This is a genomic window from Candidatus Tisiphia endosymbiont of Nemotelus uliginosus (genome assembly GCF_964264835.1).
Classification (GTDB): domain Bacteria; phylum Pseudomonadota; class Alphaproteobacteria; order Rickettsiales; family Rickettsiaceae; genus Tisiphia.
In genome coordinates this window covers 1,268,771-1,326,441 of record NZ_OZ183485.1, presented here as the reverse complement: position 1 = coordinate 1,326,441, position 57,671 = coordinate 1,268,771, and the positions used below count along the sequence as shown (strand labels likewise).

Annotated in this window: 51 protein-coding genes, 2 tRNA genes and 2 pseudogenes (2 of these 55 running past the window's edge); 16 read left to right on the top strand and 39 right to left on the bottom strand. The window is 33.7% G+C overall.

Annotation, left to right across the window (positions count from 1 at the left end; genetic code table 11):
* From ACFELV_RS05760 to ACFELV_RS05745, 4 genes are all read right to left on the bottom strand, one after another.
* Positions 1–999: the 5' portion of an AAA family ATPase gene (locus ACFELV_RS05760; protein WP_375327138.1), read on the bottom strand. 846 nt of this gene lie to the left of the window's left edge; 999 of the gene's 1,845 nt are visible here — the first part of the coding sequence; it begins with the start codon at positions 997–999; its stop codon lies off the left edge, out of view.
* A 138-nt stretch (positions 1,000–1,137) separates the two neighbouring features.
* The gene (locus ACFELV_RS05755) at positions 1,138–1,353 is read right to left on the bottom strand and encodes an ATP-binding protein (RefSeq protein ID WP_375327538.1); all 216 of its coding nucleotides are present in this window, start codon (positions 1,351–1,353) and stop codon (positions 1,138–1,140) included.
* 96 nt (positions 1,354–1,449) lie between these two features.
* Entirely contained in the window at positions 1,450–1,914 is a 465-nt protein-coding gene (locus ACFELV_RS05750; RefSeq protein ID WP_375327137.1) for a hypothetical protein, read from the bottom strand.
* 81 nt (positions 1,915–1,995) lie between these two features.
* The gene (locus tag ACFELV_RS05745; protein ID WP_375327136.1) at positions 1,996–2,220 is read right to left on the bottom strand and encodes a hypothetical protein; all 225 of its coding nucleotides are present in this window, start codon (positions 2,218–2,220) and stop codon (positions 1,996–1,998) included.
* 367 nt (positions 2,221–2,587) lie between these two features.
* Between ACFELV_RS05745 and ACFELV_RS05740 the strand changes: the two are divergent.
* Positions 2,588–3,381 (top strand): annotated as a pseudogene (locus ACFELV_RS05740) (DNA adenine methylase).
* A 46-nt stretch (positions 3,382–3,427) separates the two neighbouring features.
* Here the strand turns inward: ACFELV_RS05740 and ACFELV_RS05735 are convergent.
* Positions 3,428–5,068, bottom strand: a complete 1,641-nt coding sequence (locus ACFELV_RS05735) for a hypothetical protein (protein ID WP_375327135.1) — start codon at positions 5,066–5,068, stop codon at positions 3,428–3,430.
* Between the two features lie 140 nt (positions 5,069–5,208).
* Positions 5,209–5,287, bottom strand: a tRNA-OTHER gene (locus tag ACFELV_RS05730).
* A gap of 392 nt (positions 5,288–5,679) precedes the next feature.
* On the opposite strand from ACFELV_RS05730, the gene ACFELV_RS05725 reads away from it, so the two are divergent.
* Positions 5,680–6,882 (top strand): tyrosine-type recombinase/integrase, encoded by a 1,203-nt coding sequence (locus ACFELV_RS05725; RefSeq protein WP_375327134.1) that lies wholly within the window; start codon positions 5,680–5,682, stop codon positions 6,880–6,882.
* A 23-nt stretch (positions 6,883–6,905) separates the two neighbouring features.
* Here ACFELV_RS05725 and ACFELV_RS05720 read toward each other — a convergent pair whose 3' ends face one another.
* Positions 6,906–7,706: a DNA adenine methylase gene (locus ACFELV_RS05720; RefSeq protein ID WP_375327537.1), complete on the bottom strand. Its 801-nt coding sequence runs from the start codon at positions 7,704–7,706 to the stop codon at positions 6,906–6,908.
* A 426-nt stretch (positions 7,707–8,132) separates the two neighbouring features.
* Between ACFELV_RS05720 and ACFELV_RS05715 the strand changes: the two genes are divergently transcribed.
* Complete coding sequence (locus ACFELV_RS05715; RefSeq protein ID WP_375327133.1) at positions 8,133–9,125, top strand: sensor histidine kinase; 993 nt, start codon at positions 8,133–8,135, stop codon at positions 9,123–9,125.
* A gap of 898 nt (positions 9,126–10,023) precedes the next feature.
* Here the strand turns inward: ACFELV_RS05715 and ACFELV_RS05710 are convergent.
* From ACFELV_RS05710 to ACFELV_RS05695, 4 genes are all read right to left on the bottom strand, one after another.
* Positions 10,024–14,637, bottom strand: a complete 4,614-nt coding sequence (locus tag ACFELV_RS05710; RefSeq protein ID WP_375327132.1) for a hypothetical protein — start codon at positions 14,635–14,637, stop codon at positions 10,024–10,026.
* A gap of 636 nt (positions 14,638–15,273) precedes the next feature.
* The gene (locus ACFELV_RS05705; RefSeq protein WP_375327131.1) at positions 15,274–15,480 is read right to left on the bottom strand and encodes a transposase; all 207 of its coding nucleotides are present in this window, start codon (positions 15,478–15,480) and stop codon (positions 15,274–15,276) included.
* A 109-nt stretch (positions 15,481–15,589) separates the two neighbouring features.
* Positions 15,590–15,790 (bottom strand): transposase, encoded by a 201-nt coding sequence (locus ACFELV_RS05700; RefSeq protein ID WP_375327130.1) that lies wholly within the window; start codon positions 15,788–15,790, stop codon positions 15,590–15,592.
* Between the two features lie 145 nt (positions 15,791–15,935).
* Entirely contained in the window at positions 15,936–17,015 is a 1,080-nt protein-coding gene (locus tag ACFELV_RS05695) for an IS4 family transposase (RefSeq protein ID WP_375326208.1), read from the bottom strand.
* A 172-nt stretch (positions 17,016–17,187) separates the two neighbouring features.
* On the opposite strand from ACFELV_RS05695, the gene gyrB reads away from it, so the two are divergent.
* Positions 17,188–19,611 carry a DNA topoisomerase (ATP-hydrolyzing) subunit B gene (gyrB, locus tag ACFELV_RS05690; protein ID WP_375327129.1) on the top strand — a complete coding sequence of 808 codons (2,424 nt, stop codon included), beginning with the start codon at positions 17,188–17,190 and terminating at the stop codon, positions 19,609–19,611.
* A gap of 6 nt (positions 19,612–19,617) precedes the next feature.
* Here gyrB and ACFELV_RS05685 read toward each other — a convergent pair whose 3' ends face one another.
* The 7 genes from ACFELV_RS05685 to ACFELV_RS05655 all read right to left on the bottom strand — a co-directional run bounded on the left by ACFELV_RS05685 (position 19,618) and on the right by ACFELV_RS05655 (position 23,689).
* Positions 19,618–19,821 carry a hypothetical protein gene (locus tag ACFELV_RS05685; RefSeq protein ID WP_375327128.1) on the bottom strand — a complete coding sequence of 68 codons (204 nt, stop codon included), beginning with the start codon at positions 19,819–19,821 and terminating at the stop codon, positions 19,618–19,620.
* Positions 19,822–19,898: 77 nt separating this feature from the next.
* Positions 19,899–20,105, bottom strand: a complete 207-nt coding sequence (locus ACFELV_RS05680; protein ID WP_375327127.1) for a hypothetical protein — start codon at positions 20,103–20,105, stop codon at positions 19,899–19,901.
* Between the two features lie 148 nt (positions 20,106–20,253).
* A complete protein-coding gene (locus ACFELV_RS05675; RefSeq protein ID WP_375327126.1) occupies positions 20,254–20,649 on the bottom strand; it encodes a hypothetical protein in 396 nt (131 codons plus the stop codon).
* Positions 20,650–20,811: 162 nt separating this feature from the next.
* Positions 20,812–21,471 carry an outer-membrane lipoprotein carrier protein LolA gene (locus ACFELV_RS05670; protein WP_375327125.1) on the bottom strand — a complete coding sequence of 220 codons (660 nt, stop codon included), beginning with the start codon at positions 21,469–21,471 and terminating at the stop codon, positions 20,812–20,814.
* A gap of 51 nt (positions 21,472–21,522) precedes the next feature.
* Entirely contained in the window at positions 21,523–21,999 is a 477-nt protein-coding gene (locus ACFELV_RS05665) for a peroxiredoxin (protein WP_375327124.1), read from the bottom strand.
* 59 nt (positions 22,000–22,058) lie between these two features.
* Positions 22,059–22,790 carry an SURF1 family protein gene (locus ACFELV_RS05660; protein ID WP_375327123.1) on the bottom strand — a complete coding sequence of 244 codons (732 nt, stop codon included), beginning with the start codon at positions 22,788–22,790 and terminating at the stop codon, positions 22,059–22,061.
* The gene (locus ACFELV_RS05655) at positions 22,790–23,689 is read right to left on the bottom strand and encodes a glutamine synthetase (RefSeq protein ID WP_375327122.1); all 900 of its coding nucleotides are present in this window, start codon (positions 23,687–23,689) and stop codon (positions 22,790–22,792) included. The genes ACFELV_RS05660 and ACFELV_RS05655 overlap by 1 nt, the downstream gene beginning before the upstream one ends.
* A 1-nt stretch (position 23,690) precedes the next feature.
* Here ACFELV_RS05655 and pgeF point away from each other — a divergent pair, with 1 nt between their 5' ends.
* The 4 genes from pgeF (at position 23,691) to ACFELV_RS05635 (ending at position 26,818) form a co-directional block, all read left to right on the top strand.
* On the top strand, positions 23,691–24,500 hold the full coding sequence (gene pgeF, locus ACFELV_RS05650; protein ID WP_375327121.1) for a peptidoglycan editing factor PgeF: 810 nt from the start codon (positions 23,691–23,693) through the stop codon (positions 24,498–24,500).
* A gap of 64 nt (positions 24,501–24,564) precedes the next feature.
* Positions 24,565–24,846 (top strand): hypothetical protein, encoded by a 282-nt coding sequence (locus ACFELV_RS05645; protein WP_375327120.1) that lies wholly within the window; start codon positions 24,565–24,567, stop codon positions 24,844–24,846.
* 223 nt (positions 24,847–25,069) lie between these two features.
* Entirely contained in the window at positions 25,070–26,398 is a 1,329-nt protein-coding gene (gene tolB / locus ACFELV_RS05640; protein WP_375327536.1) for a Tol-Pal system beta propeller repeat protein TolB, read from the top strand.
* Positions 26,399–26,742: 344 nt separating this feature from the next.
* Positions 26,743–26,818: transfer RNA gene (locus ACFELV_RS05635), tRNA-Thr, on the top strand.
* Between the two features lie 3 nt (positions 26,819–26,821).
* Here ACFELV_RS05635 and mfd read toward each other — a convergent pair.
* Both mfd and ACFELV_RS05625 read right to left on the bottom strand, forming a co-directional pair.
* Positions 26,822–30,289, bottom strand: coding sequence for a transcription-repair coupling factor (mfd, locus tag ACFELV_RS05630; protein WP_375327119.1), 3,468 nt, complete (start codon positions 30,287–30,289; stop codon positions 26,822–26,824).
* Between the two features lie 12 nt (positions 30,290–30,301).
* Positions 30,302–30,598, bottom strand: coding sequence for a succinate dehydrogenase assembly factor 2 (locus ACFELV_RS05625; RefSeq protein ID WP_375327118.1), 297 nt, complete (start codon positions 30,596–30,598; stop codon positions 30,302–30,304).
* A 127-nt stretch (positions 30,599–30,725) separates the two neighbouring features.
* On the opposite strand from ACFELV_RS05625, the gene ACFELV_RS05620 reads away from it, so the two are divergent.
* Together ACFELV_RS05620 and dnaA are read left to right on the top strand one after the other, a co-directional pair.
* A complete protein-coding gene (locus ACFELV_RS05620; RefSeq protein WP_375327117.1) occupies positions 30,726–31,109 on the top strand; it encodes a rhodanese-like domain-containing protein in 384 nt (127 codons plus the stop codon).
* A 23-nt stretch (positions 31,110–31,132) separates the two neighbouring features.
* Positions 31,133–32,497, top strand: coding sequence for a chromosomal replication initiator protein DnaA (gene dnaA / locus ACFELV_RS05615; protein ID WP_375327116.1), 1,365 nt, complete (start codon positions 31,133–31,135; stop codon positions 32,495–32,497).
* Positions 32,498–32,561: 64 nt separating this feature from the next.
* On the opposite strand, the gene ACFELV_RS05610 is transcribed toward dnaA, so the two are convergent.
* The 16 genes from ACFELV_RS05610 to ACFELV_RS05535 form a co-directional block, all read right to left on the bottom strand.
* A complete protein-coding gene (locus tag ACFELV_RS05610; protein ID WP_375327115.1) occupies positions 32,562–33,530 on the bottom strand; it encodes a hypothetical protein in 969 nt (322 codons plus the stop codon).
* A 342-nt stretch (positions 33,531–33,872) separates the two neighbouring features.
* On the bottom strand, positions 33,873–34,661 hold the full coding sequence (locus tag ACFELV_RS05605; protein ID WP_375327114.1) for a hypothetical protein: 789 nt from the start codon (positions 34,659–34,661) through the stop codon (positions 33,873–33,875).
* Positions 34,645–37,536, bottom strand: a complete 2,892-nt coding sequence (locus ACFELV_RS05600; protein ID WP_375327113.1) for an ankyrin repeat domain-containing protein — start codon at positions 37,534–37,536, stop codon at positions 34,645–34,647. The genes ACFELV_RS05605 and ACFELV_RS05600 overlap by 17 nt, the downstream gene beginning before the upstream one ends.
* A 427-nt stretch (positions 37,537–37,963) precedes the next feature.
* Positions 37,964–38,407 carry a DUF2335 domain-containing protein gene (locus ACFELV_RS05595; protein WP_375327112.1) on the bottom strand — a complete coding sequence of 148 codons (444 nt, stop codon included), beginning with the start codon at positions 38,405–38,407 and terminating at the stop codon, positions 37,964–37,966.
* The gene (locus ACFELV_RS05590; RefSeq protein ID WP_375327111.1) at positions 38,394–38,528 is read right to left on the bottom strand and encodes a hypothetical protein; all 135 of its coding nucleotides are present in this window, start codon (positions 38,526–38,528) and stop codon (positions 38,394–38,396) included. Before ACFELV_RS05590 ends, ACFELV_RS05595 begins: the two co-directional genes overlap by 14 nt.
* A 101-nt stretch (positions 38,529–38,629) precedes the next feature.
* On the bottom strand, positions 38,630–39,415 hold the full coding sequence (locus ACFELV_RS05585; protein ID WP_375327110.1) for a DUF2163 domain-containing protein: 786 nt from the start codon (positions 39,413–39,415) through the stop codon (positions 38,630–38,632).
* Positions 39,412–40,011: a TIGR02217 family protein gene (locus ACFELV_RS05580; protein WP_375327109.1), complete on the bottom strand. Its 600-nt coding sequence runs from the start codon at positions 40,009–40,011 to the stop codon at positions 39,412–39,414. The genes ACFELV_RS05585 and ACFELV_RS05580 overlap by 4 nt, the downstream gene beginning before the upstream one ends.
* A gap of 28 nt (positions 40,012–40,039) precedes the next feature.
* Positions 40,040–40,468: a hypothetical protein gene (locus ACFELV_RS05575; protein WP_375327108.1), complete on the bottom strand. Its 429-nt coding sequence runs from the start codon at positions 40,466–40,468 to the stop codon at positions 40,040–40,042.
* Positions 40,458–40,796, bottom strand: a complete 339-nt coding sequence (locus tag ACFELV_RS05570) for a head-tail adaptor protein (RefSeq protein ID WP_375327107.1) — start codon at positions 40,794–40,796, stop codon at positions 40,458–40,460. The genes ACFELV_RS05575 and ACFELV_RS05570 overlap by 11 nt, the downstream gene beginning before the upstream one ends.
* Before the next feature lies 1 nt (position 40,797).
* Positions 40,798–41,355, bottom strand: coding sequence for a head-tail connector protein (locus ACFELV_RS05565; protein ID WP_375327106.1), 558 nt, complete (start codon positions 41,353–41,355; stop codon positions 40,798–40,800).
* On the bottom strand, positions 41,339–42,550 hold the full coding sequence (locus ACFELV_RS05560; RefSeq protein ID WP_375327535.1) for a phage major capsid protein: 1,212 nt from the start codon (positions 42,548–42,550) through the stop codon (positions 41,339–41,341). The genes ACFELV_RS05565 and ACFELV_RS05560 overlap by 17 nt, the downstream gene beginning before the upstream one ends.
* An 11-nt stretch (positions 42,551–42,561) precedes the next feature.
* Positions 42,562–42,942: an HK97 family phage prohead protease gene (locus tag ACFELV_RS05555; protein WP_375327105.1), complete on the bottom strand. Its 381-nt coding sequence runs from the start codon at positions 42,940–42,942 to the stop codon at positions 42,562–42,564.
* Between the two features lie 262 nt (positions 42,943–43,204).
* Positions 43,205–43,972 (bottom strand): hypothetical protein, encoded by a 768-nt coding sequence (locus tag ACFELV_RS05550; protein ID WP_375327104.1) that lies wholly within the window; start codon positions 43,970–43,972, stop codon positions 43,205–43,207.
* Between the two features lie 158 nt (positions 43,973–44,130).
* Positions 44,131–44,571 (bottom strand): hypothetical protein, encoded by a 441-nt coding sequence (locus ACFELV_RS05545; protein ID WP_375327103.1) that lies wholly within the window; start codon positions 44,569–44,571, stop codon positions 44,131–44,133.
* Positions 44,568–46,328 carry a Sca4 family protein gene (locus tag ACFELV_RS05540; protein ID WP_375327102.1) on the bottom strand — a complete coding sequence of 587 codons (1,761 nt, stop codon included), beginning with the start codon at positions 46,326–46,328 and terminating at the stop codon, positions 44,568–44,570. Before ACFELV_RS05540 ends, ACFELV_RS05545 begins: the two co-directional genes overlap by 4 nt.
* A 100-nt stretch (positions 46,329–46,428) precedes the next feature.
* Positions 46,429–47,892: an Npt1/Npt2 family nucleotide transporter gene (locus ACFELV_RS05535; RefSeq protein WP_375327534.1), complete on the bottom strand. Its 1,464-nt coding sequence runs from the start codon at positions 47,890–47,892 to the stop codon at positions 46,429–46,431.
* Between ACFELV_RS05535 and ACFELV_RS05530 the strand changes: the two genes are divergently transcribed.
* The gene (locus ACFELV_RS05530; protein ID WP_375327568.1) at positions 47,852–48,028 is read left to right on the top strand and encodes a hypothetical protein; all 177 of its coding nucleotides are present in this window, start codon (positions 47,852–47,854) and stop codon (positions 48,026–48,028) included. The genes ACFELV_RS05535 and ACFELV_RS05530 overlap by 41 nt on opposite strands.
* Positions 48,029–48,134: 106 nt before the next feature.
* Here the strand turns inward: ACFELV_RS05530 and hemC are convergent, their stop codons facing one another.
* From hemC to ACFELV_RS05515, 3 genes are all read right to left on the bottom strand, one after another.
* The gene (gene hemC / locus ACFELV_RS05525; protein WP_375327101.1) at positions 48,135–49,034 is read right to left on the bottom strand and encodes a hydroxymethylbilane synthase; all 900 of its coding nucleotides are present in this window, start codon (positions 49,032–49,034) and stop codon (positions 48,135–48,137) included.
* A gap of 25 nt (positions 49,035–49,059) precedes the next feature.
* Positions 49,060–51,762 (bottom strand): sodium:solute symporter family transporter, encoded by a 2,703-nt coding sequence (locus ACFELV_RS05520; protein ID WP_375327100.1) that lies wholly within the window; start codon positions 51,760–51,762, stop codon positions 49,060–49,062.
* A 214-nt stretch (positions 51,763–51,976) separates the two neighbouring features.
* Complete coding sequence (locus tag ACFELV_RS05515) at positions 51,977–52,801, bottom strand: YgfZ/GcvT domain-containing protein (RefSeq protein WP_375327099.1); 825 nt, start codon at positions 52,799–52,801, stop codon at positions 51,977–51,979.
* Positions 52,802–53,049: 248 nt separating this feature from the next.
* Between ACFELV_RS05515 and ACFELV_RS05510 the strand changes: the two are divergent.
* From ACFELV_RS05510 to ACFELV_RS05490, 5 genes and pseudogenes are all read left to right on the top strand, one after another.
* Positions 53,050–53,848, top strand: a pseudogene (locus tag ACFELV_RS05510) (RMD1 family protein).
* Between the two features lie 54 nt (positions 53,849–53,902).
* Positions 53,903–54,745, top strand: coding sequence for a cytochrome c oxidase subunit II (gene coxB / locus ACFELV_RS05505; RefSeq protein WP_375327098.1), 843 nt, complete (start codon positions 53,903–53,905; stop codon positions 54,743–54,745).
* Positions 54,746–54,867: 122 nt separating this feature from the next.
* The gene (locus ACFELV_RS05500; protein WP_375327097.1) at positions 54,868–55,491 is read left to right on the top strand and encodes a CatB-related O-acetyltransferase; all 624 of its coding nucleotides are present in this window, start codon (positions 54,868–54,870) and stop codon (positions 55,489–55,491) included.
* A gap of 11 nt (positions 55,492–55,502) precedes the next feature.
* Positions 55,503–57,086, top strand: a complete 1,584-nt coding sequence (gene ctaD / locus ACFELV_RS05495) for a cytochrome c oxidase subunit I (protein WP_375327533.1) — start codon at positions 55,503–55,505, stop codon at positions 57,084–57,086.
* A 101-nt stretch (positions 57,087–57,187) separates the two neighbouring features.
* Positions 57,188–57,671, top strand: the 5' portion of a protein-coding gene (locus tag ACFELV_RS05490; RefSeq protein ID WP_375327096.1) for an RDD family protein. 125 nt of this gene lie beyond the right edge of the window; the window shows 484 of its 609 coding nt (coding positions 1–484); it begins with the start codon at positions 57,188–57,190; its stop codon lies off the right edge, out of view.

Genomic DNA, 57,671 nt, shown 5'->3' with positions numbered 1-57,671 from the left:
ATCTTTAATCTCTTCAGGACTCGTTTTTGTTGGTACTTTTGTAAGTAAGTCATCAACTTCTGCTTGGGTAAAGCCATAAAACTTAGAAAAATCTTCATCTAGTAAACTATATTCACGAACATTATTTAAATCTGAGAACAAGTTAGCTTTAGCTATCCTTAATATGCCGGTAATTACTCCTTTCTCTAAATATGGGTTGGTTTTTAGGCCGCTACCAAACATACCACGGAATATTTTTAGCACATTGTCAAATTCTTTTGGTTTGTCAGCAAATTCAATATAGGCACTATTAATTGGTGTATCGTACTCGTCAATTAGTATGTAAACTTTTTGGCCAAAGTGTATAAAAAGTAATTCACTTAAAAATTTTAAACTATCTTTAAGGTCTTCCTGATCAAATGTGCCTGCAAAATACCGTTCTAATATTTCTTTTTGAGCATTATTTAGCAGCTCTATATCTTGCCTTAGATAACGTCTTAAGTAGTAATGATTCGCAAATAGCTTAATAACTTGCTTCCTAATACAATTCTCTATCTCCTGGTAACTATTTCCCTTCACATCCTTGAAATTTATGGCAATAACTGGAAATTGGCCTTGACGTTTCATTGCATTTGCAATGCTCGCAATTTTTAAAGGTTTAAGCTCTTTAGTTTCATCAAAACCTAAATCTACTATGCCGCCAGCAAACAGTTTGTCATTTATTTTCTGCTCTTCTGGTAAAGGCACACCATCTTCATCCACTTCTATTTCCAAGAATTTCTGGAGCATATTCATATTTAAGCTCTTACCCCAGCGCCTTGGACGAGTAATGAGAATTACATCTCCACTATCTTCTAATAATTCTTTAATCATCAAACTTTTATCAACAAATACTTCACTATTTAGCAACAATGTTTTAAAGTCATCAGTACCTACTCTCATTTTAGGTGGCTTATTACCAGCTGGAAAGGGAGTAATAGCTTGATGTATTGAATTAGTATCCGAAAGTGTAACTGTCATATTAGTTGATTATATTTGATAATTACTGCAAACCTTTAAAGTGTAAGAAATTATAGCATAAATAAATTAGACCCCTAAGTAATTTAAGCAAATAATCTATTGCTGTAAGTTTATGAGTCTTACAGCAACTGTTGTAGCCTAACTAGTATAATCCGTACTACTTGGTAATTTCACTGGTATTTTACACTCAACAGTAGTGGTTTTTTCTTCTTCACTTGATAATTCAATTGCACCGTTCATTTCATGGATCATCTGTCTCACAAACATTAACCCTAAACCTAGCTCTTTACACTGGGTAGAAGAACTAAGACTACCGAGCTCTTCACAAATATGTTGCTGTTTTTCTTGAGAGATATGGCATAAATCGTTAAGGTGCTGACACTATATGTATCTCCAAGTGTGCATATCTATTATGCCTTTGGTATGTTATCTTGTTTGTATCCTACTGATCTAAGCTATACCAATACCAGTATCATGGACAATAAACTGTAATATCCTATCGCTATCATCTTGTGCTTGCCTGTTATCAGCAAAATCATTTTCAGTTGTTCTTAATCTTTTAGCAGGAAATAAATTAGTGGTAATTACGATAACTCCTTCTTTAGTAAATTTAATACTATTGCCAACTAGCTGATCCAATATTGCTTGCAAGCGGTAGCTATCACCCACCACAATATCAGGCATTTCATAATGGACATTAGATACTAATCTGATCTCCTTATTTAATGCTGCAGCCCCAGCTTTAGCAATAATTGCTTCCACTAATTTTTTAGGGTTAAATGCTTGCAAAACTATAGAAGTTAATCCGTCATGGCTGTGCAGAAATTCATATAGCTCATTAGAATAATCTAGCAGTGCTTTAGCCGCCTCTATAATAGTGGCCAAATGATTGTTTACTTCAGGATTTTGCTCCATTTCACAGAGTTCAACTAATTGCGCAAAAATTTCTTGACCAGGAGTACTAATATTATTGCCAATATTTTTGAGTAAATTTATTTAAATTAGTTCCTTTACTTGTAATTTTTCTTTTGTTTTCTGCAATTCCAACTTTAGGTTGTTAAATTTAGTAATATCAACATAATGATCGTGACAGCTAATTATGCGAGTCTCTTGTGCAGATGCGGGGACCAGTGCAGCAAATATTGGAGCAAGTTTAACGATCCAACCTTGTTCTGCAATGTGTTCTTGATCTTTTTGTTGATTTTTAACATTATTTGTCATACTATTCCTCTACTGTTTGGGTTAAACAAATGGGTAGCACAGAGGTTAAAGTATTAAGCTTTCTAGGTTTCATTTAACCCCTGTGCTTGATACTACATTAGCGCAAGTATCTAATCAGCAGAGATATCAGCATTGTTTTGAGGAGTACAGAGGATTTCGGAAGCACTCTGTGCAGATTTTTACTAACCACTCTAAAGCGCTGTAAATTAGAGACATGTAGGGAATTACCTTTAAAAAACTACAATCAAAACCAAACTTGTGAAATATCGTGGTAATTCTGCACTGAAAAATACAAAAAACCTCTCTAGCCCGCATTACCACTAGTATTCCAGCTGCATTTATAGTATCATTTATATTGGTAAAAGTTATGCTACCTACTTCCAATAAACCACAGCCATTTTTACAATGGGTTGGTGGTAAAAGAAAAATCACTGATAAGCTAATTGAGCATATTCCTTTAGGTCTAAACAATTATTACGAACCATTCCTTGGTGGTGGCGCGCTATTTTTTCAAGTAAAGCACATGTTCAACAAATGCTTTTTATCCGATATTAACCTTGATTTAGTAACGTCCTACAATGCGGTTAAAAAAGATCCCGCTGAGGTGAGTAAATTATTGCAATCCCATCAAGAAAATCATTCAAAAGAATATTACTATCAGGTTAGGGATAATAATGTTAACAACCCAATCAAAATTACTGCAAGGTTCATATATCTTAACAGGTATGCTTTTAAAGGTATCTACCGCGTCAAAAAAGATGGTCAACTTGCACTATCCTTCTCGAGCAAAATCCATGCTAATTCTGATATTGATGCTAGACTACGCCAATGTAGCAGTTTTTTAAACAACACTTGTATTTACGCCATAGATTTTTCCTTCATTGAACCTACAAAGAACGATTTTGTATATTTGGATCCACCATACCCCAATCAGGTGAAAGTTTTTATACCACCTTACCTTTTGACGAAAATGAACAAATAAGGCTGCGCGATTTTGCTAAAGAACTAGATAGCAAAGGGGTTAAACTCATGATCTCTAACAGTAACACACCCTTTATCAGAGATCTTTATAAAGGCTTTAACATTCGTACTGTAGATATAAAATACTCCATCCCAGAGCAACGGAAAACCTCTTATGAAGTGATTATGACAAATTATTGAAGTTAAATTAACTAACAGGCACTCCCTAGTAATTTTTATAACCCTATTAATTCTCACCACTTTTATCCATCTCACCTAATTCAAAAGTAAAATTTTGAGCTTGAAAAGCCAATCTTAAATATCCCATATAGCGTTGCCTTACTAAATAGTCAATAAAGGGCACACTGCCTTTAAGAATTACTTTTTTGCCTATATTATCTTCTTCTACCACCGCTAATTTACTGAAAGTGCTATGATCCGCATATTGACCATGTTCTGCAAGTAAAGATCGCCTGATCTTATACCATACTGAATCTGGATCTAACTTATTGAATTCTGCAAGATAATTTTGATCTTTATCTTCCATTTTAGCTGCTGGTTTTGGTGGGGTAGTTTGTATAAATGGGATAATTTGCAATTGTTTAATTTTATTACCGTAAACCGCTTGTACTTGTTCTAATATCTTAGCTTTAATATGATCTGACAAGGCGATATCCTTTAGTAACTGCAGTTGATACTGACCTTGCTCATCTCCTTTAAATTCACAAGAAGTCAATAGCTCATAAGCCGTGTTAGACTCAAATATTCCTGCAATTTTCCGTTTTAGTTGTGCTTGTTTGCTAGTATCGAGGCTACGTTCTATCTTATCCAAATATTGCTCTTTTAGTCTTGCAGGATCATTAGATTTAAATTGAAAATTGCTATTATTCACCTTGCTACTCTCTCGCAATTCATACGCTAAAACTTTGACCATATAGTTAAACACCACCTTTTTGTTATAAAAATGATGATTAGGATACTGCTCTGCTAGCTTCAGTAACAGCTTATTGATAAAATTGAGGTTAAACTCCCGATTTGACCTCAGCTGCAGTAAATCAGCATCTTCTTCGGTTAAGGGATGAAAATCTGCTAATCTTTTTCTTGTGAACCAGCCATTATTGTTCAAAGACTCTAAAGTGTTAAGAGATGGGGTGCTGGTTAATTCATTGGAATTGGCAGTAGACATTTTCTGTATCCTCGAGGAAAGGCTAGTAGCTAACCTTGTTTCAGCTGTGTAAGCCTTTTCAGTCAGATCCTCAATGTTGCTAATCCGCTCTTCTGATTGCTCGTAGGAGAATTTTTGCTCTTGCTCATGAACTGGCTCATTTTCTTCATGAACATTTTGTAAAACCTCAGATTCGCTAGATCTAGATATATTAGATTTATTATTAATATCTATAATATTGTGTGCCTGAAATTTTTTTCGGGTTGAGCCGAAACTTTTTTCGCTTTCATGCGAAAATTTTTTCGGGTAAGGGCGAAAATTTTTTGCCAATTTTATGCATGGAGTATTTCTACACTTAATGTGCTGCTTTACAACGGTGGTATTATATAGATGAATAAAGCCTCCTTCTTGCAACTCAACCATACATTGTCTAATACGTCTTTGACAAACTCCGAGTGATTGTTCAAAGAAATGATAAGATTCTTGTAATTCATCATCTTGGAGATTGTTACGGCTATTATGACAAACCTGAAGGCGGAAAACTACTAGCGACAATAATTGCTTAGCAGTTTTGCTGAAAGCTTTGTTGCCACTACCTTGAAGATCACGCCATTCTGGAGGAACAAAATTACCAACGAAATTATAGAAGATAGTATCATTTTGGTTACTATTAGCAGAAATATAAGCGAGAGTAGAAGAGGAAGAGTTGACTATTTGCTGCATAATCCCTCCAGCTGAACATCAGATCCAGTAAGGGCTTTTGAGCAATTATTGCAGCTATTTTGGCTAGCCTGAACAGCATATACGCAGCATATGGAATTTAGATAAGAGCAAGTAAGAGCCCAAAAACCTAAGAAGTAATATGGCGGGAGTGACGGGACTCGAACCCGCGACCTTCTGCGTGACAGGCAGAATGCCTTGAATTTGCCTTCTCCTACCCCCATCGAATAGGCATAGTAAATTTTCTATGCCTTCATATTTATTTGTTGTCAAAAGCCCAATCCTCATAGTATTTCCTCCCATTAATTAAATCAACACTTGATATAGTATCTAACATTAAATTACTTGTCAATCTACAATTAATTTCTAGCATTTTTGTCGGAAAAAGTACATATGAAGCACATATCAAAATAGTATTTTTAACAAATTTTTATTTAAATTTCTTTGAATCTTCATTAATATAAATTAGTGCTTGCAAATTACTTTTGTCAGCGGTAATTAATCATCGATTAAGCCAATCTGAGGTTAAATATTCAACTATCCTTTAAAATATTTTAGAACAATTAGATTTAGCTTAACCATTTAATAACTAGAATTTATTTAAGTAGGTACGTATGGCAAGCAGTTCATTTAATTTTACTAAAGAAGCTATAGATAAAATTATCCCTCCTGAATTTACAAAAGATCATAAAGGCAAAATTATTCGTCCTGAAATTGTCCAACATGTTTATAGAGATACCAAAGAAAAGGGGTTAGTCTTAAACGTATCGTATTTAGGAACTAAAAGTTTTTTTCTAGCCAAGACAATTAAGGGTATTCGTTACAAAATTATGTTAGGTTCTTTCCCTGATATGTCCGTTATAGCAGCAAGATCAAAGATAATAGATTTAAAAAATCAAATTGCAAAAGGTATAGACCTTAATGCAAAATCGACTAATAAGCAATATAATGAATTAACCTTTAAAGAGCTGTTTGACATATACATTGAAGACTATGCTAAGCATAAGATAGAGCGTTGGAAAGATGTCATTGCTGATATTGATAGGCAAGCAAAACATCTCTATGATAGAAAGATATCCACTATACAGAAAGATGATATCCAAAAGATTTTTAATGATCTCACCAAGGCTGGTAAAAAAGTAATGGCCAATAAATGTGCTACAAGATTTTCAGGCATATTTAAGAGAGGGATTGAATGGGGATTAGTAAAAGATAATCCAGCACTGGGTATTATAAAACACCAAGAAAAATCAAGAGATAGATATTTGCTTTCTAAAGAGGAACAGCACTTTTTTGATGTTTTAGCAGAAGAACCTAATCAAACAATTAGGGATTTTGTGCTAGTCGCTTTATATACCGCTGCTAGGAAAAGTAATGTTTTGGCTATGCGTTGGGATAATATCAATTTAACTGAAAAAACATGGTATATACCTAAAACTAAAAATGGTGAATCTCATCTACTTCCTTTAACAGATAAGGCAGTGCAAATCTTACAGGAAAGATATAAGCAACGCTCTAGTAAGTGGGTATTTCCAAGTGATCATAACAGTAAAAGTGGTCATATAGAAGACCCAAAAAAAACATGGTGCAACATTAAGAAGAAGGCTGGTCTTGAGGATTTTACGCTACATGATCTACGTAGAACTATGGGGAGTTGGATGGCCATTGCCGGAGCAAGTCCGTATGTTATCGCTAAAGCCCTCAATCATAAAAACATTAGGTCAACAGAAGTTTATGCACGATTAAATTTGGATCCTGTGAGAGAATATATGGAAAAAGCTAATAGTGTTTTTAATAACAATAAGAAAAAAGCTTAATTTCTAATTTTAGGTTAGCTGGCTCAATAATTCGTTACAATAACTTCCTTAGAGATTTTTCTTTGTCCGGTTATGGCATATTTAATGTTAATGGTATTTACGGTAAAATCTTGGTATATTCTTCTAATAAACTCGGTATCATTGTTGGAGATCATTAATTTTACCCCTTTGTTAGTTAGTTCCTTGGCGAAATCTCGTAGTCTAATCTGCTCATTTTCGTCAAAGGGTAGTCTAGTATAAAACCTTTCTCCGGCTCGGTGATAGGGTGGATCACAATAAACAAAATCATTTTCCTTAGGTTCAATAAAAGAAAAATCAGTGGCGTAAATTGATGTGTCACTTAGAAAGTTGCTACATTGTTGTAGTTTCTGATCAATATCAGCAGTACCATATTTCTTAGTAGAAAAAGATATACCTAAATTACCGTTTTTATTGATACGATAAATACCCTTAAAAGTATATTTGTTTAAATATAGAAACCTCGCAGTAATAATAGTTGGATCATTGCTATTATTATTGTTTCTAACTTGATAATAATATTCCTTACTATGATTATGCCTATGTTGCTCGAAGATAGAGTTAACGGCATATGGATTCTTCTTTATGGTATTATAACTAGTAACTAACTCTAAATTAATATCCGACAGAAAACACTGCTTAAATCTATCCTTGATTTTAAAGAACAAAGCCCCGCCACCTAGAAACGGTTCATAGTAATTATTTAATGATCTAGGAATACGTTCTATCAATTGATCAGTGATTTTTCTTTTGCCGCCAACCCAATTGACAAATGGTTGAGGCTTATTTGCAGTAGCAGTCATAATTGTTATTGCTTAAGTAAGACTTAATTTAAGTGAACTAATAGGGTGACTAATCACTAATTTTAAAAAATAATTTACCTATTGTATCATAAATATCACAAAAACACTATAAGAAACTTAGTCAATATTGGAGATATATTGTAAATAGCTAAATTCGCTACTAGTTAGCCACTTACCTAACTAGCTATTTAGGCATTAACTAAAACTATAATTTTACCCACTGCCGCCGTTTTATCACTGATCTATAAAATTCTAAAAAAATATTATAAATTCTAAAAAAACCGCTGGACTCTGCTAATTAATGAGGATAATGATGATGATGACCCGCGTAGTGTGGCGTCAAGCACCGAGGTTAGAAAACGAATCGCAAAATTTTTAATTCTAACCTCAGTGTCCATTTTTTGTAGTCAAAAAACAGGAGCTTATTGTATGGCGAGTGATATTAAAAATCAACAACAAAACGAATTAACAAATGAAAAAAATAATAACAGTACCAGTGAAGACGCAACTAAAACTAGCAATGAAACAAATAATATCGATAATGACATTTCTCTTGAGTTAGAACAAGTTAAGAAAAAACTAAAATTAGCTAATTTAGTCCACCAAGACTTTATAAAAAATGTATCACTTAGCATAAAAACTTCCTGTATCGGTATTTGGTCAGGTGCTTTAGTACTATATGAAGTAGAGAATGATCCTAGCAAGAAGCAATCTATAGCCAACATTACCAATTGTGCCAAGGAGCTTATCAATTACTCCGGTGATATATTAGACTTTGCTAAGTCACATTCAAGCTTGACAGCTACCAAAGCCTTAGCACCTCACATCTTACAAAAAATTGATCCTAAGAAGTTAGTAAATAGAGTTATTACTAAACTAATACCATCTGCTAATTATAAAGGCATAAAGCTCGTTGCTAATTTTCAGCATGATCTTGCGGATGTGGTCATTGCCGATAGTTATCGACTTGAGGCAATATTAGATCAATTAGTTAGTAATGCCATTAATTTTACCGAGAAAGGTAGTATTATTATCACCACCAATTTTTTTGCTGCTCCAACCTTCGAATTAGAAAATATCTATAATGAAAATAATATTAAAAATACCCGTGCTAAGGAAGATATTTTGCAATTCATCGTTCATGATACCGGTATAGGTATGTCCAAAGACCAACAACAATATCTTTATAAGCAATTAAACAATCTTGACTCTTCTACTAGTAAAGATAGTGCTGAGGAAGTGGATTTAGGTTTAGGCTTAAATTTAGTCAAACAGTTTATCTTTGAACTAAATAGTAAAATTAACGTTAACAGCCATCAAGGTAAGAGTACAACTTTTACTTTACAAATACCAGTTAAATTACCATTAGTTAAGGATATTATTGAAGACATGATTAACAACATAGCTAATAGGAGGTTATAAATCAATAATTGATTATCAATACTAACTGAAGTTTTGACAAAAATATAACAGAGAAGCAAGGCTACTCTAGTATTACCTTCTATAATTAGTATTAATTAGGCTTTTAGTATATTAATATATATTGTTCAAAACCTCGTTAAATTACTATCAAAGTTTTATACTAATTCTATAGTATATTAGATATATTGTATGTCAATAATTGTATTTATGGAAGGCTTGTAATCCTGTGCTATCAGCTTACATAGGTTTATTTTGACTGAAAGAAAAAATCTTTTTCTCACTAAAATTTTCATTAAAGAATAAATATTTAGTTCTGAATTTGATCCATTTTTGTCAAAACTTCAGTACTAACCACCGTTGCAATAAATAATTATTAGAATACTGAAACATTTTCAATACAAACATATTTCTAAAAAATATAGTTTTTATTGAGTGTTTTAACGTTACAAATTAACCTCAAACGTTCATAAAACCTAGCTCTGCTCTTATAAATTAATTGGCAACTCGGGTTAACATATATCTTCATGAGAATAATATTGGAGATGATGGAGCAAAGATAATATAGTTAAACCTATTGAATTAGGTGGAAAGATATGGTATGAATTAAAAATAAGGTAACAGAAACTAGCAAATTATTGCTATGTTTTTTTCCACCTAGTTCAACAGGTTTGACTATAGCGGAGTTTTTGAACAATAATAACACGTGGGGATATATGGCAATAAGCTCAGGAAATATAACTGATGAAATGATACAGCAGTATATTGATGAGCAAGAAGGTGAACGATGATCGATTTCTCATCGATTCCACTTTAGTCAATTCAGGATGATTTGGTGCTAGGAGCAATGTCTTGTAAGGTGAGTGACGAGTAATGATGTCACCAACTTCTCCTGAATTGACTATATAATAATCTCAGATAAAGAAGTATCACCTACTAACTCTGATGAATATGCATCAATATTATCTTGTTGTAAAGTCAGCTTATTGTTATAGTAATGGGTACTTTGATCTTGTTCTTCTTGTAAAGAACCATTTATTTCTGTTACAATATCTATTTTTGAATCAAGAGATTTTACCTGTGCTTCTAATTCTGTATTGTTATACTCTGTTCTTATACTGTCAATAATTTCTACTATATCTTCTTTAGTTGATCTAATATTTGGTAACCTATTTGCTATGTTTTTAATTAGAATTAGCGATATATCTGCACATGTTCTAGAATCAATTTGTTGCAAATCAGAACAAATAATATTTACAGATTTAACTCCTGAAGCTATAAGATCCTTCCTTATTTCTTCTAAACTACTACTAAATTCTGATTTTATACTAAGTGGATCAATTATTGATACAATGTCATTCTTTTTAAAGAGAACTACGGCATGATCACTACTAATTCCTTTAATTAGTAAAATACTTAAATATTGATTATTATGATATATCGCTTTCTTAACACTTACTGTATCAAGAACTGAATCAATTTGTATCTCTGATTTTAGCATCAATTGTATATTATACTCAATAGATTCTAGATCCATTCCTTCATCTTCTTGCCAAATCATTCCACAAATATTTTGATTTTGAGAATTTAAAAAAGCAGTAGGAGCTTTTCTAAATTTTTTACATTCTTTATTTAATGACTTGAATACCTGATCGAAATCTACTATTACTGTCCCATCATTTACATTCATATATTCTTCGATAAGAGAATTTAAATATTTTGTTCTTGCACCTATTTCATCAAAACAAAGATTATGCAATTGTTTAAAAGTAGAACAAGTTTTGATTCCTGCTCCATTTAATAATTTGTTAGATAATTTATTTAGATCAAAAAGTTCTTTTTCAGCTAAGAAATGACTTAAATATTCTTTTTTTGCATGGAAACAGAGTGCATGAAAATCTTTTAGAATAGAAGCGGCGTTAGCTCCTGATAGAGATAATATATTGGACAAATTACGCAGAGTAAAACCTGAATCAGTGAAATCACTTAAACGTTCTTTTATGCTGCCATCCTCATTAAAGCAAACTGTGTGAAAATCTTTTAAAGCAGAACAAATATTAGCTCTTGCTCCATGTAACACATGAGATAAAAGATCTGGTGTAAACTTTGCCTTAATGAAATCACTTAAATATTTTGTTGGCTTTCCTTCATTATCAAAACAAAATTCATAGAATTTTTCTAAACTATTTACTGCTTGACTCAGAATACTACATAAATCACTAGGCCTAAAATTTACCTTTGGTTTAGTAAAATCACTTAAATATTTCGTTGGCTTTCCTTCTCTATCAAAACAAATATTATGGAATTTTATTAAAATAAATGCAGCCTTAGTTCCTGCTGCACAAAGTACACAAGATAAATTACTCATTTTAAAACCTGCTTTAGTAAAATCCTCTAAATATTTTGTTTTGCGTCCATTCTCGTCAAAGCAAATTTTATGAAAATCTTTTAAAGCAGAACAAGCATTAACTCCTGCTCCACTTAAACTACCGGATAAATTTCTCATCTTAAAACCTACTTTAGTGAAATCCTCTAAATATCTTGTTTTGTGTCCGTTCTCGTCAAAGCAAATTTTATGAAAATCTTTTAAAACAGAATAAGCAGTAACTCCTGCTCCACCTAAAATACTGGATAAACTACTCATCTTAAAATCTGCTTTAGTGAAATCCTCTAAATATCTTGTTTTGTATCCGTTCTCGTCAAAGCAAATTTTATGAAAATCTTTTAAAACAGAACAAGCATTAACTCCCGCTCCACTTAAACTATTGGATAAACTACTCATCTTAAAATCTGCTTTAGTGAAATCCTCTAAATATTGTGTTGGATTCCCTTCATTATCAAACCAAAGATTATACAGATCCTCAAAAGCTTGCTTAGCATTAGCTCCTGCCCCACTTAAAATACTAGATATATTAGATAAATTTACTCCATTGTCTTCTAGAGTTTGTAAATACTTTGTTGGATTTCCTTCATTATCAAACCAAAGCTTATAAAGCTTCTCAAACGTTTTTTTCACTTTAGCTCCTGTTCCACGTAAAATACTAGATACATTAGATAGATTTATTTCATTGTCTTCTAAAGTTTGTAAATACTTTGTTGGATTTCCTTTATTATCAAACCAAAGATCATACAGATCCTCAAAAGCTTGTTTAGCTTTAACTCCTGTTCCATGTAAAATACTAGATACATTAGATAGATTTACTCCATTGTTTTCTAGATTTTGTAAATATTTTGTTTTCTCTCCTTTCTCGTCAAACCAAAGATCATACAGATCCTTAAAAATTTGCTTAGCTTTAACTCCTGTTCCATGTAAAATACTAGATACATTAGATAGATTTACTCCGTTGTCTTCTAAAGTTTGTAAATATTTTGTTTTCTCTCCTTTCTCGTCAAACCAAAGATCATACAGATCCTCAAAAGCTTGCTTAGCTTTAATTCCTGTTCCATGTAAAATGCTAGATACATTAGATAGATGTATCCCGTTATCTTTTAGATTTTGTAAATATTTTGTTTTTTCTCCTTTCTCGTCAAACCAAAGATCATACAGATCCTTAGAAACTTGCTTAGCTTTAGCTCCTGCTTTACCTAAAATACTCGATATATTAGATAGATTTATTTCGTTGTTTTCTAAAGTTTGTAAAAATTTTGTTTTTTCTCCTTTCTCGTCAAACCACAGATTATACAGATCCTCAAAAGCTTGCTTAGCTTTAGCTCCTGCTCCACTTAAAATACTAGATATATTAGGTAGATATACTTCGTTGTCTTCTAAAGTTTGTAAATATTTTGTTTTCTTTCCGTATTTATCAAACCACAGATTATACAGATCCTTAAAGGCTTGCTTAGCTTTAGCTCCTGTTCCACTTAAAATACTAGATATATTAGATAGATTTACTCCGTTATCTTCTAGATTTTGTAAATATTTTGTTTTTTCTCCTTTCTCATCAAACCAAAGATCATACAAATCCTTAAAAATTTGCTTAGCTTTAGCTCCTGCTTTACTTAAAATACTAGATATAATAGATAGATTTACTCCGTTATCTTCTAGATTTTGTAAATATTTTGTTTTTTCTCCTTTCTCATCAAACCAAAAATCATACAGATCCTTAAAAGTTTGTTTAGCTTTAACACCTGTTCCACTTAAAATACTAGATATATTAGATAGATTTACTCCGTTGTCTTCTAGAGTTTGTAAGTATTTTGTTTTTTCTCCTTTCTCATCAAACCAAAGATTATACAGATCCTTAAAGGCTTGCTTAGCTTTAGCTCCTGTTCCACTTAAAATACTAGATATATTAGATAGATTTACTCCGTTGTCTTCTAGAGTTTGTAAGTATTTTGTTTTTTCTCCTTTCTCATCAAACCAAAGATCATACATATCCTTAAAAGTTTGTTTAGCTTTAGCTCCTGTTCCACTTAAAATACTAGATATATTAGATAAATTTACTCCGTTGTCTTCTAGAGTTTGTAAATATTTTGTTTTTTCTCCTTTCTCGTCAAACCAAAGATCATACAGATCCTTAAACGCTTGCTTAGCTTGAACTCTTGCTTTACTTAAAATACTAGATATATTAGATAGATTTACTCCGTTGTCTTCTAGAGTTTGTAAATATTTTGTTTTTTCTCCTTTCTCATCAAACCAAAGATTATACAGATCCTCAAACGCTTGTTTCACTTTAGCTCCTGTTCCACCTAAAATACTAGATATAGTGGGTAAGTTTATTCCATTGTCTTCTAGAGTTTGTAAATATTTTGTTTTTTCTCCTTTCTCATCAAACCAAAGATCATACAGATCTTTAAAAGCTTGCTTAGCTTTAGCTCTTGTTTTACCTAAAATACTAGATATAGTGGATAGATTTATTCCATTGTCTTCTAGAGTTTGTAAATATTTTGTTTTTTCTCCTTTCTCATCAAACCAAAGATCATACAGATCTTTAAAAGCTTGCTTAGCTTTAGCTCCTATTCCAGTTAAAATGCTAGATATATTAGATAGATTTACTCCATTGTTTTCTAAAGTTTGTAAATATTTTGTTTTTTCTCCTTTCTCATCAAACCAAAGATCATACAGATCCTCAAACGCTTGCTTAGCTTGAGTTCTTGCTCCACCTAAAATACTGGACATGTTATAATGAACTTGATTTTTATACAGAACATTGAACATGTCGCTGCCTTTTTTTGTATCTAAAAAATCTCTAAATTTTGAATAATTAGAACCAGTTGTTATGCTTTTAACAAATTTACTTTTTGATTTATTTGCTTCATCAATGTTTATACTTTGAGTCATTTGATCATTAACTCTAGAAAATTTTGTCACTTCATCTACTCCATCTAAATCACTAAATGATAAATTTGATTTATCTTGTCGTAATCTTTTTACTTTTACATTTTCTTTATCTTCAGTATTTATTTTTCTCTTTCGTACTTTTTGATTTTCATTCTGATGTAATAACTCTGAATCTGATCTGAAATTAATATTTTGACCATTAGATATATTTTTAGGTCTTGAGTTATATGGCATATGATCTCCTTTTTGATGTACTATATCACAGAATATTTGGCTTTACAGCTTTTATCAATATAATTAATTGGCAACTCGTATTAAATAAATATTGTACGCTATCAGAGGTAATATTAGCTTTTTGAGTTACTTAGAATACTGGGATGTTAAATTCATGATTTTCTAAAGCCTTTATTAAACTACAGTGTTCATTGTTTGCTTGCATCAAGTGTAGTTTCCCCAAAAATATTCATTACTCAATTTTACCACGGACTAAAACTGGGATAACAATGGTAAAATATTTAGAATGTTTTGTCTACCTTTATAATTTAGCATTGCCTAAAAGCAGTTGATAAGGTAACCAAATGTTTTAAAAAAGAGTAGCAGGTAGATAGCTCTAACATAATGATAGATTTTTTCAGTAATCTCTTACTATCTTTTTTGCAATGACACACAAATTCTATTATAGACTCTGATCAGATTTTAACTATTATTTAAGATTAAAATTCAGATAATATTTGACTATACTCAGTTAGTGATTTTTGCATTACAATATTTATTTAGTTTGTATTTACTAATTTAATACGAGTTGCCAATTAATTATATTGATAAAAGCTGTAAAGCCAAATATTCTGTGATATAGTACATCAAATTGAATTAGGTAACAAAGAGCATAGAAATAACCTCAGATAATTTACCAATTTCTGCTATTTTGTTTTGAATCCATCGCTTCATATTAGCCCAAAACTTTTCTATTGGATTTAAGTTGGGTGAATATGGTGGCAAAAAAATAACTTCACAACCCACTGATTCTATTAGCTTTTTTGTTTTTTGAGATTTATGAAAACTACCGTTATCCATCACTACAACCTGTCCTGCTTTTAACTCTTTAAATTAAAAACTTCTAACCCAATTATTAAATAATTCTGTATTGCAAGTTCCACTAAACAACCCTCAGCTATAAGCTGAGGGGTTATAAAGTGGAATCGATTAGAAATCGATCATCGTTAACTGGTTCACCTTCTTGCTCATCAATATACTGCTGTATCATTTCATCAGTTATATTTCCTGAGCTAATTGCCATATATCCCCTAGCCCAAAAATGACAACCCCAAAATTGTTTCTTTAAGTGTACAAATTCTTCCATCAAAACTCTTGATTGGACTTTGGACAAAATAATTTAGCCTATATTTAGCAACTTATAATTTATTTATTATATAAAATAATTTACCTAAAATTATAAAAATATTAACTATAGATTAATAATAATCTTAGAAAGTTAATTCAAAATACTAGTTTTTTATCATAGTACCCCACACTTATTGTTGAAGTTGAAAGGCATGCATAATGTGTTTTCGTAGTAATGAAAACAACATAGCAGGGGTATCACTTAACGAGTTATAAAAATAATCTTTTATCCAATCAAATCCGTAAGTAAATAATGAGTATAATTTACGACCATGTTTTTTGATCTTTATAGGATAAATTTTGTTCTTAATGTCACCAGCAAGCACGCAAATAGCTAAGGATAAAGATACTATTGCAAATAGTTTTTCCAGCTTTTTTTGATCTGTAATGTGGGTATCTTCAATATTAAATCCAGATGACTTGAGAGACAGAAAAGGTCGCTCAATGCTCCACCTCTGCTTATATGCTAGCAAAGCACATTCACCAATAAGCACATTACTAGCAATAAATAGTTGCTCTCTTTCTAATTGCAAACAAGTTATTTTAATTGCCATACCATTGTAAATTTTGCTTTCTATAGTTTTAGTGTCACCCATTTGCATATCGGCAAAACATTTATTCAACTTCATCTTGCCACCGTTGAAATGCTTGACCTTCTCACTTTTTCTTAGCCTGATAGCAAAAGGTAATTTTTGGATTCCACCCATATATTGCAACCATTCCTCACCAACAAATTCCCGATCGGCAAGGATAAGCTCTATCATTTCCTTAGGTATAATTGTTAAAATTTGCTCAATCAATTTCTTTCTTTCATTAGTAGAAGAGTTGCCTTTTTTATCAAGTAACAACCATGCTATAGGAATTGAAATATTACCATAAACGATAGTTGCAACAAAAAAATTCAAATTTTTAATACCAAATTGCCAGCTGGTTCTATCTATGGCAAGGCTAATTTTACCTGTTAGACAGAGCAATTTAACAATAATTTTCCCTAAACTTATAAAGCACATATTTTGTTCTAAAAGCAAACGCTCAACTTTAACAATCTTGGCATGCAAATTGCCTTTAGAAGCGACATACAGTGCTAATTCTTTGATTCTCACAGTTTTAGCTTTTACTACTGCACAAATTAATTCTGCAAATGTTTTAATTCGTGCTGGGTGCCAATCTAAAAATATGTATAATATTTGGTATAGTGATTGAGAGTCCATTAATACCTCCTGTTGCTTGTTTCTCAGCGGAGATTAGTGACTCTCAGTCACTTATTCAATTTATTATTTTAACCCTCCTGTAAAATCTGTGGGGTACTATGAGGAAAAGTATGTATTTGCTGTAAATTTAGTGTATAGTTATTTGCTCACCTCATTATTTATATAATATACCATGTCAAATATCCAACAACCATGCATGCCAAACGAATATGGCGCAGATTCGATCAAAGTTTTAAAGGGCCTTGAGGCAGTTAAGAAAAGACCAGGAATGTATATCGGCGACACTGATGATGGTTCGGGGTTACATCACATGATTTATGAAGTTGTAGATAATGCTATAGATGAATCTTTGGCAGGATATTGTGACCTCATTGAAGTAATATTGAATCCTAATGGTTCAGTTACTGTACGCGATAATGGACGTGGAATACCGGTAGATATTCACGAGGAGGAAGGGATATCAGCAGCTGAGGTGATTATGACCCAATTGCATGCGGGAGGAAAATTTGATCAAAACTCTTATAAAATATCCGGTGGACTTCATGGTGTTGGAGTATCAGTAGTAAATGCCTTATCAGAATGGCTAGAGCTCAAAATATGGCGGAGTAATCAAGAGTATTTTGTGAAGTTTAAAGACGGGGTAGCAGAAGCGCCCCTCTTATTGCAGGGTGAGGCGCTAGGAAAACAAGGGACAGAAGTAACATTTTTTCCTTCTATTACCACCTTTAGCACCATTGAATTTAATTTTGCGACTATTGAGCATAGGCTTAGAGAATTAGCGTTTTTAAATTCTGGGATAAAAATTTTATTAAAAGATTACCGTTTTTCAGAACGCCAAGAAGTAGTATTTTGCTTTTCTGGAGGCGTGGAGGCATATGTAAAATATGTAGATAGAGCAAAAACAGCCTTACATCAGTGCATAGCCCTTATCAGTAGTAATACCGAATCAGGGATTACTGTTGAATTAGCCATGAACTGGAACGATTCATATCATGAAAATATTTTGTGTTTTACTAATAATATTAGACAACGTGAAGGTGGCACCCATCTTATCGCTTTTAAAGCAGCACTTACCAGAGTGATTACCACTTATATTGACAATATTGGGTATAATAAAAAATCTAAAGTGAATTTTATGGGGGACGATACAAGAGAAGGGTTAACTTGTATTTTATCTGTGAAAGTACCTGACCCTAAATTCTCGTCCCAAACTAAAGATAAATTAGTGAGTTCTGAAGTGCGTCCTGCTGTCGAGAATGCGGTATACACTAAAATATTAGAATGGTTTGAAGAACACCCTAGTGATGCTAAGTTAATTATTAATAAAATCATTGAAGCAGCTAATGCGCGGGAAGCTGCTAAAAAAGCGCGAGAATTAACACGCCGTAAATCTGCTCTTGAAGTCTCAAATCTACCGGGTAAACTTGCTGATTGCCAAGAAAGAGACCCTGCAGGAGCAGAGCTATTTATTGTAGAAGGCGACTCTGCTGGCGGCACCGCAAAACAAGGTAGAGACAGAAAATTCCAAGCAATCCTACCATTACGTGGTAAGATATTAAATATTGAACGAGCAAGATTTGATAAAATGTTAAATTCTGATCAGATCGGAACATTAATTACTGCCCTTGGTACTAGCATAGGGGAAGATTTTTCACTAGCCAAATTAAGATATCATAAAATCATTATCATGACTGACGCAGATGTGGATGGCTCCCATATTAGAACTTTGTTACTTACTTTCTTTTATAGACATATGAGGCAATTAATTGATAATGGTTATTTATATATAGCACAGCCCCCTTTATATAAAGTAAAGAAAGGCAATAGTGAACTATACTTAAAAAATGAACAAGCTTTGCAGGACCATTTAATTAAATCTACTCTTAGCGATACATTTATTACTTTAAATGATGGAACTCAAATTATTGGTAAGGAGCTAGAAGGCATAATCAAAGGAGTCATTAAATTTATGTCCTTACTTGACCAAGTAAGTAAGAAATTTAATCGGCAACTTGCAGAATCATTGTCTATCCGTGGTTTATTAGGAACCCACATATTTGACGAAAATAACCGACCTGCGATCCGGCAAGCATTAAGTATTTTAAATCTTGGTGATGTTGCACCTGATAAAACAGATTGGCAATTTGTAGTGGCAGAAAATAATATAGAATTTTTTCGTTTTGTTCGAGGTGTAAAAGAGAGTAAGATACTGTTAAAGGAACAATTAGAAACTCTAGAATTTACCGGACTTGCTAAGGCCTTTACTGTGCTCGAACCTATATTTACTCGCCCTACAAAATTATCAATTAGGAATCAGGAGCATGATATTATATTCCCTTCTAATTTGCTAGATTCTATTTTAGAAAATGGCAAAAAAGGAATAACTATCCAACGTTTTAAAGGACTTGGCGAGATGAATTCTGATCAATTATGGGAAACAACCTTAGATCAGGCAAAAAGAACATTGTTGCAAGTTAAAGTGCATGAACAAGATAGTGCAGAAGTACTATTCTCTACCTTAATGGGCGACATTGTTGAACCTAGAAGGCAGTTTATTCAAGAAAATGCCTTGAATGTCATCAATTTAGATGTGTAATAGCGATTACACCCCACTACGTCGACTTGATGACTTGTTCTTTTCTTGCGGACCCTTAAGAGAAGGAGTAGGTACGGGTGGTGGTATTGGCGTCTCTGTGGTGATGTGTTGCTGCTTTGGCTGCTCCTTATCGGCAGCTTGGTAAGGAGGAGGTGGTGTGGGTGGTGATATTGGCATCTCTGTGGCGATGTGTTGCTGCTTTTTGACCAAGATCTAGCTGCACGTTAGTGCTTAATTCTGCATTAGCACGTTCTTCTTTAGCAGCCTTATAATTCTTATAGCAACCTTTACCTACATCGTATGCTGTTTTTAGGCCAACACATGCAGCCCATATACCAAGCGACGCTCCCACCCGTAGCACCAAAGCAAGCAACTGCTAATACTAAACCAACACCAGCTGTTTTTTTATGGTTTTTCCATGTATCTTTGATTGAATCTATCACTAATTTAAAGAATCCTTTTTTAGGCTCAGTAGGTTTTGTTGGAGCGTCCATATATTTATTTCACACCTATTATTTACTATAAACAATAGTGCTATAATTTAAATTTCTTATCAAGAATTTTTACTGTTATAACATTAGGGTTAAATAATTTTAACTCTAATTATTTACAAATAGTGATAAATTTACTGATGAGGTTATTTTATATAGAGCTTTCTGCAAAATTTACTTCCTCTGTCTCCCCTATAACCGGCAAATTACTAGCATATTGTTTATAAGCTGCATTTGAACTTAAAAGAGGAGTCAGATTATTGAGCTGTATCATACTGCTTTGATCTTGGGTATTTTGCGCCTGTATTTCACTACTTCCCTGCCCGGCAGGGCTATTTGTGGCAATTACTTTATTTTGAGAATATTGAACATAAGAATCTCTCAATATAATGGCCAATATAACAGCGCACCCTCCCAATAACATGACTGCACTCAATATAGTACCGAACTTTATAGAAAACCAATCTCCAGACCCACCTGTAGAACCATTATCAATAGTATAGTAGATCTCCTCTGATTGCTCTGTAATATTTTTGATGTCTAACATATAGGCTCCTTGTCTATATTGATTAATTCATACTACCAAACTATGAACCCAAAGAATACCATATTCGCTTAATAAAATAAATATCTAAAGGAAGCGCAACTTTAAATTGTTACAAACTCTGGATTTTTATAATAGACTTCCTACATAAGTCAAAAATATTTATCAGTCTATAATATATTTCTTTTCTATATCATTTTTAGTTAACCGCTCTGGCGCTCCAAAGATATCAGGATTTTTTAGCTTAAATAAATCATCATCAAATTTTTTTACTTTGGCAATATGATTAAATGTTATAGTAATAATGTTATCATCCTCAAATATTTTCAAGGTTTTAATCTGGCCGGTCTCTTTATTCAAAATAATTTGACTACGTTTTTCTGTTAAATTATGATAAATCATCACCGACAAGATATCACGATAATTGTTTACTGACTCAAATTTAAAGTATTTTTCAAAATCTTCATTATTTTCTAGTAAAAAGTTAAATATATTTTCTTGCGCTTTAATACGTGTTACATGTTTCATATCGTAATCATAGACTGATACATAATTACTATTTCCTATTACCAGTAGAGGGAAGGGTGGATAATAATTACACCGAAATCTATAAGGTTTATTGATTAATAATTTACCTTGCGCTCTGTTCCCTAGTGAATCTTCTTGGATGAAATCCACTGCAATAGAATCTATTGCTCGCAAGTATTTCTTAATCTGAGACATAGTAACATTGAAACCTATTGTTTGAGCTTGGCTAGCTTTAACGTCAGTTATTGTCACTAACAAATATAAAATAACGAGAAATTGTTTGATCCAGCTTTTCATGTTAACCTTTTAAGAGATGATATTAGATTACATTATTATATTGCGTCAATACTAAATCACTTTGGCTATACGCATCTCTATCTGTTTTAATACTTCTTCAGCATGCCCTTTTACTTGGACTTTTTGCCAGATATGAACAATTTTTCCTTCTCTATCTATCAGAAAAGTGGTTCTTTCTATACCCATATATTTTTTACCAAATATTGATTTTTCTCCCAAAACTTCATATTGTTCACAAAGATTGGAATTGACATCGGAAGCAAGGGCGCACTCTAACTCATATTTCTTTTTAAAATTATCATGAGACGTTAAACTATCTTTAGAGACCCCTATAATTATCGCATTTCTTTTTTCAAATTCTGGTTTAAGCCTACTAAAATCCTGTGCCTCTATAGTACATCCCGGGGTATCATCCTTGGGATAAAAATAAAGCACTACAAATTTACCTACTAACTCAGATAAACTAATACTATTATTATCCCCTATTAGGGCAGTAAAATCTGGAGCATTATTACCGATTTTTAACATCTTAATTATTCCTCTATAAATGTTTATTAGTGATTTTAGGTTGTGTTGACAAAATGCCTTCAAATTTTTCTATTAATTTTACGCCAATAAGCCATAGTAAAAATTACTGCTAATGCTATGGCTAATGCAAACCAAGTAATGGCATATTCCAAATGATCATTTTTAATATGGAGTAAATTTTCTATCTTTAAAGGCTTTAAAATATCCTTATGCCTTTCCTCCTCATTATCCATAATTAGATAAAATTCCTCTAATTGTAAACCTAAAACATTAGCAGCCTCTACTAAATCTAAGGTAAACCAAATATTATTTTTAATGTCATTGTTTAATATAAAACGCCTTTTTTGTTCTCCTGGCAGTACTACTCCTATAATTTGATTATTACTCGCACTATTTTTTACTATATTATCAATATTTTTTTTATAGCTACTACCAAACCATCCTCGCGTCACTAAAATTATTTTATTATCTTCTGTTTTAAAAGGAGTAATTAAATAATACCCATCCTTCTCCACAGACATTGCCCTTCGTCCATACAGATGAAGATTTTTACCTGTTAAAAATTCTCCCCTAACCACTATTTTAGCATAATATTTATCTCCACTAAGAGTTTTCAGGTCAACCGGCGCTTTATTTAAATTATTATTTATTAAGTTTAAAAATAATTGTTTCTCCTGCAATCGGCTAACTTGCCAAATACCAAGCGATATAAGGACTATAAAGGCTAATATCGCTACTAATAAAGGTAATAATGGTATTCTACCTTTACTGAAGGGTAAAGTTTTGGGCACTATAATTTCTTCAATATTTCTAATAATGATTCTAAAGTAACAGGTTTGCTTTGTCCATTATCAAATAACATTAATTTATATTGCCAATCTGGCACAAAAAATTCTAATTTAAATAATTTTAATGCTTCTGCTAATGATTTAGGTAAAGGCAATAGATTATATTGTTCATCAAAAGCATTGCCATAGATCTTAGGTACGATCTTAATTTGCTCAGGAATTTGTAACCCTAAGAATATAGATTTTAAAATCGTAAAAATTGCCAAATAAATATTAGTTAAAGGATTAGCTATTCTATGCTCTAATCGTTGCGGATAAGCATCAGGGATGCGCAGCGCCACCGTTCTATTATTATTACCAAATGATACATTGATCGGCGCCATAAAATTTTTATCTAACCGTAAATAATCTTCCTCATATGGCATAAATACTAAGAAAGTATCCAGCATATAATGACAAATACTATGTGCTAATTTAGTTAGGAAATTACTATTAATATTAGTAGTATTATTATTTAAAAAATTGAGATGAAAATGCATACTATTACCATAATCATTACGAAATGGTTTAGATCTAAAATTTACATTACCTTGCAATTGTTGTGCGATCATTGCTATTTGACGCTGAGTAGTATTAATTTCTTGGATATAATCAATTACATTCGTTGAAGGAGGTAAATTAACTTCAAATTGGTTTTTCCCTTTTTCCTGCGTAATTTTTTGCCCAAAAATAAATTCGAATTGATTGATATCAATATTATCACTCAAGTAAAATTCTATTTCCACCCCTATACACGCTATTAGACCATAATTTATTTGCAACTCATTAATTAATTTCTCTAATGCATTGTATTGCCTCAAATGATCTGATAATTTATCAATAAAGCCTTGTGGAGGGGTCATCGTGGATCAGCTGATAAAAAATAAAGTTTATTATAAAATTTTTGACTTAAGCTTCAAGCATTCTAGTCATATTTATAGTAAAAAAAATGATGACCCTCAATATCTAGACACTATTCACCAGAATCGAACCGCCATAATAAATTATTATAATGCCACAAATATAGTAATCTTAAAACAAGTACATGGCGTGCAAATTATCGATGCTGATTTAATTGGTGATTTTACCACCGATTTAGAAGGCGACGGAGCAATTACTACTAACCACAATTTAGTGCTGGCAATACAAACTGCCGATTGTGTGCCAATTCTGTTAACAAGTAGCGACGGCAATATCATAGGAGCAGCGCATTGCGGGTGGAAGGGTAGCAAAGCAGGCATAGTAGCTAGTATAGTCACTAGAATGCAAGCTAAAGGTGCTAAGGATATTTATGCGGTTATTGGCCCTTGTATCCAACAATATTCTTATGAAGTAAATGAGGAATTTTATAATCATTTCATCAAAGATAAAGCGATTTATGAAAAATTTTTTATTCCTTCTTGGCGCGCAACACATTATATGTTTGATTTACCTGCTTATGTCAAATTACAACTGCAAGAGATAGGAGTGAAAAATATACACCAGATAGTAGAAGATACTTATACTACGAAGCTTAATGCAACAACCTATAATAACAGTTACATTCTAAATTACGATACTAACATAACAGAACCTAGAGATGGCAAAATGTATAAATACCCAAGCTACAGACGTTGTTGCCATACAGGAGAATTATACAATAGCGCTATATTATCTACTATTATTAAGCGGTAAGTTCTTGTTTATCTTCTAACCATACTATACCTTTGATCCTTTTAATAGAGGAAACTACCTTGAATTGGCAGGGAACATCTTAGATAGTGGCAAAATTACTCTATCAGCATATTTAGGTTTAAAGCCGGAAGAAATCGCTAATTTACATGAGATTTGGCAAAAGTCTGGACAAGTTATTTCCATTGACAATATACCAAAAGATACAACAATTTCTAGCTCTAGCTCTCAAGATTTAACACAAAAGTTTGATTCATATTACTCGCTAATACCATTTGCAAAAGAACATAAGAAATCAGAGGTAGAGTTAGGAGGAAGCACAGATGACATCTCTGATACGACTTCCTAAACTAACCTCAGTTCAAAACCACCAGAGATGCAAGCCCAAAAGTATAATTATTTTTTATTTCATATTAAGTCTAGATTGTAGTTCTCTTGCTGTTATGATATATATACATATTTTGATTCTCGCAAAACCTTAATTTGCTGTACCAACATTGACTTAGGCAGGAAGTATAATGCCCTTACCTAAAAGGAGATTTATTATTAATTTAAGTAGAGAATATATAGTGATCAAATATTTATTGTCTGTAGTCCTTCTCATCTCCACTTTCAATAGCTATGCTATAGAAACTATATCTATAGAACGTGGACATGTTGACCCTACTCCAATTGCGATTAATAAATTTGAGACCAACTCTCAGCATGAGAATGTGGTGGCTCAGGACATTATTAGTGTCATAACTAATGACTTAAAAATATCTGGTATGTTCCGCCCTATCTCTTCTGCTGCTTTTATTGAGCAAATTATAGGAATACATCATAAACCTCTTTTTGCTAGCTGGCGGCAAATTAATGCCTCCCTTTTACTGAATGGCACCGTCTCACATTTACCCTCAGGAAAACTGAAAGTAAGTTTTATATTATGGGATACAAATTTAGAAAAAAATCTAATAGGAGAGTTTTTTGAAGTACAACCACTTTTATGGCGACGAGTAGCTCATAAAATCGCAGATAAAATTTATGAGAAAATTACTGGTGATAAAGGTTATTTTGATACAAAAGTAGCTTACGTCTCAGAAAGTGGGCCATATTTAAATAGAATGAAAAGAATTGCCGTAATGGATTATGATGGAGCAAACCAACAATATCTTACTGATGGTAAGAATTTGGTCCTTACCCCTAGATTTGCCCCAGCTTCAGATAAGCTGCTTTATCTAGCTTATCTTAACAAACGGAAACCCCATGTTTATGTCCGTGACCTTAAAACAAATAAAGACAGTTTAGTAGGTAATTTTCCTGGGATGTCCTTTGCTCCAAGATTTTCTCCTAACGGTCAAACGGCTATTATGTCAATAGCCCAAAAGGGAGCTACTCATATTTTTGAAATTGATTTAAATACTAAACAAACTCGGCAATTAACTACCGGCAGCAAAGTAATTAATACCTCCCCTAGCTATTCTCCTGATGGTAGTAAAATAGTGTTTAACTCTGACCGAAGTGGTACTAGACAGTTATATATCATGAATGCTGATGGCTCTAATGTAGAACGTATAAGTTTTGGGAGCGGGGTTTATGCTGCTCCAAGCTGGTCTCCAAGGGGTGATTACATCGCTTTCACTAAAATTACTCCATCAGAAGGTTTCACTATTGGAGTTCTTAAACCCCACGCTCTGAATGAAGAAAATAACGAGAGGATTATTACCAGCGGCTACCTAGTTGAAGGAGCATGTTGGGGGCCTAATGGCAGAATTATTATGTTTACCAAAGGTTGGCCTTCGAAAGGTGCAATCGCAGGCAGAAGCCGAATTTATTCTATTGATTTAACAGGTTATAACGAAAGGGAAATGGTGACGAATCAAGATGCTTCTGATCCTGAATGGTCCAAAATATTAAATTAACCTTAATTCGATTAGGCTATCAGCTAGGTTGTGTGAAGGAAATTTTTATAAAAGCGCTTTATAATAGAGTATTTAAGTCGAAAAATAGTGGGAATTTTGCCAGAATGGTCTGCCTATTTCAAAAAATTTCCGCTATTTCGTAGATAAAATATGCATAAATCAAGCTATATAAATTTTCCTCACACAATCTTATTAATACCATTGCCCAAACCTAAATTAGCACTAGGAGTACGAGTTGTCGGCTACCCCCCCCCCGCGTACAGACCGTATACGTGAGGAGCAGAAGATCATGAAGTACGACGAACGTAGATGATTAGTTTTCGGAAATGGTATAACATCATTTTGCCGGTATAGCTCAGCTGGTAGAGCGGCGCATTCGTAACGCGCAGGCCGGGGGTTCGAGCCCCTTTACCGGCACCATATTTACGTACAATATGTCTCTCCAGAAAAACACTCAATCAATTTCTGTAGTAATGCATTAGTCTCCTTTATAATATCTTGATCTATTAAATTCTTGGTAAATATGAGCTTATCCCCTTGCTTTAATTTAACATGGCGAGGATATTTCATCATAAACTTACTTACTGGCCCCGCAACATTTGATTCTTTATAAAACCTGATTACAAACCCTCGCTCCCCTGAATCTAAAGTCTCAATATTAAGTCGTTTACATTTATATTTTATTTTCACAATATCCAGTAAATTAGTAAATTCTTGAGGTAGAGCACCAAAACGATCTACCATTTCATCCTTAAAATTTTCAATTTCTATATCATGCCTCAAACTCCCTACTCGCCTGTAGAGATTCAGTTTAAGAGCAGAGTCAGAAATATAATAATCTGGAATAAAAACTGGTAGCCCTAAATTAATCACTGGTATAAAATCCTTAGGCTGGTCTATAGTTTCTTCTTGCAATATAGCAATTTGTTCATCCAACATTTCTTGATAAAGCTTAACCCCCACTTCTTTGATTTGCCCGGATTGTTCTTCTCCTACTAGATTACCAAACCCCCGTAAATCCATATCATGGCTCGCAATTATAAAACCCGAGCCAAGAGCACAGCTATTTTGCATTACTTCTAAACGTTTTATCGAAGTAGCAGTCATTTGTTTATAATTTGCTAGCGTTAGATATGCATAACCTCTGACTTTACTACGCCCTATTCTGCCGCGTAATTGATATAACTGACTTAATCCTAAACTATCCGCTTTATGAATAATCATAGTATTTGCTTCTGCAATATCGATACCTGATTCAATGATAGTCGTAGCGACAAGTATATCAAACTTACCATCCCAAAATTCGCTCATTACTCCATCAACCTTCGCCACATGCATCTGACCATGGGCTACTTTATATTTTAATTCAGGGACTATGGTTTGTAAATATTCTTCCACCTCAATTATATCCTTGATTCTAGGTACTACATAGAAACTTCTCCCCCCACGAAAACGCTCTTTAAGTAACGCATCTCTAATAATTACTGGATCAAATGGCATTACTATTGTTCTCACTTCTAACCGGTCGCTTGGAGGGGTAGAAATAATACTCAGATCCTTAAGGCCGACCATTGACATTTGTAGCGTACGAGGAATTGGGGTGGCCGAAAGAGATAAAACATGCATTTTAGCTCTTAATTTTTTTAAATATTCTTTTTGGTTTACTCCGAAATGCTGTTCCTCATCAATTATTAGTAATTTCAGGTTACTAAATTCGATATTTTTAGTAAGCAAGGCATGAGTGCCAATGATGATATGGGCAGAACCGAATTTTATTTGCTCCTTAATAATTTTAGCTTCACTATTGGTTACTAAACTAGATAATTGTACAATATTTAAACCTAAATCTTTAAATCTTTTGAGAAATCTTAAATAATGTTGTTTGCAAAGAATAGTAGTAGGCACTATAATCGCAACTTGGGGGCCATTATATTGTTGTAATTCATTAAATACCTCATAATTAGAAGATTTTACTACCATAAAAGCTGCCCGTATGGCTACTTCAGTTTTACCAAAACCCACATCCCCGCAAATAAGTCTATCCATTAGCAGGCCGGAATCCAAATCTTTTTTTATATCATTTATGGCGTTTAACTGATCTTCTGTTTCAGTATATTTAAACCTACGGCAAAAATTCTCGTATTCTTCGGGATTAAATTCTACCGGATTAATTGTAGCTAATTTTCTTTTAGCGGTCACTTCTAATAATTGCCCGGCAATCTCAGTAATGCGTTTTTTTAATTTCGCTTTATTTCTTTGCCAGGTAACACTACCTAGCTTTGATAATTCTGCTTCATTACTGCCATATTTTTTGATTATATCAATATTTTCAACAGGAATATATAACTTGTCATTATTATCGTATAGAAGCTTTAGAAAATCATGAGCCTTACCTTTAATATCTAACGTTTCTACATTAAGAAACTGCCCTATTCCATGATCTTTATGAACAATTAATTCTCCTTCATTTAGATTATCTAGCTCCATTAAAATGTTTTTTAATTTACGCCTAGGGGCCTGTTGACGGATATTGACTGCTTTTTCTCCTAACAGATCCCCAGCAGCAATAAATAAATATTTCTCAGTATAGAATCCTTTGCTAAGTGGTAACGCTATAAGATTTATAACGTTACCTTGCGCATATTGTATGTTTTCTATTTCTAGGGAGGTTTTAGAATAATTACTGATTATATTTTTAAATCTCTCAATATTACTTTGAGATTGACAAAAAATTATTGGAATTTTATTATTATTTTTTTCTATTATTTCAAACAATTTCTCAAAAACTGTCTTATTTTCAATAAAGCTGGTTGCAGTAATCGCTTCTAATTGGTAAGCATATCCAGCATTTTCAGAAGCAGCCTCTTCTGGAATTATTAAAATATTTTCTTGCTGCTCTAACAATTTGCGGATCTTCTCACTACTATAATAAAGCTGGGTAGTTGGCAAGGCAGGATAAAAAGCATTTAACTTAATCTTATTAGACTCCGCGCGGGCGGTATAAAGGTCTATACAGCTATTTTCATGTTCCAAAATTGATTGTACTGATAGGCTATCGTAAATAATCAGGGGGTTATTTAAGTAATCTATTAATCCATAAGCAGAATTATAAAATAAAGAAGATAAATGCTCGTATCCTTGAAATTTTTTACCTTCGATTATGGACTGATATAAAGGCAAGTTAATATAATTCACTCCAAAAGCTTTCAAATAATTATCTCTAAAATTACTTATAGTGTCAGGATTTAATATTACCTCACTGGCAGGATAAAGCTCTAATGCCTGGTGTTCATGAATAGAAATTTGGCTATTAGTATCAAATTCTTTAATGGATTCTATATAATCCCAACTAAAGTTAATACGATAACCCTTATTACCAGGCAGTACTATATCTACAATCTCTCCTCTTACTGAAAATTCACCACTATCAATACTACTAGCGCTTCTCGTAAAACTATTATGTATTAAAAATTCTGCAAGCTGCGCTGCAGTTAATTTCATTTTACAATGCAGTTTTAGACAAGATTTAGCTAAATATTCCAAAGGAGGCAATTTACTAAGCAAATTTACTGCATTAGTCACTAGGATTTTTCTCTGCGTATTTATTGCCAAATAGCTTAAAATATTTGCTCTTGCTGATAAGATATTTTGATTAGGAGAGATGCGATCATAGGGAATTGTATCAAAACTAGGGAAATATAATACATTTGAGTGATGAGTAGCTATATTAGTAACTTTATTTTGGTGCTTAAAAAATAATAATTGTTTATAACTTTCTTGCGCCTCCTCTTCAGTAGTAAAAATAAGTAAAACATTCTTATTCGCTTTACTCACAAAATATTCGTGTGCAAAAAAACTTTTTGCACTCAAGGGTAATGGTTGTTTAATCATGATTAATTAAATTTATAAGTCTTTCATATCAAAGCTAAGTAACTGCAACATCACTTTGGAATTTAGCTGTAATGGAGGGATAGCTTTATCAGTAATCCAGTCATAGATGTCTATATCGTTCTGGTCAAGTATTAAAGAAAAATTTTTTAAGCTATCATCATCCATGGTTGGCAGGTAAATTGTAGCAAATTGACTGAGAATTAGACCTATTTCTTTACAACCACGATTTTTACTCTGATATAGTAATTTTTTAACTAACGAATTTCTATTAAAAGGGGCCATACTACAATTTTTATAAAAAAATATCATAATATTCTTTAGATAATTTGACAATTGCCAAATATGAAATATAAAATGTAAATGCAGAAACGCAATTCATCTGCTCTTAAACTCTCCCCTTACGTAAGACATTAAACTATTAATCAAAACTAAATCTATGAACATCAAAAATATGTCTTCCTTAAAAGCTTATGAGATGATAAAAATAGATAATAAAGCTATAATGATCGATGTTAGAACTAGCAATGAGTGGCAAAAAGTAGGCGTTCCTCAACTCCCTAAGCATCAGCTGATATTTCTTAGTTGGCGCTTATTACCAGGTATGTTATTAAATAATCATTTTACTAAGCAACTTATGTTACATATTAATAATATTGACAATAATATATTGTTTCTATGTCGTTCAGGCGCAAGATCCTATGAAGCAGCTAGTTTGATCAGTCACCTAGGCTATACTTGTTATAATATTATTGATGGATTTGAAGGAGGAGTGAATGGAATTGGTTGGCAAAAAAATAATTTACCGTGGCAAATTCTGTGAATACCAGTAAAAATCAATTCATTATGACAGAAATTCATAAGTCTAGGGATATCTGGAAACAAGTATTACTTGATCTTAATAAACATTATGGGGATGCTTTATATAAAAGCTGGTTTAGTAAGATTAGTTTTTTAGAATCTTCTATTAGTACCATTATCCTGTCTACCCCCACAAATTTTATTCGTGATTGGATAAAAGCAAGATACATTACTACCATATTACAATCTTGGCAATCTTATGACCGTGAAATCAAAACTATTGAAATAGTTACTAAGGAAGTACCGGATTTGAAGCATTCTAGCTCTAATACTCTTGAAACACTATCAATAACCGAAGAAGTAGATGCCAGTCCTGACAGTATATTTTCTGCCTTAGATTTACGATTTACCTTTGATAATTTTGTAGTTGGGGGACCTAATGAACTAGCATATGCCGCTTCAAGGGCAGTAGCAGAATCATCTAATGCTGTCGCTGAATCTAATCCTTTATTTCTATATGGAGGAGTAGGCCTAGGTAAAACCCATTTAATGCATGCTATTGCCTGGTATATAAGGCATAATAATCCGCAGCGTAAAGTAATTTACATGTCTGCAGAAAAATTTATGTATCAGTTTGTTAAAGCTTTACGTAATAAAGATGTCATGTCTTTTAAAGAAGAATTTCGTTCTGTAGATGTATTAATGATTGATGATATTCAGTTTATTTGTGGTAAAGATAGTACGCAAGAAGAATTTTTCCATACTTTTAATGCTTTGATTGATAATAATCGGCAAATGGTTATCTCATGTGACCGTTCTCCTTCAGATCTAGATAATATTGAAGATCGCATAAAATCTAGGCTTGGCTGGGGGCTGGTTGCAGATGTGCATAGTACTACCTATGAGCTGCGCCTTGGCATTTTAGAATCGAAGCTTGAACAAATGAATATCCATATTCCTAAAAATGTTATTGAGTTTTTAGCTGCAAAAATCACCTCAAATGTTCGAGAGTTAGAAGGAGCTCTGAATAAGGTGATCGCTCATTCTACTTTAGTAGGGCGAGAAATCACTTTAGAAAATACCCAAAATATCTTACGGGATTTATTACGTTCTAATGAAAGAATTATTACTATTGAAGACATCCAAAAAAAAGTGGCGGAGCGTTATAATATTAAGTTTTCTGATATGTCCTCCCCTAGACGTATCCGCTCAATAGCTAGGCCACGACAACTCGCTATGTATTGTAGTAAAATGTTAACCCCTAAAAGTCTAACGGATATTGGCAAAAAATTCGGCAAAAAGGATCATACTACCGTCATGCATGCTATAAAAAAAGTAGAAGAATTATGTGAAACTGATACAGAATTCCGGGAAGAACTTGAGTTATTGATGAAGATTTTACAGAATTAACTTAATAATAACCTATTCTAATGAATAGGTTATTATTAACTTTGTTGCAAGTGGTAAATAAGGCCTAGGAACCTCCCTCAAGGTAACCATCCTCTGTATCTCCTATGACATAAGTGGCGCTCTCCTCTCTGATCAAGATACCATTACTTATTTCATCAACAGAATTAGTGCGATAATCCCATGTCTCGCTTAAATCAGCATGGTCAGCTATTATTGCATTGGAATCTTGTTTCATCTCTGTACATTCTAGTCCCATCATAGTATTTACTTGGTCAATGATACAATTCCAATCTATTTTGTCCCTCACCCAAATAGTGTGACACTCTAACTTTATTGCTTTTTCTATATTCCTATAGTCATCATCTACTAATACCACATCTTTATTATTTGGAGTATTTGTTATTTGCTTAGCGAGTTCTATATGCCCCATTTTACGATCTGCACTGTTAGGTCCGTCCTCTGGATAGCCGCTTATGATACGAATGTCCTTTAACTGGTCCTGACTGAAACCGAACCCTTCTTCTAATATCACTTTTATTGCCTCACAATATGGACTAAATGTGACAATCGCAATTTTATGCCCTACCTTTAATAGATCCTCAACCACTTTTTTTAGGGATTCAGGATCGCGTAGTAGTAGGTTTGTTTGATCATTTAATAGGTCCTTAGTAGCCTTTATTACTTTATTCTGATCATAATCAGGATGTTTGTCCTCATCTGGTACCTGTCCATCCACTATAATTACGTTTCCTTTGGTTATATAAGGAAGGAGCTGTTTCTCCAATTCGTTACACAAGTGTTTCAGCGTTAATGTATAATCACAATCTATACATACTAACTTTTTGGCGCTTCTAGGTGCATCATTCTCTACCGTATCATTTTTAAATTTTTTCTGCACGGGCTCTCCTTCTTCGTCTGAAAGCTTTCTTTTTGGACTAAACACTAGTGGAGGTAGTGGAGTTCGCGTAGTGCTAAAATTTAGGGTCAGCTGCTTTTTACACTCTTGCATCAATACTTTTAAATCTTTTGACATAAATACCTTTTAATTATTTGATTAATAAATTCTTAATGTTTTAACCTTTTGTAAACAGTTAATACAGAATAATTAATATAATAGCAATAAATTTTTTTAGATTTTTTTAAGATAAATTAAGTAGCTTTAAGAATTAGTTAAGGAATTGCAGTAAATAAGATACTCTATGGGTTACAAGAAGGGCATAGTCCCTTCCTGCAAAGAGCAGCTGAAAAATAGTATCACCACTTGCGCGGCATACTACCGCAAGGCCATAGGGTATCTATATAAGCACGCAATGGGCTAAGTGCGCGCTCATATAGACTAATGAGATGTTAAGAACCTATACAAAAGTAGATTAATTTATCCATCATTATAGTCGTAAGATAGGATACCTATTGGGAGAACGTCAGACATATCACTTGGTGGCTGCTCGGTAGGGGGGTTAGTAGCATCATCTGAACCTAATTGTATAGCTATATCACTACTTGCTACATCCTGCTCCGCCTGCACGGTAGATGGGTTATCCTTTACTACCTCCAGCATTGATTGAAGTGCTATAGATACCTCCTGAACCGCTGTAATAAACTTCTCTCCTGGATTTTCCATATCTTCTTGAGCAGGGCTCTGAGGTAATTGACTTGCATCCTCTGGGTTATCTACTCCCGCCAGCTCTAACTTACTTAAGACGGCACCATCCACCTCATCAGATTTTTCCTGCCCGCTTTCACTTGCAGAAATTGGTTGTTCTTGAGAAGATGAAACAACTTCTTGAGCGTCTTTTTGTGCTGATTGATGCTTATCTTTTAGAATGTTATCTAACTCAGTTTTCTTCACAGATGATTGAGATACGTTTTGATCATTCTCCTCTTGCTCTTTATCTTGTACACTAGACGAGTTGTCATCTTTTTCTTTCACCTCTACACTTGCTGCAAGAACTGTTTCGTTTGTAGCCTCTTGAGATAGTAGTGTATTCAATTTTACAATGGCGCTTGATAGCTCCCCCTCCTGCTTGGTTTGGAACGCAACCACTGAATCCAAAATGTGGTCTAATTTACTGTGAAACTCTTCCCCTACCTTTTGTTTTAGCATTTCAAGTTCAGCACTTAGCTTTGGAATTTCTGCTGTACATTTCTCAATGATTTTTGTCATTTTGTCTACTTTTCTTGTCTGTATTTCTTTTTGGTTGTATGATTTTGGACTCGTTAGCTACTTTGAATTCTTGGATTATTTTTGATATCAGGGCCTTGCCTATTATGTCTTCATACAATATTTTCTCTATCGTCTCATGCTTTCCCATCTGTTCTAGCGTCGGCCTTTTTTCTATTACAGTCTTCCAAATTTTTTCCATTGCGTTCAACATGTCAGCATCCAAATCTGAAAGCGTCACGGATCGTATAACTCCTTTCATTATCTCACCTATCTCTGGCTGTATTACTTTACCAGAATTTTTGCCCCATTTCTGATCTGGCGATACTATTTTGAAGAATTCTTCTGGGATTTTGTTTGCGGGTAGTTTGAACCTACTATTTATTGTTGGTTCTAGCTTTTGTAATTGCGCCTGCACTGCCAATAACTCACCTTCTTTTGATTGTAGTTCTGCTAATTGCGCCTGCACTGCCAATAACTCACCTTCTTTTGATTGTAGTTCTGCTAATTGCGCCTGCATTGCCGATAACTCAACTACTTTTGATTGTAGTTCTGCTAATTGCACCTGCATTGCCGGTAAGTCATCTGGGCTGAATTGTAGTGCTGTTAAACTCACTTTCGTTGTCGATAAATCATTATCTATTTTTAATTGCAGTGCTGTTGAACTTTCATTAATTGTTGATAATTCACCATTTACTATTAATTGTAATTTTTCTAACTGCCCCTTCGGTGACAACATATAATCTATTTTTGATTGTAGTGTTGTGAAAATCTCGTTCGTTGCCCATACAATGTCACTCTTAGGTATATCTTGTAGCAATGCCAATATTCGCTTATGATCTAAAACCTGAGTATCGATTGCTCTTGCCAAAGGAGAGCGTCCTTGTGCATCTGGTTTTTTATAATCAGCATCATATTTCAGCAGACATTTTATCGCCTCTGCACTACCAGTAGACGCCGCAATTCCTAAAGGGGTAACGTCTTCAATTACTGTATACCCGCTGTTATATTCCTTGCCGTTGCGCCTTGTAATCTCAACTTGGTATGATTCTAAAATCTGATCCTTGGGTAGATGTGCGTAATTTGCAGTATTCACTGCTTCCTTCCCATTTATTAGTAAGGAGTCTATTAGCGGCACGTTATTAGATACTACTGCACCATGTAAAGCAGTGCGACCCTCTTTATCTTGATAGCCAACCTGAGCTTTATTTTTCATTAGCAACTCCACAACTGGTTTATTTCCATGAAGCGATGCAACTTGTAAAAGAGAGATCTCCACACTATTTTTGGGTAGAGGGCCTGTTACCTCAATCTCTCTATCTTCTATTACAAACTCCATTACTTTAACATTTGGATTCTGAGCAGCACAATACCCCACACCATGATTCTCTCCATCTTGAACCGTGTGGTCAGTAAAGGGCCACAAACATTCCACACTTTCTTTAACCCCTTTCCGGGTTGCAACCAAGAGAGGAGTTTGCCCCTTGTGGTTTTTCAGCTCTAAATTAGGATAAGTCGTCACTATTTTATAGTAAGTTTTCACTATTTTATAGCGAGGGGTTTGACCCTTGTCGATTTCCTGCTCTAAATTAGTAGCAGTTACCTCTTCTGGATCGTGAGGAGTGAGAGCCTTGTCGATTTCCTTCTCTAAATCAGGATCAGTTATCTCTACGTCCTGTTCCTCCTGCTGCTGCAGCATAAATGGCAGTAAAATCTTTACTGCTGTAGAATCTTTAGAGTTAGCGGCAGCCAGATGCAGAGGGATATTACCATCTTGATCTAACTTCCCAACATCACCGGGATGCTGCTGTACCAGGTATTGCACAACTGGATTATTTCCAGCAGAGGCTGCAATATGCAAAGGAGTTTGTGCTTTATTATTGGCAGCATGTGGATCAGCACCTTGATCTATTAAAAACTTTATTACTTCAACAGAAGATTTCTGGGCAGCTATATGTAGAGCACTATTTCCTTGTACATCTAACTTCGTTACATCACACTTCTGCTCTAGTACTAGATATTTCAATCCTTCTATATTCTGACTAAGTACTGCCATATGCACAAGCGTGAGCTTTTCTTCATAAGTACAATGTGGGTAAGCAAGACGCTCCTCAATTGCCCACTTGAGTACTGCAATATTTGAGTTCTGTACAGCAAGACTCTCCAAATAGTCCGCCTCTTTATTTTTATCCCTATCATTCTTCGGTGAAGGATACAAATATTCTGCATTTTCTTTGCTCCCATCTCGCACTGCCATCATAAAAGGAGTGAGCTCTTCGTTATTTTGCATCTTACGACTATCTACAGAAATTATCTTCCCTGTTTTAGGATCTTTCATCTCAAACGTAGGAGCAACTAACAGTGCAAATTTTACTGCTTCAGGATCTTGAGTATTAGCTGCCGCAAGATGTACAATAGTATTCGAAGATTTATCTTTAGCCAAGACATTACAGTGCTTCTCCTGTGCTAAGTATTTTATGATATCAGTAGTCCCGCAAGAGGCTGCAACTAACATAGGAGATAGACCGTCATTATTAGGAATCTCAAAATCAGCTTCATACTCCTCTATTACACACTTTATTACTCCTGGCTTTGGATTCTTTGCAGCATAATGCACAGCATTATTTCTTGCTGAATCTAGCGTGTCAATCTTCGCTCCCATGCCACATAGCTGTCTCACTAAATCTACAGTTCCATGTTGGGCAACAAAATGCAAAGGTGTCATACCACCCTTGGCCCTTACTGCATTGAAGTCAAACTGCTCTTCTTCTAATCGCGTTACCTTTTCTATCTCCCCTATTTTACCACTCATCACTGCTATATTCTGGTTATTCATTGCCTCAATTAAAGCCGCTTGCAACTCTTCTAATTTCTTCATAAATATCCCTTAATTATTTGATTAATAAATTCTTAATATTTTAACTTTTCTTAAGCAGTTAATACAGAATAATAAATATAATAGCAATAGTTTTTTTAGATTTTTTAAGGAATTTATAATGTCGAGAGTAAATTTAAATTAGGATATGCGGTGCGGTAGGAAATCAAAAGCATAATAGGAAGAGTAAAGGGGGAGGGGTAGATAGCCCTCCCCTGACAGAAAAGGGATGTTATACCAAGTTGCTTTCAAGACAGTAGTATGAGTAGGAAGGCGCGCGGAACCTAGTAGATCTAGGTGAGCACGACGAATCCCGAAATACGACGACCTAATGTGAAGAAAGCAACTTGGTATTAGATTACGATAAACAAATGCCTAAATACAACGATAATTATTATTAGGCCTAAAATGTTGATTGATTAAAAAATCTTCATTTATGACTATAATCTTTTTTGCTTTTAAAATTATTAAAAGTACCTAATAATATACTGATAACAACGGTGAAAATAGTTGAAGAGGCAAAAATACTAGCAACGAAATAATCTAGCTGCGTAAGAAGAGCGGTAATTATTGCCAGTGTGATAATAAATAAAATACTACTAATTCTACCTTTTTTCACTAAGAGCTCATAAGATTCAATATTTTTAATTTCTAGCTTATGTCTATGTATTTGCTCTTTCTCAGACATCGCGAGCAATTTAGCGGTCGTGCCAGGATAAAGAGTTTCATATTCTTCCAATAATTCAATAGGAGGCAGGACATGTTCAAATTTTTTACGGTAGTATCTATAGTCTGACTCTCTAGGGTTGGCAATTTTAAAATACCCTTTATTAAGCCTATTATTATTAGTAAAGAAACTTTTATTCTCTTTCATAATCTCTTTTTATTTCTTGAAATGCCATATTAATATCTTTTTCTATTTTGATAAAATATTCACGCAAATCGATTTCTTGTTTTTTTCTTAAAGGTGCCGGTAACACTGTGAAGATATGCACAAAATCTGCTAAGAATCTCGAAAAATTTGCTAAGCAATATTTCATCAATTTCATTTAGTTGAGCCCAAGAAAATTAACACTTTTTAACATAGTTGTTATAATTACAACTTAATGAACCCATCATCAGGTAAAAAAGGTTCACCCCTGAAATTTACTGCATTCTGAAATTTATTGCAACAAGTTATAAAATTTTTATCGCAGCCAGCGGTAATCCTAGCGGTTTTGTGATATTTTATGCGCTCAGGAATGACTTTATCAACTATTAGTATATTGCGCGTATGATTTGCAACTTTTGCGCAAAATACTCCTTCTCCTAAATTCACATCTCCTCCTGTAAAATATCCATCTTCTTTATCTAAATTACTGATCCGAATAGTTTTGCCAAAAATTTCCTCAATATTATAAAGAGCGCTATACATTGTTTTATCTATTTTGCACCGTGAATCGCCAAAATTAGCTCGACAATTTTGACTATAGGATTGCAGGACTGTTTGATTATAAGCATCGGTATTGGAAGTCAGATATAGTGTAAAATCTAGATCTCTTTTAATATAGGTGCTGCATCTATAACTAACAAAATGATTAATCTTTTGGGCAAAACATTGATATATCTTCACTCTCGCATCAGTTAAATCGTAATGCTTTTCTATGCCGTTATTCTCAAAAATTCCCCTTATTATAATAAAATTTTGACCAGAATCGTTAAATTCTCCTTCTTGTAAAGTCATGCCAGAATTAGGAATAAAGATTTTATCATCTATTAAAATTGATTTATCCAATTCTGTTAAATATAGATTATTATTATCTTGCAATTTAATATGAAAACAATATTTCAGCCCTAAAACGCTAGGAATAGAGCTAGGAAGATGTGTAGTATTAATAGTCATATCACCTCTAATAATTCTAGTTCTGCTAATTCTATGGATCCATCGCTGGCGTAATGATATTCAAAACTATCACTTCCAAAACGCACTTCTACTTCAAAAAGATAATTAGCAATTAAAATATGCCCTATTTCCAGGGGCGCCTCTAGATTAACTACCTCACTATTATAATTAACTTTTAAATCTATGCTTATACTCTCCTTAGGATATGTCAAAAATTCACAACTATCCAATACCGGCTTAGTAATTACCCTAGAATATGGCATTATTGGATCTTCATAGGTCTTAGTTAGTTGACATTGCTGCAATTTGCCATCACCTGTCGCAATAATTTGGGTAGTAGCCTGGTAATCTAAATGATCTCTAAAACGAAAAGAAAAATTACTGCCTCTTCTGGCACGGAAAAAAGCACTAAACTGTTCAAATTCCAGGCTACTTAGTCGACAATTTTTAATCAAATATTTTTGTTTAGAATATTCCCTATCTAAATTTCTTACTTCTCTTCCAGACAAGGTGGAAACACAAGAAGTAGCAAAACCCGACCGGCCTATTGCAAAACTTTCAATAAACTGGGGCATCCGTATATCATGAAAATTCATACTTATTCTCCTTCCCTGTGTTTAATGGTTAGACTTCTCTTGCATAATTCGTTTCATTACCTTTTAATAAAGCCTTATAGTTGATAGTCATCTTACCAGTAATAAGATCAAGGCTACGGCCAAAATTTATATTACAAGCCTTTAAACTAGCCACACTATAATGCTGCGGCAGATAAGAACTGACTACTAATTTATTAGTAATTTGATCAGCAAGTAGAGTCAGAACCGCTTGGTTTTTATCTCGTGCAAAACCACAGATTTCTAAATCTATTTCATATATATCTTGCCGCCTGGTTGATATATTGTCAGCTTTTAAAATATTTATTAAGATAAAAGGATATTTAGCATCTTGCACTACTGATAAATAAATTCGGTCAACCTGTAGTCTAATATTTGGGTCTCCTGATAATAATCTATAGGTCAATTGCTGGAAATCCTGGATAAAATTAAGAGACATATATTTCCAATCCTATTACATTTAAAAATTTATTTTGCTCTACAACATTAATAATTCTTTTAATTTCGAAATATCTCTCCTTAAATAATATCCGCATATTAGTATTAATATTTTTAATAAATCTGATTTTAAAGATGTAATATCCTTCGGTCATAACATGCCCAAAACTTAAATGCTCCATCGCGATAAATCTATTATCACAAATAGGTTTTATCTCGGCATAAGCTGCAAATTTTTCTTGCCATCTATCTTGATCTAATTCATTTATAGAAAAATTTTCGAGAAATTTAATCTGATGTTGCAAATTACGTGCTATTGACTTCTGCATTTCATATCCTCAATTGCCTATAAGGCAGGTATAAATTTTTAATTTCAAGGGACATGGCCATATTATTAGAGCTTTCTCTATCGTACATTTCTGCTACATGTAATAATATGCCATGTTTTATTGCCGGAGGAATATCCTGAGCATCAAAACCAGACATATAATTCACTACTATTTCCTGATATTCTAGCGGCTCATTTAAGCAGAATATTGCCGTAGCTTTATCTACATAATATTGCTGATCCTGTAATTGCCATGTTTCTTCCCTAATTTTTATCGTAACTTTTTCTAGAGATTGCACGGGAGCATATTTTAACTGTAATTGAGGCTGATTTAGAATATTACCAGTCAATTCTATCATTCTTGATATTATTGCCAGCTTAGTAAAATTTTCCGCTGCTATAATTGCCGCCTCAATTAAGCTAGTAATTAACGTATTATCATAATCCGCTTCAATCCTCAGATAATTCTTGACCTCTTCTAAAGACCAAATAGTCTGCGGAGTGACTGAAGTCACTTTAAAAATATTTTTTTGGTGCATATAGTTAACTAAATAAGCCAAATTTAATAGCCCGTTGATTTATCACATCGCCCCCTACCCTTTTCACAGCATAAAACTTTACAAATGGCTTATCAGTATATGGATCACGCATTATATTAATGCCGCTACGGTCAACTATCTTATAGACAGCTCGAAAATCACCAAGGGCAATAGCGATATTGCCTGGCTTAATTGTCATCATCTCCGAACAACAAATAACTGGTATACCAAAAATTGTTTGCTTTAAGGAGTCAGATAATGATGGTTGCCAGATAAAACGACCATTATTATCTTGTAGCTTTTGGATTTCCGATAAAGTACTACGGTGCATTAAAAAGCTAGCATTTGCTAAATAATCTGCATCAAGCAAATTAATAAGGTCTAGTAATCCTTCAACACTTACACTACTACCCATATTAAATTTATCAATTTTATTATGATCTTTAGATAAAATACCTTTAGGTTTTTTCTTACCATCTCCATTGATAAAAGCATCATTTTCAGCTTTAACAAAGCTGTCCCTTAAACATTCTATTAACCAATTATCTACCCTTATAGCTGAATCATTTATAAGGGTTTGACTTGCTTTAGGCTGAGCATATAATTCATGCACAAAAATTCTCTGCTGCCTGAGCTTAGCAGTAGTAGTATCATTCCTAGCCTCCACTTCGCCAACCCACCCACTAGAAAAAGCCCCTTCTTCAATGACTATATCAAGAGCATTAGTGGAAATCATTTCAGTAGAAGCTAATTGCCTCATTGGTGAGCGTGAGTGTATTTCGCTAATTATGGTATTATATAAAGTTGGTACTAGTAATACTCCTCCATCGTCAGCACTACTACCATGTAAGGACTTCTCTATTATGTCACTTTGATTACCTTGCCGAATATAATTACTAAAAGCATTTTTATATTCACATTCTTGCTGTATCTCTATCGCTGGGCGTGATATAAAATTCTCTAAATTATGAACTCTTTCTTGTAACTTATTAATTTTGATATAGCTTAGTTTGTCATCATTATTGTGAGAACTTAATAATTCTGCTTGCATTTGTTGCTCCATTAAAAATGTAGGGGTTATATTTTGTTGAAGGTAATTTAAATTGTCAGGAATATGATTAGTAATAGGGAGATGTTTAGTGATATGAGTAATTTTAGCCTGATCGTTTGCTGGAAAGGTAACTATGCTAACTTCCACTAACTTAGCCTTAGTAATTACCCGTTGATTTAAGCTATTATAGTTGGCGAGTTTAATATTAAAGCCAATTGTGACAGACCATCAACTGCTCCTTGCCGTACTAGCTCTATGGCTTCTCTGCCCGTGTCAATTTTATTATTAATTATAGCTTCAATTTGTAGACCATAATCATCTTCTCTTAGTGACTGAATTAGTCCAATGGGCTTCGTACAATCATGTTGCCATAATAATTTAATATTTGGATAGTTTAGTTCCTGACTTGCGAAGGCCCCTTTAATTATTAAATCATTATGTTGATCTAGAACATTACATACACTAGCATAACCTGAGATATGCACCCCTTGGCTGCCAACAGATTTGATAGTTAAATTTTGATTTCCGTGAGCGCGGTATAAAAGTTGAGTATCCATGTTACCTATAATTGCAATAATTATAGGTAACATATCCTATTAATACCCTACCACTAAGTATTTGAAGAAAAAAATTTTATATAACCAAAAATTAATATTAAGACTTCTTTTAGAGCTCGCTTCGGGTAGGGAATTTGAAGAAAGCTCCTCGCTTCAAACCGCAACGTACTTAAATGTACGCCAGGATTTGAGCCTAGATTCATTGTCCAAATTACCATCGCCAGTAGAGTTTCGAAAGAAGTCTATTAATTCCGGCTACATTTTACCTTTGTATAGAGCTGCTAGGGCCTGGCTTATGCCCAGGTGTGGAGGGAGGAGTGATCTTATGTTCTGATAGGGGGGTAGTAGTACATAAGTTTTTCATGGTGTCTACCAAAGCAGCAGTATTATTACTACGAGATGTAGTAGCTTGTGCAGTATCTACGTTACTAATTCCCTTTTTTGCTAATGTTGCTGTAGCATAATCTAGCCCTTTATTAGGATTGTCAATCGCCCTATCAACCTGCTCAAGCATTTTCATAGCATTATCTGCAACCTGTAAACAAGTCTCTCCTTGCTTTTCTAGTGGCTGACTAAAGATTGATTGTATTCCTTCTATAAAACTATTACCTACGTTTTTGAGCAGATCTACTATAGGAGATATTATGCCTGCCAAGGGAGATAATAACCCTTTTATCCCGTGACTAAATATAGTCCATATTTTAGGGATATATTCTTCAGAAGCATGTTCAATATTAGAAGCTATTTTACTTATTTTGCTAACTTTAGTGGCAAAATAAGTCAATTTTTCTTTCTCTTCTTCATTGAGCATAGAATCTGCAGCAAGATTTGCCCCTTTTTCCAAAAACTCACAAGTCTCTATAAACCAAGGGATAATGTCCTTAGACAAAGCCTTAGCACCACGCGACTCTATGTCTTGTAGCATATTTTTTGGTAGAGGTATAATCTCCTCTATGAAGTGTAGCAAGTGATTAAACGATTTTGGATCCTTTATTGTTCTAATATCTTCAAAATGACGTCCCTTAGACATAAGCAATTGCCCTTTAATTTTATGTATAAGTTTTAATTTATACATAAATTCAAGAGTAAAATCAATAGTTACTGTAAGAAAGAGGATAATCTATTATTAATTTCTTAAATATACCACAATTTCATGTAAAGATCTCTTGTGTCATCGTCACCTTCTAGTTAATGCCCCACTGATCTTCCCCCAGACTGAGGGCGTGTTTTCCCTACATTAGTATGAGCAGTAGAACTTCTGTTTGTTACATGAGTCAAAGGATTTGGTGCTAACTCCTCAATACTTTGAGAGATAAATTTTAGTAATGTTACATTCTGCTTAGTATTTACAGGTTTGCTTTCCTGGTGATAGACTCCCACTTTGTCAGGGAACCCGTCTACCGTGGTTTGTCTTTCTTCGGTTTTTAACCTAACTTCCACTAACTCCTTATCACCTGTCCCTTCCTTGCTTACTAATGCCTCCCCTCTTGCCTCAGCTACTGTTTTTAATAATTCTTTTAATAGTTTTACTCGCTCAGTATGAGGTACATCATTCTTTAGTTCTTCCTGAGTGTATTGTTTAATCAAATCTTTCTGCTCCGCTAAGGATTTACCTGCCAAATCTGTCATAAAGCCTTCGCTTTTGTTTCAGGATCCTTTTCCATCATGCCCTTGTTTGAATGATCTCCCAAAGGTGAGAGGCTCTTTTTTTGATGTTCAAGCTTGTCTCTTACCTGATCTGCTAACTGATGGCTATCTCCATGACCTGCTTGTCGAATAGCACCATGCTCTTTTCCATTCGCTAGTTTTGGCGTATCTCCTCCTATCCTACTGTTAGCACTAGATTCAGCAGATTGTGACGCTGGATTTTTATCAATATCAGAAGCAAGTTGATTACCTGTCGATTTACCGTCTTGCTCCTGATACTTTTCAATAATTCTTCGTTGGCGCTCGTCTTGAATTGGTTGTTTTATGCCTGGAGAATTAGAGACCCCAGCAAGACCCACATCCTTATCTTGTGCCTCCAGTGGCACAGAGAATCCCAACTTTGTTAATCTCCCTATCGTGCTTCTTCGTTCTTCTTCTGACTGGGAGGCAAGCTGTTTCGCTATCAACTCACTCTCTGTTTGGATACCAACGTTGTGAGCTGCCAGTACCTGGGATAACCGCTCATACGGCAGCGCACTCTTCGCGCCTGCTAATATTTCTTGGGTACTTTTATCAGGAGCAGGAGGATTCAAATGTGTAGCTTGTGCCGCCTGTATGATTTTTGCAAGCTTTTCCTCTATTGCTGGGTCTGGAACCTGCGTATCCCTCAAACCTTTATCAAGATTAATTTTATCCTCCTCTAAGCTACTTACCACATCTTTAGGTTGCTGCTGCCGCTCAATACCAAGACCAGGCTCCACCACTTCCGAAACATCGAATGCGTGACCTTTCTTTTTTTCTACTGCAAGCAGTAGTTCCTGATATTTCGCTTGGGGTATACCGGTAGTAATAATTTTTCCTCGATGCTCAAAGTATCCCATTTCCTTAGGGTCCTTACTATTGAACTGCATAGGCCTAGGGGCACTAAACTCAATTAACTCTCCACGACTATTATAATGGAGAGTAACACGTAATGGATTATTATTCTTACTTAAATACTCACCATGTTCATCCATTAAATCTAATGATAAAATTACTGGAGCACTAACATTTTCTGGCGGTTTTAAGCTTGTCTCAATGCCTTGTATCTCTCTATGCGCCTTTATTTCTACCACTGTACCATCTAACTTTCGTGCCTGCATAGAAGAAGGCCTGACTTCTGAGTATCGTAATGTAATAATTGGTTTGTCAGTTCCCGGATCTTTTATTTCTGTTGGACCAGTTTTTTGCCATTCTATGGTCTCAAAATCCTTTTGAAATTTGTCACGAACATAATTATAGCCTGCAAGTTCTAGCTCTTCTAAAGTAAACTTGCCTTCTGGATCTCTAAAACACTGATTAATTGCTTGTTGATTCTTCTCATCCTTTAAAAACTTTGCACGAGAGTCGAAATCTTCAAGTTTCTCATCTGGGAAATGCCTAGCTAGCCATGCCCATTGTGGCTCCAAGACCCGCTCTCGAATTGCCTTTGTTATCGCATCCACCTCTTCTTCATCCCCATACAACCAAGGAGAATTAAAAGGTATATTCTTATTGCCAGCAGAGGGTAAGGACTCCCCCTCCTTGTCTTGCAGTTCTATAGCACTGTTCTCTAATGCATGTGGACCATCACCCGACGGATCTGGCAAAAAGATCACGCCATCTTGTGGACTATTTATTAGGGGATTATTCTTAAAACGCAAAGTGACATCTAGAGTACCGCCATCCTCAGTGCCTATATCTCCCTGGCTGCCATCCATCTCTCCTTCTCCATTCTTATGTTTTTACTAATAATAATTAAATGTTAATTAATATCCCCGGAAAATGCAATCATTTTATACTACTCACAATAAAATAAAATCAACTTTGTATTACTTTATGATATTCTTTATTTAATTCTCTCACCGTCCATATCCATATTATGCAAATTATACTAAATACACACATTAAATACATAGATATAGATTGATAAGTTGCAGAAGGCAAGATAATAAAGATTAAAGATTGTAATAGGGCGCTAGAAGATTTACCAAGCTTAGTGCCAATAACATCTGCTGCTGCCTTGCCCTTAGTTTTTAGCTCCGTATCTAATGGCACATACGACATTTCTTTAGTAGAATCAAATAAAGTATATTTACTAGATTTACTTAAAACATTTTGCATTGCACCAAGAGAAATAGCAACTAAGGAAGGATCGGTAAGCATAAAGCTTGTTACTACCAAAGCTGCTAAGCAATCAAAATTAGTGACAGAAAAAAATAATAAGCCTGTGGTAAAAACCATTAACGGGGTGATCAAGGCAGCAGTATACCACCCTAACCTTCTAACAATATTAGAGCCTAACACCACAAATATGATAGTAAATATACCAGTATAGCTTAAATAATTCCCTACAAACATTGCAAACTCTGTCGGAGTATGATAAATCTGAGCGGCAGCTGCTTTCCAAGGACCTTCCACTAAATTAATGGCTATCCCATAACAAACCAGTAAAGTGGCAATTAATCTGATATATCTTGAAGTAATAATCATTTCCAAACTTTCTAACAGCGTGATAGACTGTTTTTGCACTGAAAATTGGAGCTTATCACGCTCGTATTGGGGCAATATCTTATGATTTAAAAACCAAAATGTGCCTAATGCCAATATTCCAAGTACCAATACACAGGATAGAATCACTTGGATAGAGATTTCGCTTTCAGTATGTATTAAACCAAATTTATTAATTAAATATTGATTGAAATAATCTAAGTTCTCTAAAAATTTACCTGAGATATAAAGACCAGTTTGAGCAAAAAGGCCAAATAAAGGATAGAATCTTTTAGATTGATCTATAGAAGTGATATTGTTAACAAACTGCCAAAATAATAAGGCAAATATCACATTTGGCCATAATTCCGCTACTATATAGAATAAAGAAAAGCTCCATTTAGATAAAAGTAGAATAAACCACTTAAAATTAGGGTAAGCGTTTATTAAAATATTAGCATGCTCGTTGCTTAAATGTAAGGTAGTATAATTAGGGAAAATTAGAAAAGCAAATAAGGCAAAAAATAATAGAAAAATTGATAATATTAAGTAAAATATGCTTTCACCCTTCATCTTATTAACTAATTTAACATATAGGATGGCAATAAGAAAAGCAGACGGCAAAACTCCCCAAAATTTTAGAAATGCTACTGTCTCAGTGCCAATCATAGTATTAATTAGACTATCTTTGAGAGCCCGGATCAGATTCTGGATAAATAAGATACAAAACATTATCAGGGTAATGTAAAGAAATTTGGAAACCTCAGATCGTTCTATAGGCCAAACATATTCTATTAAATTATTGACAGGATTAAGAGAAGTAGAAGATCGTGATTTAGTCGGGGATATAGTATTGCTGGAGAAAAAGAAATATGAGAAAATTTTAAGAATTACTGCCATACGCAGCCTAACCTCCTTTCAACTTGGCTAGAACCTTATGCTAAAGCTTTTTATCGCATGCGTCAACAAAAAATTACTATTTCATTATTATTTTTACTGCAATTCTCTATAAAACCCCTTATGTTAGCGGGTTCCAGCTATTTTAAAGCATTAAGCATAGTTTGTGCTGCTTTGATGCCAATCTTTTTCCAATTTTTTAGGCTAGAAGTTTCATGATGAAAGACGATTTTACTGCCATCTAGGTTAGCTAACATAAACTCGGTATAAATTCTTTTGTTACTATATTGAGAATAAGCAGCAACCGCAGTTTTACAGCTGGCATCTAAATATTCTAGAAATGCTCTGCCTACTTGTATTAGATGCCAAGTTGCCAGATGATTAATCTTATTACATATTTCCTGTATTTCATTATCATTTTTTCTAATTTCTATTGCAATAATTCCTTGTCCAACCGGAGGTAACATTTGGCTGATATCAATAAAATGACAATATTGCTTGTTAAATAAACCTAATCTTTTTAAACCACTATACGCTAAAATTGTTGCCTCTACCTCCCCTTGCAGTAATTTTTTAATTCTGGTATCAACGTTACCTCTAAAAGTAACAATCTCTAAATCAGGCCGTTTATCATGCATTAGCACTTTCCGGCGCACCGAAGAGGTACCTACCCTGCTATAAAGAGGTAAGTCTTCTATACATGTATAATTTTTACAAATAAAAACATCTCGTGCATCTTCCTGCTCCAGAACAGCTGAGATCATTAATTCTGGCGGCAACTTACAGGGCACATCTTTCAAAGAATGAACAGCTAAATCAATCTCCCCTTTGATAAGAGCGATCTCTATTTTTTTTAAGAATAAAGCTTTACCACCTATATCGTAAAGGTTCCTATCTTTAATTAAATCACCGGTAGTAATGATTGGAATTATTTGGTAGTTTACAGCAGGATAATGGAGCTTGAGCTGGTCAATCACTAAATTTGTTTGTATTAAAGCCAAGGGGCTGCTGCGCGTACCTATTTTTATTATTTTATTCATCGTAAATAATTATTCTTCACTAAAATCAAATAGGTAAAGTAGCTATAAAAGTAGTTTTACCATTTTGATCATTTTCAGCCCAAATTTTCCCCATATGAACTTCCATGACCTTTTTACAGAGCGCAAGACCCATCCCTCTACCTCCTGCAGGAGTACGGGTTTTTGAACTGACCATAAACACCCCAAATATATCCAATAGTTCTTCTTTCGGTACTCCTATACCCTCATCTTGAATAGTAAATTTCACTTCTAGGGCGGTTTTAATTAAATTTATAGTGATCTTCCCCTTATTACCATAAGTAATAGCATTAATAATTAAATTATCTAAAGTTTGTTTTATATAATATTTATCACAATTAACTAGAATATTATCTGCAATATTTAATACAAATTCTAATTCTCTATCATTGAGATATAGTTCACTACATACATTAATTCTTTCATGCACTAAATTACTAAAATTGACCTCTTCTTTATTTAAATTATAGGTTAAACTCATTAACTTAGAAAAATCTAATAGATTATTCATTAAACTATTTAATCTCCTAGAACTTTTAGCAATCACTAAGGCAGCTTGTCGACGCTGCTTATCTGAAAGTTGATCATATTTTTCCCATAAGGTTTCTCCCAAACTAGTAATGCCGGTCATAGGAGTGTGAATCTCATGATTAATATTTCGTAAAAATTCATGCTTCAGATTTAATAGTTTCTGTAATTCTTCCTCTCGGTCACGTATTTGCCTTCCCAAATGGATATTTTTCGCTTCTGCGATCTCTTGTTGTTTTTGCTTAGGCCTTAAAAACAAGATCAAGATAATAGCAAATAAGATTAAGTAGCTCACTATCTTAAGCTGAATAAATTCATCACTTGGTAAATTATCAACATGCATATAATATTTATAAAATTCACTACTAATAAACATATTAATTACAATTAAAATCATGGTTAAATACCACCTTAATAAAATCGCAACGATTATTAAATTAACCATAAATACTACTATTTGTAGCTTATTGTAATTATTAATAATAATAAGAACACTATTAGAAAAAATTAGAGTATAAAATATACACAATAACCATAATACTGAAATAAAATTCTTGTTTTTATACTTTGGTGACCATAAGGGATATATTAAAAGTAATGCGGCAGTAATAAGTGCCGTATAATTTATAAAGTTGTATAGGTATATATATTCCTGATATTTGTGATTTATCCCTTCAGGAACTATATAAATCGAAAAATGTGTACTAATCATTATAAAAAGCCCCAGGTAAGTATAGGTACTTTCTTGTTGAGGCAAGCTATTATGACATAATTTTAAAATATTAAAATTTTTAATATAATTAAATAAGTTAATGATCTTACGTTTACGTTTAGCTGTTAAGTGAGTAAGATATGGTAGCTTCCTATCCTTGCTAAACCCTCCAGGTTGTTTTAATAAATAATGACTCCCCAAGAGAAATACCAAATTAGCAAATAACCCTACTATTGCAGCATAAAATTGCGACATTTGCGAGGAATGCCAAAATAATATAGTGAAAAACCCTGCTACCATACCGATTAAGATACATTTAGAGGTGGATCTAAAACCAAATATGGATAAAATTAGAGGAGCCGATACTATTGGCATATAAAAACTAGTCTTTAATAAAGAAGTAAATAATAAATTTTTTATATATAATGAGATAATAAAAGCAATTATTCCTATAAGAATCGTATTAATATAAGAAAAGGTTACAGTCTGTTTCAAGGACCATTTGATCCCTAACGATTTAGGTAAATCATAAGAAGCAATAATTGCTGCAACATTAATATATGAATTAACTGTAGATATTAGCATAGACATAATACATACAGCAAGCATCCCTTTAAGCCCGATATGGTAATCATCCATGCACCTCATCATATGAGGTATCATATCATTAAGTTGGAGATTGGGGTTACTACACAATAATAATATAGCGGTCCAAATGAACATTATTAATAGCACAAAACAGGCTATAGAAGCAATACCAAAGGATTTAGTAACTTGGGCAGTATCCTTTGCCATCAATATTTTTTGGAAAACCGCAGGATTTAAAGAAGGAAAAATAAAAAATATAAATGAGCTAATCAAAGGCCAAAATTTAGGATTGGCAACATTAACTAACTGAGTAAAATCAAATAAGGGGCTTTGTAAAACTGTATTATATATTATTGTTTCACTATCAAAATTTTGCCAAATAGCTATACCTAATATCGGCACAATAACGCAAAAAGTAAAAAATTGTACAGTATCACTGAAGGTAATAGCTCTTATTCCCCCTACCGATGAGTAAGCTATTACTACCACAGCAATGGATAACGTAGCATAAAAGCCAGAAAAATTAGGAAATAATTGTAAAATTACTGAAGCTATATGAAATTGTATAGATACTTTAGCTATGCAATAGCATATGCTAGCAATAGCAGTGACAAACCTCACGCGCGGACCATATAAATTTCCCATAGCTTCTGCTACCGAAAAATTTCCTAAGAAACTCTCTACACGCGGTGCTAAAACGAAGCAAACTATTAGACTATTAATAATCGTGCCTATTACAGCAGGAACGATATAAAAGAGCCCATTAGTATAAACTTGAAATATATTAGTTAGAAAGACGCTACCACTGATCCAAATAACAATAGCAGTGGCAGCTATGGTCGCTGTAGGAAAATTTCTTCTACCAATGGCATATTCCTTCATACTCTGTACAGCAGTATATTTATTTATACTGAGCTTTTTTCCAGAAGTTATACCTATTAATAAGTTAATAACCAAGAAACAAATAAAGATAATAATATCTATATTCGAGTACAGAAATGCCATAGGTCTCTTATTTGCTAAGGTAAATTTATTATAAATAATACTATATTTTATTAGGGTATCTTTAGTTCGTCAGTTAAAGGTACCTCTTATTTTATAATCTCCAATCAGGTATTGATAAAGAGACTGGTATATTTTTTATGGTTGCAATACCATTTTGTAATGAGACGTAATTATCTAATCTAATTAAAGCGATTCCCATATTCTGGTAATTGGAACATAATACACCAATTTTCGTATTGTTTATAACAATCTCATCATTTTTTAATATATTTGCAATATTTATTTCACCAAATAATTTAAATATTTTCTTTCGAACAACACCCTGATATTTGGCACGTGAAATAATTTCCTGGCCAATATAGCAACCCTTGGTGTAACTTACAGCATTTAATTCCTCGCCGCCATATTCCACTGGGACTGATCGATCATATATCAGATCCTCGTAACCATCTACTATTGCTAAATTATACTTATCACGCAAATATAATTGTTGCACTTCTGCCATTTGAGTAGGTAGGTAATGCGTATATTCTTTAGCAATGATAGAGCGGAATCCTAACTTGTTATAGCGCGGATCCCTAATAGACATCATCGCATAAGCTTCTAACTTTTCTTTAGAATAAAGAACTTGGTAAGTGTCATTTAAATCAGCTATCTCTATCTTAGCACGCAATTTATACCTACTTAAATGGGATTTAAATAACTCTACTTGATTGATATTAATATCAACTAATAAATTTGTAGATGACACCTTAAATACAAAAAAATCAAATAAGTATCTCCCTTGATTACTAAGAGCATAATTATAACAATAATCATATTGTTTTATATCATTAGTAGTTAAATTATGTAAAAAGTTTATAGCATCATTCCCTGACACCCCTATAATTGCTCGATCTGTTAATGTTTCATACATATTATTTTCTACATTTTAATTGACTTTAGCGCTTTTATAACTACTATAAGCGTATACTTGCATGGTTTCAAAATATTGGATTTGCAAAGGAACGGTAAAAGAGCAGAGAGTTACTAAATCCTATCCTCTTTAATATATGACTCCATGATATTTTTACACAACAATTTTTTAAAGTAAAAAAGTATATTGATACAATAATTATTTATTATATGAGATGCTCTTCCTATTGTACGTCTTCTGAATATAAAATGAATGATTTGGTAACAAACCTAAACAAAGTTGGTCTTGAGCCACAATTTTTTGATGACGTCATACATATTCAGAAAAATACCCGACAAGATTCTGGTCCTATTGATGTTTTTTTCTTTCCTTTCGGTTGTGTCATTATATGGGGCGCTGAAGAAGAACAAGAAAAAGTTATTTTAGCGGATATAGTCCCTCTTCATGGCCGGCAAAATAATGAACTAATTGCCGACTTTATTTATTTTGATTATGATGAAGAAGCTGGCAAGACTTTTATTGATGAAGAAAAAAATGAAATTATTCTAGGAGATAAATCTACTTTCATTAAATTATCTATTTCACATGCTCTAGCGCAATCAGTCAAGCTTAGCGTTCTTGAGCAATCAGTAAGCAACTTAATAGTCAAAACTACTCCTATTCAACAAGAATTAGCTAGAACCGGTAGTGTTTCGCTTTCAAAAAAAGAAATATCTCAACAAATTGGGATATTATTTAATGAACGATATTCTATTAATTTGCATAGTGATATACTAGATACTCCAGAATTCTTCTGGAGACGTCCCTAGCTACGAACCATTATATTTAATGACAGTAGAATTTCAAGATATCCAGATTCGCCAAAATATTCTTAACCACCGTTTAAGTATGATCCATGAATTATATAATATTTTGTCGAATGACTTAAATTACAAACATTCTACTAGATTAGAATGGATAATTATAATATTAATTACTATGGAAGTTGTGCTTTCTCTAGCTCATGATAATCTATTCTTTAAAATCATTAACTACTTTGTAAAGTAATTAATACTCTTAGGCTTGATAAATAGGTTAATTAAAAAAAATCTACTACATAAAATGAAGAAATTGATTGTTGCGTTATTAGGGCTTTTTCTTACTAGTAATAGTTCGGCGTCAGAGCCTCATGCTTGGCAAATGCTATTTCAAACTCCTGCTAGTCAGTTAATGGAAGAACTACAAGGATTTCATAATTTTTTACTATTAATTACTGGTGGAATCGTCTTAATTGTTTGCGCTTTATTAGTATATGTTTGTATTAGATTTAATGCTAAAGCAAATCCTATACCAGCCAAATTCTCTCATAATATCTTAATTGAAGTCATTTGGACAATTATCCCAATAATAATTTTAATTGTTATAGCAGTTCCATCATTCCGTATTTTACGTTTTGCTGAAAAAACCCCTGAGGCAGAGATGGTAGTTAAGATAGTAGGATATCAATGGTATTGGCATTATATTTATCCCGATCATGATAATATAGAGTTTGATAGTTATTTAATTCTTGATCAACATTTAAAGCCTGGGCAAAAACGCTTACTAGATGTTGATAATCGCCTGGTAATTCCAGAAAATACTATTGTGAAATTTTTAATTACGGCAGGAGATGTGATACATAGTTTTGCTATTCCAGCTCTTGGGATCAAAATAGATGCGGTTCCCGGCAGACTTAATGAGGCTTGGACTAAAATTACTAAGAGAGGAGTATATTATGGTCAATGCTCTGAGCTTTGCGGTATTAACCATGGTTTTATGCCAATTGCCATTGAAGTAGTGAGTAAGGAAGAATTCCAAAATTGGTTAATAACGGCAAAGACAAAATTTGCTATCAGAAATCAGCTGATACCAAGTTGCTTTCAAGACAGTAGTAGGAGTATGAGTGGCGAGGCGCGCGGAACCTAGTAGCTCTCGGTGAGCACGACGAATCCCGAAATATAATGTGAAGCAAGCAACTTGGTATGAGTCAGAAGATAGCTTATAATGAACTTAATATCTTAAATTTCGACTTGTATCAATAAAATTTTATGGCCAATAAAAATAACCTTTATCCTCATACTTATACCAAGCAAGTTAACAAAGAGCTGGTATTTTTAAACAATTTCATCCGGAATCCTAATATATCCGTAGGAGATTATAGCTATTATCATGATGATAGGCAATATCCTGAACGTTTTGAAGAACAAAATACTAGGGGTTTTGGGCAGTGCAAATTAACAATTGGTAAATTTTGTTCTATTGCAAGAGGCACAACTTTTATTGCTGATGATATGAATCATCCGATGGACGGTTTCTCTACCTATCCGTTCTTTAATTTTGAAGGATGGGATAATTATACTCCTAGCTCAGGTAAAGGACGAAATACTGTAGTAGGAAATGATGTATGGTTTTGTACCAATGCGCTCATTATGCCAGGCGTCACAATAGGGGACGGAGCTATTATAGGAGCAGGAGCACTAGTCACTAAAAATGTAGATCCTTATGTTATTGTTGGTGGCAACCCCAGCCAAATTATTAGACAAAGATTTTCCACAGAAGTAATCGATGAATTATTAAGAATCAGGTGGTGGGATTGGGATTATGAGAAAATCACGAGAAATATCAAATATATCGTTGGCAATGATATTGCACAACTAATAAAATGTCAATAACAGGAAAATTTATGAGTGTACTTGCTGATCATCATGATATTCCACAAGGTATAACCAGATGGATATTCTCAACTAACCATAAAGATATCGGTATGATGTATATCATATTTTCGATATTTGCTGGAATAGTCGGTGGGTTATTTTCTCTTATTTTTAGATTGCAGCTCGCCATGCCGGCAGGACAAATAATTCAAGATTATCAACTATATAATGTAATCATTACTGCCCATGCTATAATTATGGTGTTTTTCATGATTATGCCTGCTTTATTTGGAGGGTTTGGTAATTATTTTGTTCCCCTTCTAATCGGGGCTCCTGACGTTGCTTTCCCAAGGCTCAATAACATCAGCTTTTGGCTACTAGTGCCGGCATTTATTTTATTAATGCTCTCAGCGTTTGTAGATAATGGACCAGGTACTGGCTGGACTCTGTATCCTCCTTTAAGTAATTTAGTAGGCCACCCTGGTGCCGCTGTTGATATGGCCATTTTAAGCCTTCATCTTACAGGCCTTGCTTCAATAGTAGGCTCAATCAATATGATTGTTACTATCTTTAATATGAGAGCAGAAGGAATGGGTTTATTTGACATGCCTCTCTTTGTATGGTCTATTTTGCTTACTGCCTTTTTATTAATATTAGCGATTCCGGTCTTGGGCGGGGCCATCACTATGTTACTAACTGATAGAAATTTTGGCACTACATTTTTTAAGCCCGATGGTGGCGGTGATCCAGTATTATTCCAACATTTATTCTGGTTCTTTGGGCATCCGGAAGTATATATAGTGATATTACCAGGCTTTGGCATAGTAAGCCAAATCATCGCTACTTTCTCACGTAAGCCAATATTTGGTTATTTTGGTATGGTGATGGCGATGATCATTATAGGGCTAGTAGGATTTATGGTGTGGGCCCACCATATGTTTACGGTTGGTCTGACTTATAACACCTTAGTATATTTTACTGCTGGTACTATGATTATCGCAGTCCCAACTGGCATTAAAATATTTAGCTGGATTGCTACTATGTGGGGTGGTTCTATTACCTTTAAGACCCCTATGTTATTTTCTATAGGATTTATTCTGCTATTTACGATAGGTGGAGTCACAGGAATAATATTATCAAATTCAGCCCTTGATCGAGTACTGCATGACACCTATTATGTAGTCGCACATTTCCATTATACTATGTCCTTGGGAGCATTATTTACTGCCTTTGCTGGATTCTATTACTGGTTTGGTAAGATGTCAGGACGGCAATATCCTGAACAGATGGGGAAGATTCATTTTTGGATCACCTTTATTGGAGTCAATATGACATTTTTCCCGCAGCATTTTCTAGGTCTTAGTGGAATGCCAAGAAGAATACCTGACTACCCAGATGCATTTGCCGGTTGGAATATGGTCTCTTCTATTGGGGCGGCTATTTCCTTCGGCGCCGCCCTTTATTTTGTATTCATTGTCATTTATACCCTAAAATATGGAGCAAAATGTCCGGATAATCCATGGGGAGATGGTGCTGATACACTAGAATGGACAATTTCCTCCCCTCCCCCATTCCATTCATTTGAGATACCACCCAAATTGCCGCAAGCATAAAGTTAATTTTTAAAGTTTTGTTATTAAATGGACGTTCAGGATTGTATTTTAACAGTATTTATTGTATCTTAGGATAATTTTTATTCTATATTATTAATATCATGCAGGAAGTTAATAGTGAACAAACCCTAGAACCTGCAGGGTTCTGGAGGAGAGTTGCTGCATCATTAGCTGATAGCATAATATTCTTCTTCTTAGAATTTATAATCATCTCACTTATAATGATTTTTACTGAGTGGGATGGAGCAGCTTCTTTACGATCTCGAGTTAAATTCAGTATTGATACCAGTCCTCTAAGTAATCATGATATTAGTATGATAGATATTGTAATAGTGATATTTACTATTACTCAGGGCTGTTATATTGCAGCCTTTGAATCATCTCGACTCCAAGCAACAGCTGGTGGCTATTTGGTAGGAATAAAAATCCTGAATAAGGATGGCAGTTCCATAGGGTTTTTCAAGTCTTTTTTTAGAATCATCGGCATGCAAGCTATCGTATTCTTAGCTAGTGCAATTGGCATATTCGCTGGCATATTAGCTAGCTTTGCCTTGAATCCCGATATATCTGAATCCGATATATCCT

Excerpts from the sequence above, each read along its gene's own strand:
- ACFELV_RS05750 (WP_375327137.1), bottom strand. The coding sequence starts at position 1,914 with ATGGAGCAAAATCCTGAAGTAAACAATCATTTGGCCACTATTATAGAG.
- ACFELV_RS05745 (WP_375327136.1), bottom strand. The coding sequence starts at position 2,220 with ATGACAAATAATGTTAAAAATCAACAAAAAGATCAAGAACACATTGCA.
- ACFELV_RS05735 (WP_375327135.1), bottom strand. The coding sequence starts at position 5,068 with ATGCAGCAAATAGTCAACTCTTCCTCTTCTACTCTCGCTTATATTTCT.
- ACFELV_RS05725 (WP_375327134.1), top strand. The coding sequence starts at position 5,680 with ATGGCAAGCAGTTCATTTAATTTTACTAAAGAAGCTATAGATAAAATT.
- ACFELV_RS05715 (WP_375327133.1), top strand. The coding sequence starts at position 8,133 with ATGGCGAGTGATATTAAAAATCAACAACAAAACGAATTAACAAATGAA.
- ACFELV_RS05710 (WP_375327132.1), bottom strand. The coding sequence starts at position 14,637 with ATGCCATATAACTCAAGACCTAAAAATATATCTAATGGTCAAAATATT.
- ACFELV_RS05695 (WP_375326208.1), bottom strand. The coding sequence starts at position 17,015 with ATGGACTCTCAATCACTATACCAAATATTATACATATTTTTAGATTGG.
- gyrB (WP_375327129.1), top strand. The coding sequence starts at position 17,188 with ATGTCAAATATCCAACAACCATGCATGCCAAACGAATATGGCGCAGAT.
- ACFELV_RS05680 (WP_375327127.1), bottom strand. The coding sequence starts at position 20,105 with ATGGACGCTCCAACAAAACCTACTGAGCCTAAAAAAGGATTCTTTAAA.
- ACFELV_RS05675 (WP_375327126.1), bottom strand. The coding sequence starts at position 20,649 with ATGTTAGACATCAAAAATATTACAGAGCAATCAGAGGAGATCTACTAT.
- ACFELV_RS05670 (WP_375327125.1), bottom strand. The coding sequence starts at position 21,471 with ATGAAAAGCTGGATCAAACAATTTCTCGTTATTTTATATTTGTTAGTG.
- ACFELV_RS05665 (WP_375327124.1), bottom strand. The coding sequence starts at position 21,999 with ATGTTAAAAATCGGTAATAATGCTCCAGATTTTACTGCCCTAATAGGG.
- ACFELV_RS05655 (WP_375327122.1), bottom strand. The coding sequence starts at position 23,689 with ATGACCCCTCCACAAGGCTTTATTGATAAATTATCAGATCATTTGAGG.
- mfd (WP_375327119.1), bottom strand. The coding sequence starts at position 30,289 with ATGATTAAACAACCATTACCCTTGAGTGCAAAAAGTTTTTTTGCACAC.
- ACFELV_RS05625 (WP_375327118.1), bottom strand. The coding sequence starts at position 30,598 with ATGATATTTTTTTATAAAAATTGTAGTATGGCCCCTTTTAATAGAAAT.
- ACFELV_RS05620 (WP_375327117.1), top strand. The coding sequence starts at position 30,726 with ATGAACATCAAAAATATGTCTTCCTTAAAAGCTTATGAGATGATAAAA.
- dnaA (WP_375327116.1), top strand. The coding sequence starts at position 31,133 with ATGACAGAAATTCATAAGTCTAGGGATATCTGGAAACAAGTATTACTT.
- ACFELV_RS05610 (WP_375327115.1), bottom strand. The coding sequence starts at position 33,530 with ATGTCAAAAGATTTAAAAGTATTGATGCAAGAGTGTAAAAAGCAGCTG.
- ACFELV_RS05605 (WP_375327114.1), bottom strand. The coding sequence starts at position 34,661 with ATGACAAAAATCATTGAGAAATGTACAGCAGAAATTCCAAAGCTAAGT.
- ACFELV_RS05600 (WP_375327113.1), bottom strand. The coding sequence starts at position 37,536 with ATGAAGAAATTAGAAGAGTTGCAAGCGGCTTTAATTGAGGCAATGAAT.
- ACFELV_RS05595 (WP_375327112.1), bottom strand. The coding sequence starts at position 38,407 with ATGAAAGAGAATAAAAGTTTCTTTACTAATAATAATAGGCTTAATAAA.
- ACFELV_RS05585 (WP_375327110.1), bottom strand. The coding sequence starts at position 39,415 with ATGACTATTAATACTACACATCTTCCTAGCTCTATTCCTAGCGTTTTA.
- ACFELV_RS05580 (WP_375327109.1), bottom strand. The coding sequence starts at position 40,011 with ATGAATTTTCATGATATACGGATGCCCCAGTTTATTGAAAGTTTTGCA.
- ACFELV_RS05575 (WP_375327108.1), bottom strand. The coding sequence starts at position 40,468 with ATGTCTCTTAATTTTATCCAGGATTTCCAGCAATTGACCTATAGATTA.
- ACFELV_RS05570 (WP_375327107.1), bottom strand. The coding sequence starts at position 40,796 with ATGCAGAAGTCAATAGCACGTAATTTGCAACATCAGATTAAATTTCTC.
- ACFELV_RS05555 (WP_375327105.1), bottom strand. The coding sequence starts at position 42,942 with ATGGATACTCAACTTTTATACCGCGCTCACGGAAATCAAAATTTAACT.
- ACFELV_RS05550 (WP_375327104.1), bottom strand. The coding sequence starts at position 43,972 with ATGTCTAAGGGACGTCATTTTGAAGATATTAGAACAATAAAGGATCCA.
- ACFELV_RS05545 (WP_375327103.1), bottom strand. The coding sequence starts at position 44,571 with ATGACAGATTTGGCAGGTAAATCCTTAGCGGAGCAGAAAGATTTGATT.
- ACFELV_RS05540 (WP_375327102.1), bottom strand. The coding sequence starts at position 46,328 with ATGGATGGCAGCCAGGGAGATATAGGCACTGAGGATGGCGGTACTCTA.
- hemC (WP_375327101.1), bottom strand. The coding sequence starts at position 49,034 with ATGAATAAAATAATAAAAATAGGTACGCGCAGCAGCCCCTTGGCTTTA.
- ACFELV_RS05520 (WP_375327100.1), bottom strand. The coding sequence starts at position 51,762 with ATGAAGGAATATGCCATTGGTAGAAGAAATTTTCCTACAGCGACCATA.
- ACFELV_RS05515 (WP_375327099.1), bottom strand. The coding sequence starts at position 52,801 with ATGTATGAAACATTAACAGATCGAGCAATTATAGGGGTGTCAGGGAAT.
- coxB (WP_375327098.1), top strand. The coding sequence starts at position 53,903 with ATGAAGAAATTGATTGTTGCGTTATTAGGGCTTTTTCTTACTAGTAAT.
- ACFELV_RS05500 (WP_375327097.1), top strand. The coding sequence starts at position 54,868 with ATGGCCAATAAAAATAACCTTTATCCTCATACTTATACCAAGCAAGTT.
- ctaD (WP_375327533.1), top strand. The coding sequence starts at position 55,503 with ATGAGTGTACTTGCTGATCATCATGATATTCCACAAGGTATAACCAGA.